Below are 57,671 nucleotides of genomic sequence, written 5' to 3'. Positions count from 1 at the left end.
TGCCCAAGCACGCAGGTTGGCAGCTGCGTGATCGAAAGCGTGGTGCGGTCAAGCGCAAAGTTGCAGAAGTTGCCTTTCAGCTTGGCGTCGTTGTAGGCACCGCTGGTCGAGATGGTGACCTTGCCCAGCTTCAGATCGGCATCGTATTCCACGCCGTAGACGCGCGCCTTGCCGGCGTTGCCGGTCATGCCTGCACCCTGCGCCCCCGATACCACCACCGCGTACTGGATGTTGTCCCAGTTCTCGTAATAGACGGCAGCGTTGAAGCGGAACATGTTGTTCCACGTGCCCTTGAAGCCCAGTTCGAAGTTGGTCAGCTCTTCCGATTCGAAGGAAGGCACCGTGGCAACGCCTACGCCGCGAATGCGCAGCGGTCGGTTGAAGCCGCCGGGGCGGAAGCCGGTCGAATAGTTGAAGTAGACCATCTTCGTCGGGTCGAACTGCCAGTTGACCGCGACCTTGTGGGTTTCACCCTCTTCCTTGTAGCGGCCCACGCCGTCAGCAGCGGCGAAGTTTGTGTTGATGCACTGCAAGCGCTCTGCCGGAAGCGGCGTCGGGCAACCATAGGTGCCGGTCGGGACGTAGAGCGACGTGATCGTATTGCGCGCAGATGCGGCAACGCCGGCAAAGCCCAACACCTTGTATTTCGTCCAGAAATAACGAATACCGCCGGTCAGCTTCAGTTCCGGCGTAATGTTGTAGTGCCCTTCTGCGAAGACCGCGTAGTCCTTCCAGTAGTTATTCTGCTCGGTCATGTAGAAGGCATCGCGCTTCACGGCTGGCGACCCGAGCACCATCGTGCCGCCATTTGCGACCGGAACCCCGAAGCCTGCCGGGAAGTTGGTGTCCCCGCCGCCCGTATCCGTGTACCCGACAATCTGGTCCAGACCGTGGATGGCGTAGTCGTTGTTAACCTCGTTCTTCTGGTAGTGGTAGAAGCCGCCTAGGGTGACATCGAACGGCCAGTCCTTGGGCGTCGAGATGCGCAGTTCCTGCGTGAACTTGTTCTCGTTGCGCAGGCCGCGATAGTACTGTGTCGGGTTGATCAGGCTATTGCATTTCAGCGTGGCGCCCGCACCTGTGCAGCCGTTCTTGTCAAAAAACTGCAGGTAACTTTCATAGCCCGGCCCGAAGCCGTCATAGGTGACGGTGTAATATGTATAGTCGTTCAGCAGCTTGATCTGGCGCTGGTAGTAGCCGGTGGCCGACACGACATCGAAATCTCCGATATGGCCGTGAATGCTGAGGGACGCCTGATAGAATTTGTCGTTCTGCTGCGTGATGTCGTAATCGTGCACCTCAAGGTCGCCCACACGCGGGTCATAGCCGAAATAGCCGTTCGCGATCTGTTGTTGCGCGGTGATCTGGGGCATGATGTCCCAACCATCGAACGGCTGCCAAAGCAGTTGCAGGCGGCCACCGTAGCCTTCGATCGTGTTGTAATCGTCCTTCGCGATGTCGGAATTGTCGAGCACGAAATTGGTATCGGGGTTGTTATCGCCAAGTGTCAGCACCGCAGGCGCGCCGGTGTTCAACAGGCCATTGTTCGGCGTATTGTCGATGTAGCCACCGTCCTTGCGGTAAAAACCCATTGCCCGCACGGCCAGCGTATCGCTGATCGGCACGTTTATGAAGCTCTGATACTGGCCGCCGAAATCGCCCTTGCCGTATTTGTTGACTTCGGCATCCCACCCGAACTCGAATTTGTCGAGCTTGGGCTTCTGCGTGATGAAGCGGATCGTACCTGCCAGCGAACCTGCGCCATAGAGCGTGCCCTGCGGGCCAGACAGCGCCTCGATACGTTCGAGGTCATAGGCCTGAATATCGGGCAGCCCGGTGCCGGTGATCGGAATATCGTCGATATAGTAGCCAACCGATTCACGCGCACCGCCTGCGGGTACGATGCCACGGAAATAGGGCGTATTGCGGCCCGGCCCAATGCCCGCGAAAGTTACCGAGGGAAGCAAGGCGGCGAAGTCTGTCAGGCCTTTTACCTGTCGCTGGCCGAGCACGTCGGAGCTCAAAGCCTGCATCGAGATTGGAACGCGCTGGATCGAAGTTGCTGTGCGCGTTGCGGTGACCACGATTTCACCAAGGCCACCTTCGCTGCCGTCCGCCTGCGGTTCAGCTGCGGGAGCCATCGCTTCCTGCGGTTCTTCGGCAGCACGCGCCGCAACCGGCAGGGCCATCGTAGCCAGAATGGTTGTGGCACCCAGCACCCTCATGGCGCGTGATCGGACCGTGATCTGCTTTCTCATTCCGATTAACCCCCTAGAAGTCGTTCTTGGCGTTCCCGCCCTCCCCTGACAGCACCCTCTCCAATCCCTCACACCACTTTATGCTGCATCGCAGCACACGATGGCACCGCGGGAAGCACTCGGTCGGAAGAGGCAAAACTTCACCGCAGCCGAAAGACAGCAAAGTCTCCAGCCCTGCCGCATCAGCGCGGCAGCATTCAGGTTGTCAGCAATACCCCTTCAACAGACGTGACCTTTTGGCCATTCCATGACGCCTGTCCGGGATTGATAATGCTGCACAGCAATATGGAGTCAACGCCCTTTTACGCAGGCGCAACATCCTTTTTGCGATACGCCAGAAACGAAAGCGGCGCCGGGATCGCTCCCGACGCCTTACAATGCGCTGGTTTCCGCTGTTACCAGGTGCCGGTGTTGGCCATGCTGGCCCAAGGTTCCTGCGGTGGCAGATGTCCGTCCTGCAAAAGTTCGACCGAGATACCATCCGGCGATTTCACGAAAGCCATGTGGCCATCGCGCGGTGGGCGGTGAACGATATGACCCGCATCGATCATGCGCTGGCACGTCTCGTAGATGTTATCCACCCGATAGGCGAGGTGGCCGAAATTCCGACCGCCATCATAGCTTTCCGCAGGCGAGCCATCTTCGGGCGGCCAGTTATAGGTGAGTTCAACTTCGGCCACGCCTTCATCGCCCGGCGCGGCGAGGAAGATCAGCGTGAAGCGGCCCTGCTCGCTGGAGAAGCGGCGGACCTCTTTCAGGCCGATCAGTTCGAAAAAGGCGATGGTTGCATCCGGGTCAGTCACCCGGATCATGCTATGCAGAAACTTGGTCACGATGGGCCTTTCCGTTCAAAATCGGTTCATCGACAGAATTGCACACCTCGGCGTAATCCAGAAAAGCGCTGGACCGCGCAGGGAGATCACGATGCAGGGCGAAGATAGGGACGATCAGAGCGAGGCGAAAGCCGGTGTGATGCGCTTTGTGCCGCAGGGTGGAAAAGGCTTGTTGCCCGTGGCGATCCTTGCCGCTGGGCTTGTGATCGGCGGGTGGTTCATTGGAGACGGCTTTCGCCGCGCCAAGGTGGCGGACCGTTCGGTCACCGTGCGCGGCCTTGCCGAGCGTGAGGTGACGGCGGACCTGGCCACCTGGACGCTGGCCTATTCCGCCACCGCGCCCGATCTTTCCAGCGCACAGGCCAGCGTTGACCGCGATAGCCAGTCGATCCGCGCATTCTTCAACGAACTGGGCTTTCCAGCCGATGCGCTCCAACCCACCGGCGTCAACGTGCAGAGCTTCAACAACAACGGCGTGGTCAGCTTTACCGTGCGCCAGCGCATGACCTTGCGCACGACCGATATGGACCGTGCGCAGAAAGCGGTGAAGCGGCAGTTCGATCTCGTCCGGCGTGGGGTGATGCTGGAAGAGGGATCGGGCATGGCCTTCACCTTTACACGACTGAACACGATCAAGCCCGAAATGGTGGCCGCCGCGACCAAGGATGCGCGCGCTGCTGCAGAGCAGTTCGCGCGGGACAGCGGCGCTTCGGTGGACGGGATCAAGACTGCCAGCCAAGGCTACTTCGAAATCACCGCGCGCGATGGCGATGGTGGCGGCTGGGGCGTTTCCGACACGCCATACAAGAAGGTCCGCGTGGTTACGACGATAGACTTCTATCTGCGGTGAGTGATGATCCTGACCGGAGCGATAAGGCGGTGGATGTTGCAACGCGCACATCATACCGCCATATCGCACGGTAACGAGGGTCCATGTTCAACAAGTTGCGTTCCATATTTTCCAACGGCGTGAATGATGCCGATGCTGCGGCCATGCCGGTTGCGCGGGTGCCAAAGGGGCAGCGCGTGTATGCGGTAGGCGACATTCACGGGCGGCTCGATCTGTTTGAACAGTTGCTGCAACGGATCGAGGAAGACGACGCGCGCCGCGGTCCCGCCGATACCACGCTGATCCTGCTGGGCGATCTGGTGGATCGCGGGCCGGAAAGCCGGGGTGTGGTGGATCGTGCGATGCAACTGGCGCAGACCGGCAAGGTTCGCGTGCTGGCGGGTAATCACGAAGAAATGCTGCTGACCAGCATGGAAAGCGATGAAGCGCTGCGCCACTTCCTGCGCCACGGCGGCAAGGAAACGCTGTTCAGCTATGGCCTGCCACCAGAGGAATACAGCCGCTCTATCCTGCCCGAACTGCGCGAGCGCATGAACGCACTGGTTCCGGCAGAACACGTCGCCTTCTTCCGCGCGATGGAAGATCGCATCGCGATTGGCGATTACCTGTTCGTTCACGCCGGGGTCCGCCCCGAAGTGCCGGTGGACCAGCAGACGACTTCGGACTTGCGCTGGATACGCCGCGAATTTCTGGATCATGCGCAGTGGCATGGCCACATGATCGTGCACGGCCATACAATCACCGATGAACCCGAAGCCCTGCCGAACCGCATTGGCATCGATACCGGTGCCTACGCTTCGGGCCGGTTGACCGCTTTGGGCGTGGAAGCGGGCGAATACTGGTTCGTTTCGGCTGCAATCATCCCCGACACGCCCCAAACGGAGGGGTGAACGCGAAAAGGGTGGGGAAACCTTCGCGTTTGCAGCAATTTTTACCCCCGCGTTGCACAAATGCAACTTCTGCCGTTTCCTTAGGATTTCGGCGTTTCATCTGAAACAATATGTCTCTGAGGCGGAAATGCGCGCAACGCCATTTCAAACGCCGTGTGGCGCGTGTCTTTCGGTCGCAACATCGTCATTCTGGTGTCACATGAGACCGGTTTTGGGGCGTCCGCAGGGGCGGCTAAGGGCTGTTCGCAACTGAACCGGGCAGGGTGATTCCCCGCCTTTCAGATGCAACGGTGCTGAAACGCGCCCGCGCTGCAACCACGCCTTTCCGGGCGCATTAACGGGGTCAATACCATGCAACTGAGATTCCTCCTGGCCGCAAGCGCTGCCAGCCTGACGATGGCCACAGCCATCGCTACGCCCGCGTACGCGCAGGAAACCTCTTCTGCCGTTCGCGGCACCGTGATGGCCGATGGCCAGCCTGTTGCCGGCGCGACCGTTACTGTCGTTCACACGCCTTCGGGCACGACCGCTTCGACCACGACCGACGCGGGAGGCAATTTCTCGTCGAACGGCCTGCGCGTTGGCGGTCCCTTCGAAGTGACCATCGAAGCAGATGGCTTCGAAACCGCCATCGTCAATGACCTGTTCCTGCAGGCTGGTTCGCCCGCTCGCCTGCCTATCACGATGCAGGCAACGCAGCAGATCGTCGTCACCGCATCTGCCATCACGTCGGTCGCCGGCGTGTCGGACGGTCCGACCACCTCGCTAAACGCCGCGAAGATCGCCTCGTCGGCTTCGATCAACCGCGACGTGCGCGACCTCGCTCGCCGCGATCCGCTGGTGACGCTTGACCTGACCAACAGCCGCACTATCGAAATCGCCGGCAACAACGGCCGCTTCAACCGCTTCTCGGTTGACGGTATGCAGATGTCGGACGACTTCGGCCTTAACAATGGCGGCCTGCCGACCAATCGCGGCCCGGTGCCTTTCGATGCCATCGAGCAGTTCACCGTCAAGGTTGCACCCTATGACATCGCTGAAGGCGATATGCAGGGCGGCGCCATCAACGTCGTGCTGAAATCGGGTGGCAACAAGTTCCACGGTGGCGGCTTCTATTCCTACACCGACGATGGCCTGACCGGCAGCAAGACCAAGGATCGCACGGTCAACCTCGATTTCGATTCAAAGCAGTTCGGCGGCTGGCTGTCTGGCCCGATCGTCAAGGACAAGCTGTTCTTCATGCTTGCCTACGAACGCACGAAGGAAGGTCGCCCGCTTGAAGCCGGCTTCGGTGATGGTTTCGCCAACCAGGTTCCGGGTCTTACTCAGGCAGTCATCGATCAGGTGACGGCGACCGCGAAGAGCCGCTTTGGTTACGACACGCAGGGCCTGATTTCGACCACGCAGGAAGAAGACGAGAAGATCGTCGGCAAGCTGGACTGGAACATCAGCGACGACCACCGCGCATCGCTGACCTACATCCGCAACATAGGCACCAACCAGTTCCAGCAGAACACCTTCCTGACGGCGCCTTTCGCACTCGGCTACCTGTCGAACGGCTATGAACTGCGCGAGGAAGTGAATTCGGGCACGCTCGAAATCAACTCCACCTGGTCGGACAGCTTCTCGACCACGGTGCGCGGATCGTATCGCGATTACAACCGCGCACAGACGCCGTTCGGTGGCAATGCCTTCCCGCAGATGGAAGTCTGCACCGATGCCACGTCGAACGGTTCGGCAACGGGCTGCACCGGCACGCGCCTCTTCTTTGGCCCGGACGTTTCGCGCCATTCTAACGCGCTCAACACCGAAAACCTCTCGTTCGACGTGAGCGGTCGTTATGACACCGGCGACTTCACGCTGCGCCTGAACGCCGGTTACACCCGCGTCAACGTCTACAACCTGTTCCTGCAGCGTTCGCTGGGCGACTTCTACTTCGACTCGCTGGCTGACTTTACCGCCGGCAATGCAGCGCGCCTGCGTTACGCGAATGCCGTGCCATCGATTGACCCCACTGATGCCGCAGCCCGCTTTAACACCACGAACTGGACCTTTGGCACGCAGGTCGACTGGCAGGTTACGCCAACCTTTGATGTGACACTGGGCGCGCGATACGACTTGTTTGACAACAACGTCTCGCCTCCACTGAACCCGAACTTCCTGGCGCGCTATGGCTATTCCAACCGTTCCACGTTCAAGGGCCGCGGCGCTTTCCAACCGCGCTTTGCGGCAAATTGGGAAGCAACCGATCGCCTCGTTTTCCGGATGGGTGCAGGCGTGTTTGCAGGCGGTACGCCGGACGTCTATCTGTCAAACGTGTTCTCGAACACGGGCCAGTTGACGAACGCGGTGGACATCACCCGCGCCAACTGCGCAGCTTCGGGCACGTGCGCCGCGCTGAACGGGCTGACCTCCGGAACCATCCCCACCAGCGTGGTTGATTTTCTTGCACGCAACACTGCCAGCTTGGCGGCTGCCCCGACCGACAATATCGATCCCAACCTGAAAATTGCCCAGAAGTTCAAAGCAACCTTCCAGGCGGACTACAACGCCGATCTCGGCGGGCTGGGCGACAATTGGCTGTTCGGCGTGCAGTTCCTCTATGACAACACGCTGCAGGGCTATATGTGGCGCGATCTGCGCTCTGTCGCAGTGGGCACCCTGCCCGACGGGCGCACCCGCTATGGCCCGATCGGCGGTGCTGCAACCACCAACCGCGATCTCCAGCTCACCAACACCAGCGACGGTCGCAGCCTGTTCGGCACCTTCCGCTTCGCCAAGAACTGGGATTTCGGCCTTGGCATTTCGGGTAGCTACACCCGTGCCGACGTGAAGGACCGTTCGTCGTCCACCTCGTCGACCTCGTCGTCGAACTACGGCAACAATGCGTTCTTCGATCCGAACATGCCTGCTTATGGCCGTTCGATCTACGAATACCGCAACCAGTGGAAGTTCGGGGTGGACTTCAGTCGTGCGTTCTTTGGCGATGCCAAGACCACCGTGTCGCTGTTCGGTGAACTGCGTTCGGGCCGTCCCTACAGCCTGACCATGCTCGACAACACCAACGGTCGCGGTGCGGTATTCGGCACGGTGGGCAACCTTGGCAACGTGCTGCTCTATGTCCCGACCGGGGCAAACGATCCGCTCGTCCAGTTCGAAAATGCCGCGGCTGAAACCGCGTTCAACGGGCTGGTCGACCAGCTTGGCCTTGGCAAGTATCGCGGCAAGGTCGTGCCGAAGAACTCGCAGACCTCGCCGAACTTCTTCAAGGTCGATCTGCACTTCGGGCAGGAAATCCCCATGCCGATCGTTCCGGCTGGCAAGATCGAACTGTTTGCTGACGTCGAAAACGTGCTGAACATGATCGACAAGGACTGGGGCGCGCTGTCGCAGGTGGAATTCGCCTACAACGCCGCCGTCGTCCGTGTGACCTGTGCCGCAACGTCGGGCGCCAACTGCACCAAGTACCAGTACGGCACCGTGCAGGCCCCGAACGAAGTGCTGCAGACGCGCCAGTCGCTCTACGGCATCCGCATCGGCGCGAAGGTCAAGTTCTGATCAACGCCTGATTGCTGAAAACAAATCAGCGCGGGAGGGGAAACTCTCCCGCGCTTTTTTCGCTGTCACCTCACCGGTAAACGCAGGCATCCAGCCCGTCGGTTTTCACCACGCCGACGCGACGGGCGATGGAATTGCCGTGGCGGCGGGTAAAGCCGCCTGCGCCGTTGACTTCGCGTTCCTTGGGCAGCGGCAGCACGGCGGCGATGCGGGCAGCCTCAATCGCGCTGAGTTTGCGCGCGCTCTTGCCGTAATAGCGCTGGGCACCAGCCTCTACGCCATAGGTTCCGATGCCGGTTTCAGCGACGTTGAGATAGACTTCCATGATCCGGCGCTTGCCCCAGATCGTTTCGATCAGGACGGTGTACCAGGCCTCAAGCCCTTTGCGCAGATAGCCGCCGCCCTGCCACAGGAACACGTTCTTGGCGGTCTGCTGGCTGATCGTCGATCCGCCGCGAATGCGTCCACCCTGCTGGTTGCGCTTGAACGCCTGCATCATCGCTTCATGATCGAAACCGTTGTGCAGGCAGAACTTGCCGTCTTCGCCCGATATCACCGCGTCGACCATATCGCGGTCGATATCATCCAGCGATGTCCAGTCCTTCGTCACCGGATTCTCGTCCATCAGCATGGTCAGCGTGATCGGCACTGGCACGACCTTGTAGATCACCACCTGGGCCACCGAGATGAACAGGAAGGCGGCAATAAGCCGCGCGATCAGCCAGCCGAAACGGCGCGCCGGGCGCGGGATGGAGGATGTAGGCTGACGAGGGTTCTTGAGGTCTTCGAGCATCGGGTGCCAAACTATCCGCGATGCTGGCGGTATGGCAATGACCTTGAATTGCGATCAGGCTGTCTGGGAAAAACGATGCAAACGGTCGGCCAACCGGGCCACCGAGGGCACCATGATACGCCGGCCCTCTTTCACCAGCAGACCTTCGCGCACGAGCAGCGCAAATTCGCGCGTCACCGTTTCACGATTGGTGCCGATGCGAGCTGCCAGTTCGGCCTGCGTCGGCACGCGCACGATACAGGCGGAACCATCGGCAGCAGGCTCGCCCGCAAGCCGCAGCAGTTCGGCCTGCAAACGCGGCCCCACGCCCATCGTCGACAGTTCGTAGATCCGGTTCGTCAGATAGCGCACCTGATGGGCAAGGTAACGCGCAAGCCATAGTGACACCACCGGTTCGCTTTCGATCAGGCCGGTGAACGTCGAGCCGGGGATGACCAGAAGCGTGCTGTTTTCCACCGCCACGACATCGGCCGAGCGCGGCTGCCCGTCTATCGCGGCAAGTTCACCGAACACCTCGCCCTGTTCGATCAGACGCAGCACGGTTTCGCGCCCTTGCGAAGAAACCAGAGAAACGCTGACGCTGCCTTCGGTCACCAGATAGACATCGTTGGCTGGCAAACCCACGGCAAGCAGCACATGCCCCTTGCGCACGCGCAATTGCCGACCGTTGCGCGCCAGCACTTCGCGCACGTTATCAGGCACTTTAAGATAGGAATTCGACACGGTGCTGGTCCGTTTTCGAGTGATTTCTAAGGCTGGACTTACCGAATGTGCCAAGAATCACAAGCGGCAGGTGCGCTGGACAACGGCGAAACATTGCTAAGACAGGCAATAACGCGAGTTCAGCCCGTCCCCCAAATTGCCGAGCCAATGCACCGCTACCTGATCTGGAAAGCCGGCCCTGGGCCGATCGACATCGAATTCAAACGCCTTGGCGAAGCCGTGCTGCGTCCGTCCGTCTCGATCGTGACGCCAGTGGGAGCAACCGTCGTCCCGCGTGAAGACGCCTGCGAGATTGCGCGCTTCAGCCTTGGTCAGGCAGACGTGGCAAGGCTGCTGTCCCCGCGTGAGGAACTGCGTGCGCCGTGCATCATGGTGCAATGCGATGCCTTCATGGCAATGGCATCACACCGCCGCCGCTGGGGCTGGTCGATCCGCGTTTCGCGCAATGGTCAGGCGCTTCAAGGCTATCATCTCGATGGCCGCCCTCTCGCTTTAAGTCGCGATGGCTTCACCCGCGCCCGTCTGCAAAACATGTCTGAAAAGACAGGCATGGCCCACGGCCACGACATCATCGGGTTGATCTGACTGTGTTTGCCGGTCTGCGCTATTCTTGCAGATCGGTTAAAAGCCCGAAACGACGAGAATTTTCGTTGCAGTTAGCCACCCAAACTGAATACGTGATCTTGCCGGGGCGCATTGGGCAGGATTCGCCGTACCCGGTCTGGGGACGCAAAAGCAGATCGTGCGGGTGCTGGGAGCCGAAAACGCGGAAAACGCAACGGGTGGCCTGCCCCGGTCTGGCACTCTGCCTGAAAGGCTGTCGGGCGAACTCGATTCCATTCGCTTTGCCACCATCCTCTTTGCCGATATCGTCGGCTCCACCCGCCTGCTGCGCGCGCTCGATCCCGAAGACGGGCGCGATCTGCTCGACAGCTCCATTGCCCTTATCCAGGATGCCATCCACGAGTTCGGCGGGCTTGTCGTGCGCATACAGGGCGATGGCGTGATGGCCGTGTTCGGCGTGCAGCCCGCCGCTGAAGATCACGCACTGCGTGGCGCTCTGGCAGGCCTGCGCATCGGCGAAAAGATGAAGAGCGGCGCGCTCGGCTTCCTTCCAGCACCGCAAGTTCGCGTCGGCCTTCACGCCGGGCCAATCCTGCTTCGGCGGCAGGACAACGATTTCGGTTCGATCCTCGACGTGGTGGGCCACGCCGCGCACGTTGCCGGACAAATCGAGAAGATGGCCCCGCCGGGCAGCGTGGCGATTTCCGCTACAATCGCATCGCTGATTGCCGAACCTGCTGAACTGCGTCCTGCCGGCAGCGTTGAAAGCGGCGGCACCGAAAGCGCCGAAGGGCGTGGCGAAGCCGTGTTCGAGCTTTTATCCATCGATTTCCTTAGCAGTGATCGGGTTCCGGTAAAGGGCAATGCCACCGCCCCGGTCATCGGTCGCGAAGCTGAACTCGAGCAGGTGCGCGCGCTTGTGGGCGGTCTGGCCAGTGCGAAACAGGGCGCACTGGCGATCATCGGTGAAGCGGGCATGGGCAAAAGCCGCCTTCTGCTGGAAGCTTCGCGGCTTGCGGCAGGGCACGGCACCACGTTTGCAGCGGTGCGCGGCAATGCCCTGCTGGAAGCCGTGCCTTTCGGGTGCCTTGGCGGAACGTTGCGCCATCTGATCGACCTTATCCAGCCCTTCGCACCCGATCCGGCGGCAGCGGCACAGCTTTCGGCCAACGAAGCGGCCTGCCTTGCCGGGTTGACTGCCAATGAAACTGGCTGGCTATCGCACCTGCCGCCCGGTGACCGTAGCCGCATTGCAACAGGCACGATCGTGCGGATCTTGGAACTGGCCGCCGCGCACATGCGCCTGCTTCTGCTGGTCGACGATGCGCAGTATCTGGACAGCGAGACGCTGATGGTGCTGGACGCCATCGGGCGCGGCGCAAGGATCGCTATGATCGTGGCCGGACGTCCTGAGGCGGTGCCCCGCATCGCCGGCATGTGCGCAAGGCAGCTTCGGCTCGCATCGCTGTCCCGCAGCGCAGCGCGCACGCTGGTTTCGCTTATAAATCGCATCACACCGATAGATGATAGCGTGATCGACAACGTGATCGACCGCGCCGAAGGCCTGCCACTGGCATTGCAGGAATTCGCGGTCATGCTGCAAGGCGATCCGACGGCAGATGTTGGCGTTGCGGACGATCCGTCAAACGCCACCCCGCTTCCAGCACGGCTCGATGCGCTGCTAGCGGCGCGGTTAGCCGCACTGGATGCAGACGCCACACGCCTTTGCCAGATCTGCGCTGTGTTGGGGCCGGTGTTTCCGGTCAGCCGGCTGCAGCGCGGGGGCGAACTGGTCTGCCGCAATCCCGTAACCGCAGTGGCTCGTCTGGTCGATGCGCGGGTGATCGAATTTGTCGGGACCGGGCAGGCGCGCTTTACCCACCAGCTTGTCCAGGAAGCCGCCTATCGCGCTATGGCAAGACGGCGGCGCACCGCGATGCACGGCAATGCTCTCGTCATCCTCAAAGAAGCCAAGACCAAAAACGATATCGTGCTGCGCGTGGGTACCGGCGATGAAACGGCAAGCCACGCCGAACTTGCCACCCATGCGGAAAAGGCAGGCCTTCATGCCGAAGCGTTGGGTCATCTCTGGGAAGCCTGCGTACAAGCACTTTCGCTGGCGGCAATCGATGCCGTCCGCCAGTTGCACGAACGCGCCTGCGCGGTTGCCGCGCACCTTCCCGCCGCACAGGCAGCGGCGGAGCGCAGCCGCTTTGCCATGCTGGTGTTCGACACGCTTCAGCAACTCTCGCTGGAACAGGTGGTTCGTGCGGATGTTCAGGCGGTTGCCGAAGGGCGCATCGATCTGGGGCCTGCCTTGCGCACCGTGGCGCGCATCAACATGGCCCTGCTTGACTGGATCAATGGCGCACCTGCGCGCGGCATGGTCTGGCTGGAACAGGCAGAAGCCGATCTGGATGCCCGCGAAAGCCTGCCGCGCCGGACTTATGCCGATCTGACGGCGGCCTATATTGCCTTCTCGCGCGGCCATCCGACCGAGGCTGTGAACCGGATCGAACGGCTAGGTGCGCGCTTAGCCGACGGGCTGCGCGGTGAAACCTTTGGCGCGGTGGTGGTGATCCCGCACGTACTCGCCCGCGCTTTCGGCGCATGGTATCTCACCGATCTGGGGCAGACGGCCAAGGCACGATCATGGGTGGCCGAAGCGATCAACCTCTCCCGCCGCTATGCCCACGCCTATTCGCGGCTGCTGGCGGATCTGGCACATGGCTATCTGCATTATCGCGCAGGCCGGACGGCGCGCGCACTGCCCATTCTGCGTCGCGCACATGCCGATTGCCTGCGCAGCAATTTTCTGGGATTCGAACCGGCCTGCGTCAGTTGGCTGGCGCTGTGCATGATCGATCAGGGGCTGCTGGCCGAAGCTGCAACGGTGCTCTCGCAATCAGTGGAACGCGGGCATTTCCGCAAGGTGCGCACATCAGCCACCTATTACCTGCACGAAGCCCGCGCCCGGTTGGCGCTGGCAAGAAGCGAAGCAGAAGATGCCGCAAATCTTGCCGCGCTCGCGCTGAACCACGCGCGCGATTGCGAGGATGTGGTGCACGAACTTCACGCGCTGACGCTGTGCGCCGAAGTTGGCGCGATGACCGGTCGTCCTGTCACCGGCGCAGGGCATATTCACATTCCTGTCGTGAAGGCACGGGTCGAAGAACTCGGCCTTACCGTGCTGCAACAGCGCCTTGCGAGCCTGCCGGCATGAGCGCCGAGGCGGAACTGGCAGCGGTTGGCCAACGCCTGCTGGATCCCGCAGCGCCCGTGCTTGAGCGACTGGAAGCATTGGAAGATGCCGATGTTCCTGTGCGCGTATTCGTGGCGGCGCGCCACGATGCGGTAACAGGCGTTATGTGCGAAGAGCAGGTGTTCTCGCTCCGCCATTACGACGAACTGCTCGAACAGGTCCTGCCCGGAACGCGCTATCTGGTGGGTGAAGATAATTCGGCGCGGCAGGTGCGGCTGCGCCAGCTTCATGCAGCACAAGCCTGGTTGGATGCGCGGCGCGCGCCGGAAACGCTCGGCGAGCCACCGCAGATGGCTCCCGGCTTTCGCAACTGGATCGCCGCCATCGCGCGCGAGGAAGCAGATTCCATTCTGGATGTGCTGGAACGCCGCGCTGCGACGGGCGAGGCAGTGAACTTTGCGCGCGAATATGCCTTCCTGATTGCCTATCGTATGGCACGGCGGATCATCGGTGTGCCCGCGCCTGAAAAGGCGCCGGGCCTTGTCCGCATGATCGTGATGTGGCGCAACACGCTGCGGCCGGGGGCGTGGCTGCGCTTGAAGGACGAACTGGGCGATTCAGTGGCCCTTCTGGTCATGCTCCAGCCCCTGTTCGGCCATGTCTTTGGCACTGTGGTGCGCAGCCCCAGTGCCCTGCAGGCACTCAGCCGCAGAACCGCAGGCCCTGCCCTTGACGCTATCGATCAAGCGCTGGCAACGCCCGAAACCGCGCCCGAAGACAGTCTGCTCAGCGCGCTGGTTGCGGTGAAGCCGCAGTTTGCAGGCGTTGTCGACTACGATGCGCAGGCCCGCAGCGTGCTGTTCGAACTGACCGGCGCACTGGTGCTGATCATCGGCAAATCGCTTTCGGAAATGGCGGGCTTCGCCACATCTCCGGCAGGTGCGGCAGCAGGAATCGACTGGGATGGCCTTGTCGCCCGACTGGATGATCGCACCGCAACCGTCAGGGATCACGATGCGATCGTGAACGAAATGCTGCGCCTGACGGGAGGCAGCCGCCTGACCCGCACGGTGCGGCATGATTGCCAATGGCGCGGGATCGATCTGAGAGCGGGTGACCGCGTGGTCGTGCTAATCGACGCGGCATCGCGCGATCCGGCAGCCTTTGCCCAGCCTGAACGCTTTCAGGCCGATCCGACGCGCCCCTACATCACGTCAGGCCCGCTGCAAGGGCCGCACGTATGCTATGGCCGGGGCATCGCGTGGACCATCATGCGCGAGGCCATCGTCGCCACAAAAGGGCGCATTGCACCTGCCGATGGCACAACCCTTTCCCTTTTCGCCGGACTGCCCGACGATCTGCCATTCGTCGCCTGTCGCCAGTAGCCTGTAGCCTATAACCAGAAAGATCCCGCGCATGAGCGTTTCGCAGGACTTCATCACCATCGCCATCCCCTTTGGCGACAAGTCCGAATGGTGCGATGTCGGTGACGTGGAACGCAAGATTGCGGAGCTGGGCAATCCGGCAAGCGGGGAAATCGACGCTGCCCTGCGCAAGACCGGTATCATCCACTTCGCCAGTATCCACGCGATTGCGCCCGAAGCGCCGGGTTACTCTGCGCATCTGGTAATCGAAGCGACGGTTGACGGCGATGCCGACCGGGCGCTCGACGTAATGGCAGACCATGCCGCCACGGCGCTCCTTCCCCTGCTCCGGCTGACCAGCGGCATCGAGGATGAAGCCGCCGTCCTGCCGCTGCTCAAGCAGCACAGCCACCGCATCAGCCAATCGCCCCTGCGCTGGCCGGGCCGGTTGCTGGGCCTGCCCTTCGGCGGCCTGCCGGGGCTGAGCGTAGAAGCAATCACGCGCAACCGCGATATCGTCGAAAAGGCGCGCGGCATCATCAGGCGGATGCGTGAAAGCTCCTCGATGATCGGGCCGCAGACGCTGCTGAAAGCCGTGGCGAAGGAACTGGAACAAGACCTTGCCGCCCTGCCCGACAAAAAGCCAGCAGCGCTCGCCTTCTGCGACACCAACGATGCGCCTTGGCTCGATTTCGCCAAAACCCGCTGGTCGCTCGGCTGGATAAGCCGCGGACTGTGGGATGCCCGGGCGTTTTGGCTGCCGCTGCTGGTGCTGCCTTTCATCGCATCGCTGGCGGCCTTGCTCTGCACCGGTCAGGGGATCGGCCCTGCGCTGCTTCTGTCCTTGATCGCCATGCTGCTCTTCGCCGCAATCGCCATCGGCACGATCGCGCTGCTGCTGCGCCGTGATGAGCAGGCCAACACGCCCGTAGACCGCACCCCGTCCGCCGCCGCACTGGGCGCGATGATGGCGCGCGAGAATGCGCCCGGCGTGGTGCAGAACCACATGATCAGCGTCACCCGGCTGCGCGCTGCGTGGATACGCAAACTCAGCCTGCCGCTGGCCTTCATCGCGGTGGCCACGATGGCGCGCATCGGCGTGATGCGGCGCGGTTTCCTTGCAACCATAGGCACGATCCATGCCGCGCGCTGGATCGTGCTGCCGGGCACCCGGCAATTGGTGTTCCTTTCCAATTACGATGGCAGTTGGGAAAGCTACCTCGAAGATTTCATCACCAAGGCATCCGAAGGCGTCACCGCCGCCTGGAGCAGTTCCGAAGGCTTCCCCACCACGCGCCTGCTCTTCTTCAAAGGGGCCGAAGATGGCGACCGGATGAAGCGCTTTGCGCGCGGATCGATGCAGCCCACGCCCTGCTGGTTTTCTGCCCACCCCGATCTATCGACCTCGGCCATGCGCAAGCACGCGCTGATCGTCAGCGGGCTGATGTATCATGCGCGGCTGGAGAATTGCCCTTCCGAAGCCGAAGCATGGCTCGACCTGTTCGGATCGATCCCGCGCCCGACCTATGGCTTGCAATACGAGGAAATCCAGACGCTGATGTTCGGTGGCCTGCGTCGCCATCCGCACTCCATGCTCGTCGCGCTGAACTTCGGCGCGCCGCGCAACGAAACAGGCGCGCATCCCTATGCCCATGTGCAAGCATGGCTCGCCAAACTGATCGCGGGCGAAACGCTGGCCTTTGGCGACAAGCCGCCCGAAAGTCTTGTCTGCAACATCGCCTTTTCAGCGTCCGGCCTGCGCCTGCTGGGGCTGGACGATGAGCTAGCGCTTGAAGGCGACGGCACCGATCAGGGCTTCCCCGCCGCGTTCGCGTTGGGCATGACCCACGCCAGCCGCAAACGCGCACTGGGCGATCCGGCCACGCTGGACTGGGCCGATGATGCCACCCACGCGGTCCTCCTGCTTTACGCCCGCGACGAAACCATCGCGGCGCGCTTTGCCACCATCATGGCCGAAGCAGAGCAGCATGGCCTTTCGATCACAGCGAAAATCCGCACCGGCATCAACGCGTTCGACGTCGACACGTTTCGCGCCGCATGGGACGCAAACGACGATGCTCTCTCCGCCCCCGCCGCAACCCGCGCCTTCGTTCATGCCCAGGCTGAAACCAGCGACGAACTCTCTGCCGAACCATTCGGCTTCGTCGATGGGGTATCGCAACCACTGGTCCGGGGCTTTCCAGGCCGCCACGGCGCGCCCGATCCGGTTCACGGCGTCGAACCGGGCGAATTCATCCTCGGCTATACCGACAATCGCGGCTACTTCCCTCCATCGCCGCTGGTAGAACGGACAAGCCTTGCCCCCGGCCTCCAACGCCGCTTGCTCGCCGCACCGCCGCAGGGGCAACCGATGGAATACCCCGACTTTTCAGCAGGCGATGCGCCCCCGCGCGACTTTGGCCGCAACGGCAGCTATCTGGTGATCCGCCAGTTGGAACAGGATGTCGAAGGCTTCCGCGATCAGCTTGGCAAAGCCGCCGCACACGTCTGTCGCCACAGCGACGTGATCAACCCGCACAACGGCAATCCGCATCGCACCGGCGAATGGATCGCCGCCAAGATGCTGGGCCGCTGGCGCGATGGGTCAGCACTGATCGACCACCCCTTTGCCCCATCGTTCCGCAGCGGAGCCGATGCGATGCGCCGCAACGGTTTTCTCTACAAGGATTCCGACCCGCAAGGGCTGCGTTGTCCGTTCGGCGCGCACATTCGCCGCAGTTTCCCTCGAGATAGTCTGGCGCAAACCGATCCGGTGGAACTTGCGGTCACCAACCGTCACCGCCTTCTGCGCAGGGGGCGCCCCTATCTGGATGACACGGGCGAAACGGTGCGGGGCACGCTGTTCATGTGCTTCAACGCCGATCTCGAACGCCAGTTCGAATTCGTGCAGCAGACGTGGCTGGGATCGCCCACCTTCCACGGGCTTGAGCAGGAACCGGACCCCTTCGCCATGCACCACGGCGATGCTCCGGGCGCGGAAAAGGCCCGCTTCACGATCCACGGGCGGAACGCGCCGCTGGAACTGCCCGATGTCAAACGGCACATCACGGTGCGCGGAGGCGGCTACTTCTTCATGCCGGGTCGCCACGCACTGTGGTTCCTTGCCGGAAGCGCGCTGGAAGATACGCCCGATGGACCGGGGTTGGCGCTCGCCGCCCGCTAACTAGGCCTGCATCAGCGCCTTGCTGCAACAGGCGGTAAGCGCGGCCAGCGTATCTTCGGGCGGGATGCCAGTGTCCAAGGCGGCAATCTCGCCCACCGTGCGCGTGCCATCCGCAGCCATCAGCAGCGCGCGCAGTTCGGGCTGTTCAATCTTGATCACGCCATGATCCAGCGTGCACAGCGTCGTTTCGCCAAGATCCAGCATCCCGCGCACCAGTGCGCCCGAACACGGCCTTTCCGCCGGAACCACAGGAAACGGTGCTGGTCCCGGATGCAGCGTCACGTACCATTCGGTGTATAGCTGCAAGATCACGCGCAACAGCTTGGGATCGCCGGTCATTGCGCTGATCGGCACGCGCTGCGGATATGCGGCTGCGGCGCGCGTCAGCGCATCGGCAAGGCCATCGTCGTTGATCGTGATAACATCGTCACCCAGCACGAATGTGCCATCGTCCTGCCGCCTGATCTTCGTCGATAGCCACAGGTCGGCAATCCGCGTGGCGTCGATGCGGCGATCAGGCACCTGCTTCACGAACAGGCTCTGCCGGAAGTATCTGAGCGCGGCATAATCATCGCGCGATGCGGCCAGCAACACGGTGCCTTCAGGATCGTCGGGCATATCTGCCCCATCGGCAAGGAAGCCATCAAGCTGGCGATTGCGCCCCGCGTCGGTCAGGAACGTCAGGCCATTGGCATGGGCCGCTGCCGCCACGTCCAGCAAGCGCTGCGGATTGAAGCAGGGGCCAAGTTCATCGTGGAACAGCACCGCATCTGGACGCTGCAACATGTTGCCGGCCTGCTGGCGCAAGGTGGTGGCCAGCGGTTCGTCGCCATCGCGCGCACGCGCATAATCTTCCAGAAAATCGCGCACGGCGGCAATGCGCTCGTCAGGATCATCGATGACCCCGATTGCATCGAGCAGCATCTCGCGCATGATCATGCGCACGTGCCCACCGGGCATGGCGTTATAGCTGATGAACGCCACGCCGCGATCCGACAGGACATGCGCGGCAAGCCGCATCGTCGCCTCGCGGACATGATCGGGCACCCAGGCATAAACACCGTGGGCAATCACATAATCGAACGCTCCGGCCGGATAGCGATGGTGCGCCTCGCAAATGTCCTCCACCGCCAGCGTCACGTTGGTCAGGCCCGATGCGTCGACAATCTCCTGCCCGCGCGCAATGGCGGTTTCGGAAAGATCAAAGCCATGCGCATCGCACCCCGGCCACATCGCCGCCATCGCGATCAGATTGACACAGTTGCCCCCGCCGATCTCCAGAATGCGCGCCTCCTGCACCGGCACCGGGTTCAACCCTGCCAGATGCGCCAACACTGCCAGACGTTCAGGATTGGTCTGGGCAAAGACGGTAGTCGGATAGGCAACGCGATCATAAGGCGTGGTCAAGCGATCGGTCCTTTTTCAATCCCGCACAAAGGTAAAAGTCTGGCAGCGGTGCAGATCGAAATCGGGATCAGGACCAGGACCGCTGGCGATATCGTAAACTGAAAGACGCAATTCTTTCGCCTTCGCTGGATCGGGCAAGGCAAACGATACGGCCAGAACCGGCGCTGCGCCGCACAGGCCATCCTTGCCCCACACAGGCTTTGCGCCATCCGCCGGATCGACACGTGCCAGCGTCGACGAAACCGGCTCGATGCGGAGCGTCAGCCCTTTGGCAAACACAAGTCGATCCTGCTTTAATTCAAGCGTTCCGAGAACCTTGTGCGCATCGTTGTCATAGGCTTGCCATTCGCCCAACAGGGCAGGAGCGATGGCCTGCTGCCTGTCCGGCGCAGCAGAAGACGCTTTGGCAACCGCTTCGGTCGCAGACGTATCCGGCGCGGGCCGATTGCAGCCCGTCGCCATGATCGTCAACGCGCAGATCGCCGCGATGGCCCTCATTTGCGCACAGGCCTTGCGGGCGGGCGGCCCGGCTGATTGCGAGCTTCGACTTCCGCGATGCGGGCGGCGGACAGGAACAGGTCTTTGACTTCCTTGTTGCGCTCTGCCGAAAGCTGCGGACGGTTCGATTCCAGCGCGGCGCGCTTCCAGTCAGGCCCTTTCGGATGGTTGATCGCGCGGCCAAAGTTCTTGAACTTCTTGGCCAACCCGTTCGGACCGAGGTTATAGACCATGTCCATCAGTCCAACCTGCGCATCTTCCGGGAACGACAAAAAACCGGGATAGATTCCGCGCAACTCGGCAACGAACGCGTCCAGCTTCATCGCGCGCAAATGATCCGCTTCGGATTCCATGATGAACAGTTGGGCGTCCTTACGATAGGACTGCGCAGAATAATTGCGATCCGTCCCTGCCGGGCTGATAGCCTGCACGCGCCGCCATTCGGCCCGCTTTTCGTCTGCAGTGGCTGGCTTCTTGTTGGGGTGGCGCAGGTCAACCTCAACCGCCGCATCGGCATTGGGCAGCATTGTGCCATAACCAATAGTGACTTTGCTGACCGAATCCAGATACAGCCAATTTATGAACGCCTCACCCTTTGCAATCAGGGCGATGGCGCGGACCTTGGCGTTGGCTAGAGACATCGCGTTATCGGCCGGTTACCGACCAGTGCGGCGGGTCGTCCGGCAACTTGTGCAGCACCTTATAGGTCGCGCCGACATCGTGCAGCTTTGCATTGGTTCCGTTCCGCGGTGCAGTCGAGATGGTAGTCTCCGTGCCATTGGCCTGCTTGATCTTGAGGTCGCCCACCCACGAGATCGTCATATCGATAGCCGTGCCGCGCAGATGATTGGAGTTCAGTGACGGTTGCTTCTTTATGGCGAAAAGCGAAACCATTTCCTGTGCTGCCTGCCGCGATTTCTGCGGTGTTTCGTGAACCCAGTTTATATCAACACCGTCGATCGCAGCAGCATCCTCCGCATTAATGAGGCTCTTGGCAATATCCCAGCTGTACCTCATGATCTTCGCGCGCGTCATGCTGCGGGTGGTGGCGTTTACCGTCACGGTTGCGCCAGCATCCATCAACGCTTTGACAAACTTCTTCACATCACCCCGAAAAGGCTCGGACAGCGCATCAACGCGGCTCTCATTCGGCCAGCGCGCCTGATTGGCGTGCCACCAGGCGCTACCACTCAAGGGAGCAGAGGCCGCAACGGTCGCGGGCTTCGGTGCGTTCAGGCCCAGCGCTGCGGCAATCCGCCCATTGGACGTCACAATTCCGTCTGGCAAGGGCATGCCCGCGGCTTTCTGGAAAATCCTAATCGCCGTGTCCGTCTTTCGACCGATATGACCGTCAACCTTGAGCGGCGCCACCCCCATCCGATCGACGAATTTGTTCAGCGCAGCCTGCACTTCCCGCACATCATCCAGAGCATTCTGCCCACCGATACCCACGGTCCCCTTCATGGCCCCTACTCCACTACGCTGTCATAGTCCCAAAGCGCGGCGATCACGTCCGGATTTTCATGGTACTTCCGGCGGATGCCTTTGAGCGCCGCATCGGTACCCTTGCAGGTTTCCTGCAGCTTCTGTTCCAGAAATGCCTTGCGCTCGGCGTCGTACGGCTCCTCGCCCCGGAAATGATCGCACAGGCTGCGCCGCTCGATAAAGGCCCTGACGTCCTCAGGCAGCGCTGACGTGTCCACCTTTGCGGCGGTCGCAGCACCTTCCTCGTCCACTGCGGAGGCAGATGTTCCGGGTCGCTCAGGCGACGCTGTTGAGACTGCGTCGGACGGGACGCCGGACACCTGCGCCGACGCACCATCGCTCTGCTCAGGCGTTCCGGCGCTGCATCCCGTCGCCGACAGGGCGGCGATCAGAAACAGCGAGGCGCGCCACCTCCCATTCAACATAGGCTCGATCTTTCCATCCCGTGAATTTACCCAAACCGATATCCGAACCCGTCGCCTTCAACCGTGACATCGATCACCTTCACCTCTTCCCCGTTCATCTGCCGGTTCAGCAGTTCGATCGAAAGATCAGGCAGCATGGTGTTGGTCAGGATAGCGTCGATCAGACGGCCACCGCTGGCCACTTCGTTGCAGCGGGACACGATAAGGTCGACCACTTCCTGACCATAGTTGAACGCAATGCCGTGGCTGTCTGCAATGCGTTTGACGATGCGGTTCAACTGAATGCGGACGATGCCCTGCAGCATCGTGGGGCTGAGCGGATAGTAGGGTAGCACGATCAGGCGGCCAAGCAGGGCGGGCGGGAAGACCTTCAGCAGTTCGGGGCGCAGCGCGGTCGCCAGCGCTTCCGGCTCGGGCTTCATTTCCTCGTCCTCGCTCATCGTGGTAATGAGGTCGGTGCCGACGTTGCTGGTGAGCAAGATCAGTGTGTTCTTGAAGTCGATGTAGCGGCCCTCGGCATCGTTCATGAAGCCCTTGTCGAAAACCTGGAAGAACATCTCGTGGACATCAGGGTGGGCCTTTTCCACCTCGTCGAGCAACACAACTGAATAGGGGCGCCGCCGCACCGCTTCGGTCAGAACGCCGCCCTGCCCGTAACCGACATAGCCTGCTGGCGCCCCCTTGAGGGTGGAGACGGTGTGCGCTTCCTGAAACTCGCTCATGTTGATGACGATCAGGCTGTCATCGCCCGAAAACAGCAGTTCGGACAGCACCATAGCCGTTTCGGTCTTGCCGACGCCCGATGGGCCGCAAAGCATGAACACGCCCACCGGCTTGTTCGGATTGTCCAGCTTGGCGCGGCTGGTCTGGATGCGCTTGGCGATGGAATCCATCGCGTGATCCTGCCCGATCACCCGCTTTTTAAGCTGATCGGCAATAGTCAGAACGCTTTCGATCTCGTTCTTGACCATGCGGCCCATCGGGATGCCGGTCCAGTCACCCACCACGGCAGCAATGGCATCCTGATCGACCACGCCGAAGACCATCGGCTCGTCGCCATGTGCCTCGGCCATCACGCCAAGTGCCGCCTTGAGCGCCTCTTTCAGCTCATCCTCGCGCTCGACCGGCCCTTCACCTGCCGCTTTGCGCGCCTCGGTCAGCGCATCGCGCGCGGCAACGACGCCTGTCAGCGCCTCCTTCTCACGCTCCCACTTGGCACTTACTTCTTCGACCGCAGCCGCCGCGTCGGCAATGGCCTCGTCCAGCTTGGGCACGCGCTCCCCGCTGGTATATTGCCCGCCCGCCTCACGCAGGGCAATTTCGCGTTCCACTTCAAGCAGTTCCAGCCGCCGCTTGCGGTCCTCGACTTGTGCGGGCGTCGAATGTTGCGACACCGCCACGCGCGCACAAGCCGTATCCAGCAGGCTCACCGCCTTGTCCGGCAATTGCCGCGCCGGGACATAGCGCTGCGAAAGCTTGACCGCAGCCTCCACCGCCTCGTCCAGCACCACCACGTTGTGATGCTTTTCCATCATCGGCGCGACCGAGCGGATCATCGCCACCGCCTTGTCCGTCTCCGGCTCGGCCACGTCCACCGTCTGGAACCGCCGGGTCAGCGCGGGGTCTTTCTCGAAGTACTGGCGATACTCGGCATAAGTCGTCGCCGCGATAGTCCGCAAATTCCCCCGCGCCAGCGCCGGCTTGAGCAGGTTGGCCGCATCCCCCGTCCCGGCCTGCCCCCCTGCGCCTATCAAGGTGTGCGCCTCGTCGATGAACAGAATGATGGGCGTGGGGCTGGCCTCTACTTCGTCGATAACCTGGCGCAGGCGCTTTTCGAATTCGCCTTTCATGCTTGCGCCTGCCTGCATCAACCCAATGTCGAGGCTGCGCAAGGTGACGCCCTGTAGCGAGGGGGGAACATCTCCATCGACGATCCGCTTGGCAAAGCCTTCGACCACGGCGGTCTTGCCGACACCTGCCTCGCCCACAAGGATCGGGTTGTTCTGACGGCGGCGCAGGAGGATGTCGACGCACTGGCGGATTTCGCTGTCACGCCCGACGATGCGGTCGATCTTGCCATCGCGCGCCTGCTGCGTCAGATCGACCGAGAACTTGGCCAGCGCTTCTCCATCGGCAACCGGGCCGGGGCCAGCTTCACCACCAGCACTACCGCTTGCGGCCAAGGCACCCTCTGTTTGGGTCGATTCGCTGCTCGCTGCGCAAATTTGTTCGAACTGGTCGCCCAATCGTTCAGCATGAACCTTGCGGAATTCCGAACTCATCCCGAAAAGCGCGTTCTTCAACTTGTCGTCCGTCAGCATACCGAGCAGTAGGTGCCCAGTACGCACTCGGCCAGCTCCAAATCGCAGTGAAGCGCAGATCCAGCCTTCCTGAATCGCTTCGCCGATCTGTGGCGAAATTGCCGAGATTGAGCTGGCCCCGCGCGGAAGAGCATCCAGTGCGGCCACGATGTCGCGCTGCAACACTTCTTCAGATAGGCCGAAGGTCGTGCGGATTGCTGCGAAGTCGTTCTGCGGGTTCTGCATCAAAACGTGCATCCAGTGCACCAATTGCACTTCCGGATTTCCGCGATGCTTGCAGAACGCAAAAGCTGTTTCCGCAATAGCCTTGCGCGCGGTCGAATTCAGTCGCCCGAACAGGGCTTCGAATGTTATCCCAGTCATGCTGACGGCTTCCTCTTTCTCAAACTGGTCTTGCGTAGATGGGCGTCGGCCCGGATCGGGCCAGTAGATTGCGAATGTGCGACAAGTTCCGATCCCGTGGCGGAACCGGGTTTGCGGCGACGGCGGGCAATCGCGGCGATGGCAGAGCCACGCGGTTTGAGCCAACCCGTCCAACCGAGCCGGGTCTTGCCATCGAGCCGGGCAGGCGGCGCATCATCATCAGCCAGTTCGACGCACAAATCCCATTCGAGATGCGTCGGCTTGAAAGCCTCTATCGCTTCGGCGGCCACGGCAAAGCGCGTGCCACCAGGCATCAGCGAAAGGTAATCGGCGTGGTTTTGCGCGCGCACGATCACGCGGAAAGCATCCGACGCGCTATAGATGCGCCCGCCGAGCACCGCATCCTGCCCCAACGTGGCATAGTTTCGGCCAAGCCGGGTGCGATCTTCGCGCTCAAGATCACGCCATCGCGGCACGAACTCCACCACCTGCGCAGGCTGGCGCAGCAAATGGCTGAGCGCATCTTCAATCGCCACAGCGCTACGCGGCCCGGCGAAAACAGCGGCATAGTGGAGCCGAGCGCGGGCATTGAAGCGATTGTTCGGCCCAGCCCCTTCGCCCGCACCCGACAAGGCGCCAAGCCAATCGGCAAAACGATCATCTGCCGGACGGTCTGCCTGCGCGGCGGGCTGCGATTCAGCCCATGCGCGATAGAACAATTGCAGCATCCGCCCGGAAATGGTGTTCAGCCAATCGAGGAACGGCTGTTTTTCGGCATAGCGCCGTTCATAAGCGGCAAATTCGGTGAGATGGATGGGAAGCGGCCCCATCGGCCCTAACAGCCCCAACCATTCGCCATAGAGCCGCGGCCTGCCGTGGCGGAACTCCAGCTTGGCAAGCGTACGCGGGGAAAAGGCCAGCGACGGCTCCTGCGCCAGGTCGACGATGGACTGCTCCGGCCTACGCGCAGCACCGATGCGCGGCTTGCCGGAATCCTTCGCCTCTGCTCGGCGCAACACGGCAAACAGCCCACTGCGCTGCAGCCCGGCGATCTCCGCCGACCAGTCGATCAGATCGTGTGCTTGCGTCCGATCCGGGGCGGCCATGACATTATTGTCCCTTCGCCCGGCGTGCGGACGATCGTTTCGGTGAAACTGTTGACGGAGGTGAAATCGGCCAGAAACCGTTCCACCACGGCGGAGAAGAGAAAAAGACGCGCGTTTTCAAACGACGCATCATCAAGCGTGAGGGTGACGCGGCTGCCGCGCGCCACGGCCATAGCACCGCGCCCCGGCACACGGCGCGTCACAGGGCGCGAACCGACGGTGACGATCCCGTCGATCTGCCGCCGCAGCGCTGCATTGTCACGCGGACCGTAGAGCGCGAGGTGATCGCGCAGCATTGATGGATCGTTGCCGTCTTCAGGCACGAGCGTAGCATAGTTGGGCGTGAGATGCGCGATGATCCGCCACGCCGCATCATCCAGCCCAAGCGGCGCGCGCGGCTTGCTGGGACTGCGCAGAACGCTGACCGCGCGCACCGGGCCACCAGGCGGGACGAAATGTTCGGTCCCGCGGAACGACAGCTTCGATGGCAGTTCCCGATTGGTGACCAGCGCGCGGACGGCCAGTTCCTTGATATCGGCAATGCGTTCAGGATTGCCCGCAGCGGTCAGCGAAATCCATGTTTCGGTGCCGATATAATCATCCCGCCGCAACCGCCGCTGTTCACGCGTGGAGAGCCTGCGCAGCTTGAGCCGGGGAACGAAGAACAGCGCATCGCGCCAATCATAGAGCAGCGCACCGAGCGCATAGAGCGGCGCGACCGGACGCGGTTCAGTGGATTCGCGCAAGTGCGCCGTCACATCGAGCAACCGCCAAACCTCAAAATCGAGCGGCCTTGTGCGATCCGGCATGAGCAGAAATTCATGCCCCGCCGGATCGACCTGCACACGGCCAAGCTGCTTTTCGAACAGATTGATCGCGGGCGTGGCGAAAAGGCGGAAGTTTGCGGGCGAGAGCGCACCCGCCAGCGCGGGGGCATTGCGATTGAACAGCAAGACCACATCCACCGCGCCGCCATCGGCAGCAGCAAAGCCCTTGTCGAGACCGTTAAGGCTGGCAAAAAGGAAGCGTTCGGGGCAGGCGAAGTATTCTGTGAGCAGACGGTAGCCCCGGAAGGATCGCTCTTCAGCCGGAAGCAGCGCCTCGTCCTTGTCAAAGCCGATCTGCGCTGGCAGCGGCAATTGCACCGGTGTTGCCGATGCCGATTTGGCGGGCTTGGCCAGAACGGCCACGGTTTCCCCAATTATCTGGCGATAGAGTTCGCCGGGGATCGTTTCTGACCCATCAAGGTAGATGGGCAGATCGGAAATGCTCAGCTTGTCGAGCGGGATTGCGCCCACCCCTTCGAAGCGCAGCCGCAGGCCCGCCTCTGCCCGGATGCCTGCGCTGGCAGCGAAACTGGCAACGGCGGTGCGTGAACCGAGATATTCGACTTCGGCAATCCGCAGGGGATAAAGCTTCACCGCATGGCCGGTGCGGAAGGTTACCGGGCTGGCCCCGGCTTCATCGCTCATGGCGACCAGTTCTGTCTGGCGCGGCACTTCGTAGCCTTCAGCCAGCAGCGGATCGCCATCTTTCGGATCGAAACCAGCGATACAGATCGATGGGACCGGTGCCAGATAGTGCGGTTGCACCGCAGAAAGCAGGTGCTGCGTGAATTCGGGATACTGGTCCGAAATCTTGAGTTGCACGCGCGCCGAAAGATAAGCCACGCCTTCGAGCAGGCGTTCCACATACGGGTCAGGATCGTTGGGCGTTTTCAGGCCGAGGCGCGAGGCGACCGTCTCATGCTCTTCGCCAAATTCGCGCGCGGATTCGCGCAGATAGGTGAGTTCTTCGTTGTAGAAACGGAGCAGCCGCGGGTCCATCAGGCTACTCCCGCACCGTTACCGCAGACGAATCCGCCTCCACATCGGTGCGCAGCTTTATCGGTATGGCGCGCAGGGCCGAACGCACATCTGCCTCGATCAGGAAGGTCAGTGAATTCTCTCGCTCAACCTTCCCGGAAAGTTCGACGTTTAGCGAAACCGGATCGATGCGCGGTTCGAACGCCTGCACCGCATCGCGAATTTCGCGTGCCCGACGCAGGATTGCGCGACTGCTGAGCGACTTGCCCGCCAGATCGGACACGCCATAGTTGAGCACGCTGGTGCGAACCTGCGGATAATTGGTGAGATCGACGCTGGATTCCAGATTCGTCGTATTGAGCAGCCATGCGAGTTCGCGCCGGACAGTGGCCCTGAGCGCGGTTTCGTTGAAGCGTTCTACCGCAGGCACCGACAGGAAACGCAAAGCTTCACGGCGCTCTTCGGCATTTTCGATTTCTTCACCGCGCATCCCGCCGATGTCATTTCCGGCCACGAGCTTGTCAAACAGCGTGGGATTCAAAACCGGCTGGGAAGGACTGCGCGCCATCAAGCGAAAGCGAGTTTGCGCAAGTCGAGCAGCGCGGCATCGCCGCCATCCGAGAAGCTCCACAGACGCTGGCCAAGGCCACACTGGATCGCGGCATCGCCTTCGCCCGCATCCACCCAATCGGTCTGGCGGCCAAGCCGGATCGCCCCGGCCTGTGCAGCTTGCGTACCGGGATAGCGCGCGGGGAGGAACGCCGCGATGGATTGACCGGATTTGAGCGCAAGCTGGACCGGGTACCACACAGTATCACGCAGATCCTGCGGCCCATCCGACGTAATTGATACGACCGCATCGAAAGGTACAAGGCCATAGCGGCCAGCTACGATAGCCTCAAACGTGGGGCCAAAGCGCATATCGGCATCGGCAATCCAATCGAACGCTTGCGCAGGGCCACCTGCGCCTTCGAACGTGCCGGGCGTATCGGGCGCTTCGCCAAAAGCCGCGTCTCGCGCATCTGCCGCTTCGGCCATGTGGCCTTTTGTTGCCAGCGAGATGGCCTGCGCAACGCCTTCGATCCATCCGCCCATGCCGACCAGCACCGGCATGTCCGCCTTGCCCCCAAAGACATCGGCCCGGAGCAATTCGGCATCGATTGCCTGATTGTAGGTTGCGGCGAGCATCTGTGCGTTATCGGCAACTTGGGCAAGAGCCTGCAATTGCTTGCGAGCCTTGTCCCATTCGCCGGTAACGCACAGCAACTGGAACAGAAACATTCGGGCCTTGTCGTCTCCTGGCCGTGTGCGGACGATTTCGACCAGAGCAGCGCGTGCTCCCTCTAAATCGCCCTCGCGCAGCAAGGTGTCCGGATTTGCCATCTCGACTGCCCCCAGTCCGTACAACTTGTGCTCGACACACGGTCAGGCGAAAAATCAGACCGGTTTGTTGGCCTTGAGATCCCAGCCGAACTTGGCCACGCCACCGAGGCCGCCCTTTTCGGTCTGTTCCTTGTAGTCGAACTTGATTTCAGCAAAGTTCAGCGACACCGATTCCATCGGATTGGTGCCATCGCTACCGGTATTGGCGATGCTCGACACGAGAATGTTCTTGAGCGTGATGCGATAGTACTCTTCCTGCTGACCGCCCGCCTTGCGCACCGTCAGCACGCCCTCGGCGATATGGTCACCCTTGGCACAGGCTTGCATGAGCGACGGCGTCGAAAGGTCACAACGCTTCATGATGGTCATGTCATTGAACGATACCTTGCCGGCACCGCCGCCGCCGCCGGTTGCCCAATCGCCACCATTGTTAAGACCCCACGAGAAGTTCTCGATGTCGATCTCGCCCTTGTGCTTGTCGTCCTTCGACTCGCCCTTGATGTTGGTAAGCTTCAGAAAGATGTCAGCTGCCACGTTCCGTCTCCTATAATTTCGGTCAACAGGTTGCGAACCCGAACGACGTTCAGCCCTAAAGACTGATTGGCACTCAAAAAACTGTCGGCCATGCAAGCCAGTGTCCTGCGATGGGTTGGGCGTTGTTCTTCTTGTCGCCCCCAATCAGATATACCCACCGCCGGACTCATCATGTGACCAAATGCACTAACCGCCCGAATTCGGCAGCTTGGAAACCATGCTCAACGAAACATCCATGCCTTCCAACTGGTAGTGCGGAATAAACAGGAACTTGCCCTTGTAGTAACCGGGATTGGCCTCATCGGGCACCACCTCGATCTTGGCATCCTTCAGCGGAAGACGAGCCTTTGTCTCCTCAGTCGAACTGTCAGGTTGCCCATCAATATAGTTGGAAATCCAGCGCTGCAGATCCTGCTCGATCTGTCGCTCTGTTCGCGTTCCTCCAATCCAGTCGCGCACCATGCACTTGAGATAGTGCGCAAAACGGCAGCTCGAGAAGATGTAGGGCAGGCGTGCCGACAGGTTTGCCGATGCTGTTGCCGCCGGATCATCGTACACGGCGGGGTTGTTGAGCGTCTGCGCACCGATAAAGGTCGCCTGATCGGTGCCCTTGCGATGGACCAAAGCCATCAGGCCCGCCTTCGAAAGCTCAGCCTCACGACGATCGGAAATGGCGATTTCGGTCGGGCAGGTCATATCCACGCCACCATCGTCGGTCGGGAAAGTTGCAACAGGCAGACCCTCGATCGTACCCCCGCTTTCCACACCGCGGATGCGGCTGCACCAGCCCCAAGTACTGAAGGCATCGGTGATGCGCGTGCCCATCGCATAGGCGGCATTAACCCACAGGTACTTGTCGTGATCGCCGCCGGTTTCTTCTTCGAATGCGAACTCCTCAACCGGGTCGGACTTCGCGCCATAGGTCGGACGGCCAAGGAACCGCGGCATGGCAAGGCACATGTAGCGGCTGTCCGGGCTGTCGCGGAACGTACGCCAGGCAGCATAGTCCGTCGCTTCGAACAGCTTGGCAAGATCGCGCGGGTTGGACAGTTCGGTCCAGCTCTGCATGCCCATGAGACCGGGCGCGGCACCGGCAATGAACGGCGCGTGGGCCGCTGCGCCAATCTTGGCCAGCCCCTTCATCACTTCAAGATCGGGGCCAGAATGATCGAAAGCGTAATCGCAAACGAACGAACCGAAGGGCTGGCCACCCAACTGGCCGAATTCGGCTTCGTAGACCTTCTTGAACAGCGGACTTTGATCCCACGCAGCATCGCGATACTGGCGGAACATCTTGCGGCATTCGTCCTTGCCGATATTCAGCACGCGGATCTTGAGATCCTTGCCGGTCGACGTGTTCATCACCTGATAGTGCAGGCCACGCCAGGCGCTTTCCAGGCTCTGGAAATCGGCGTGGTGAATGATCTCGTTGACCTGTTCGGTCAGCTTGCGATCCAGCGCGGCGCGCAGCGCGTCCATCGTGCTGAACACATCGTCACCGATGATCGAAACGTCGGCCAAGGCCTGCTGTGCCAGCGTGGACACCGCCTGTTCGATGCGGTTCGCGCGGGCATCGTCGCTGGGCTTGAACTCCTTGCGAAGCAGTGCCGCGAAATCGTCGGGAGCGAACTCCGTTTCGGTTGCCGCTGCTCCGCCCTGTACCTGTTCCGTCGCCATCTCAAGCCATCCTGTTTGCCTGCCACGGCATCGCCGCGGTCGGAAATTCCATCAACCGTCCGTTGCCCGCGATCAGCCTTCGCTGCCCGAACCATCAGCGGCCGGCCCCTTGCCCGCAGCCGACATCGCTTTCATCAGCGTGGGATCCTTGAGCAACTGGTCGAGCAGATCCTGTGCGCCGTCCTTGCCGTCCATGTAGAGCATGAGATCGTTGAGCTGTTCGCGCGCTTCGAGCAGTTGCGCCAGCGCGGGCACCGACTTGGCGATGGCACCGGGCGAGAAGTCTTCCATCGTCTTGAACGTGAGATCGACGGCAAGCTTGCCTTCGCCGGTCAGCGTGTTGTCCACGTTGAACGCGGCGCGCGGCGCAATTGCGGCCATGCGCTGATCGAAGTTGTCCATATCGAATTCAAGGAAATCGCGATCGTTGAGCGACTTCTTCTCGACCAGACTCTTGCCAGAAAGATCGGACATGACGCCCATGACGAAAGGCAGTTCGACCTTCTGCTTCGAGCCGAAGGTTTCAACCTCATACTCGATGTGAACACGAGGCGCCCTGTTTTCCTTGATAAACCGCTGACCACTCTTCGCCATTTACGCCTCCATTGCCGGTCTGGTCGTCCTTGCGGCACGTTGCCTACCGTATTCCTGCACTGCCTCACGCCATCCGGTAAGTGGCGAAAATCACCATTCCGAAGACGTCTGCGTTTCACCACCCCATGATCCGGTCTCAACCGCCGCTTCTGCCGCAGGGGCCGCGGTGCGTCGCGAATGTAGAACCCGCGTCGCCTCATCGACTCCGCCCGGTGCAAGGTCTTGCAGCACGGTCATGAAATCAAGGCCTGTCCATTCGCGCGCGCGCTGAAGCAATAGCGGGACGGGGCTGCCCGGCTCCATCGCGGTATAATACGCGCAGATCGCATCGAGCGCCCGCACCACATCATCGCGATTGCGGATGCTGCCGGAAAAAGCCGGGCCGGATGGCATAATTGCCGCTGGAGCAGTGCCTGACGAACTGCTGCTGCCCCAATCGTCAGCATCGCCCGCACTACCTGTATCCACCGCTTCGACGGATGCCTGTTCGGGCAACACAGCCGACAGCGCATTGCGATAGCGATCAAGCTTTTCATAAGTTGGCTTGAAATTGGTGGCCGTGTCACCTTCGGCATTGACGGTAAGCACGCCATCGATCCGGCGAAAAGCGTTGCGCAGCGCATCGAACCGATCGACCAGCGCAGTGATCGCATTGGCATCGGTCGCCTCTATCGTGGCACGGAACGGGCCGTAGCCGTCAGCCGAGGCTCCTTGTTCAGCGAAACGTTCGATATCGTCGCCAGTAAAGCGGCCAAAACGGGGGTGCTCCATCAGCGGCACGCGCGACAGAGGCGCGAGAAAATCGCTGATGCGCGTAAGCGATTCGCAAGGTGCCTTGCGCCCGATAAAGCCATATTCGTCGAGCTGCGGATGCAGATCAGCCCAACGTTCCTCAAGCAACGTCGCCAGCCATTCGGCAGCTTCGCCCAGCAGATCGAACCGACGTGCGAAGGTTGCCGCGCGAATCAGATAGACCGGCAGCCAGATATCGCGCGTTTGCGCACCCTGTGCGATGATCTGGTCAATGACCTTGCGCCAATCGACGTCCGATTCACCGCCGTCTTCGCTGACCGGCCGCTCGAATGCGCTCTCAATCTCCATGCGGAGATCATCGTAGGACAAGTCGGGGCCTGATGGCGCCTCATCAGAAAGAGGCGCAACCAGAGCCGCGATATCAAGTGTCATTCGGTCAAGCCCCCGCCAACCGTCTGTGTCAGTCGATCTTCACGATCTCTACGCGACGATTTGCAGCGGCCTTGGCGCTCATGCCCGCAACAGGCTTGTCGAAGCCATAGCCTTCAGGCTGAAGACGCGAGCGTTCAACGCCATTGTCGACAAGGAACTGGACCAGAGCCTCAGCGCGGCGCTTCGACAGTTCGAGGTTGTATTCACGTCCGCCGACCGAATCGGTATGGCCGCCAACGATGAAACGCTTCGCCGCTGCCGACGGCGCCTTCAGCGCGGTCGCAAGCATCTGGGCCTGAGCGCGGCTGCCCGGAGCAATCGCCGCTGAACCCGATGCGAAGTTGATCGAAAGCGTAGACCGACCAGCCTGAGACTGCGCGACGGGCGCAGCAATACGCGGCTTGGCCGCAGCAACTGCAACGGTACGCGGCTTCGGCGCGGAATAGCCCGGCGCAGGCGGCACGACCTTCTTCTTTGCACCCTGCGGGATATCAAAGCGCAGTGCGCGCTTTTCGCCCTGATCGCGGGTTGCGAGTTCCTGGTTGAAGGCGTCGCAATCGCTGGTCAGTTCGCAAACGATCTGCGCGTCCGACTTTTCTGCGACAGGGCCGGCCTGAGCCGTAGCGATGGTCGGGATCGTGATCAGAATGCCCGATGCAATCATCTTGAATACCATAGCGCACCTCTTTCCGCGGGCCTGATGCCCGCCCCGGCACTGCCGGTCATTGTTCTCGCGACGCCTGTGGTTAATATTTTCCGATATTCTTACAGGTCATCAACCAACGCCGCAAACGATTCCTGCTTTGTTGCTCGCTACTGTTGCGCCAACTGGGCCATCAGTGCCGCTTCGGGACAATCTGGCCGCCAATCGTTGCATCGGATCGCGAACTTTCAGCTTCCCCCTTATCCGGCGGAATAGGTGCTTCATAACAGGGTGTCGTTCTGGTAGCGGTGACGACAGTCACAGACGAGATGGCAAAGAAAAAGCACACGGGTTGCATCGGTTCGGCATGATTGCCGGGACTTCCTGCAAGGGGAACTGATTTGGCTGACAGCCCGACGCGGCAGACCGCCCTGGCCCTGCGGCTTGGAAACGGCTCCGAACAATTGAAACTCGTGCGCCTTGATGCTTTCGAGGCGCTGAGCCAACATTTCTCGATCACGCTCGAAGTGCTCTCGCTCGACGAGATCGAACTCCTGCCTAATCTGGGCAAGCCCGCTTCTATCGAAAGCAAGCTGGACGGCCAGTTGCTGCGCTATTTCCACGGCATCGTGGTGGATGCGGAATATGTCGAGGAAATCAACGGCGCGGGATTCGTTTACCGTTTGGTACTGGCCCCGGCAGGCCAGTTGCACGATCAAGGCAGCAATTTCCGCATTTTCCAGAGCAAGCCCGTTATCGAGATCATCAAGTCGGTGCTGGGCGAATGCGGCATGGCGTTTGAAGTCAAGGCTTCGGGTGGAACGCGGCAACTGGCCTATTGCGTGCAATATGGCGAAAGCGATTTCGATTTCGTCTCGCGCCTGATGGAAGAAGAGGGCCTCTACTACTTCTATCAGCACAGCGCATCGGCCCATACGATGACGATCTGCGATAAACCAGGCTGCCATGTGCCGATGCCGGTGGGGCCGATGACCTACAATCCCGTGTCAGATTCAGCGGCAATGGCCGATTCCACGAGTCGCGGCGGCACCGCAGGTCTGTTCGTGCAATCGTGGCACGAACGCGCATCGACCGGTGGCGAAGCGCGCGTGACCATGCGCGACTATGATTTCAAGGAACCGACTCGTGCCCGTCAGGCCGAAGCGAGCGACAAATGCGCGCATCCGCTGGACGAGATCGAGGTCTACAACTGGCCAGGCCGTTATTATCAAGAGTCGGCGGGACAAACTCTTAGCACGGTGGTGCTAGAAAGCCGCCGCGCACAAAGGTTGCGCTATGAGGGGACCAGCACATTCGCCGGTATCGAGACGGGGTATCACCTTCAGTTGAAGGGCCACGCAATTGAACGCTTCAACCGCAAATACCTTATCGTTCGCTGCCGCACCACACTGGCGAACGAGCAATACCGGTCGGGCGGGGCGGCCAGCCAGACGTTCGTGGAATTCACCACGATCCCGCACGACGTGAACTTTCGCGCACCAATGACCACGCCCCGCCCCACGGCACGCGGCCCCGAAACCGCCGTCGTGACCGGGCCAAAAGGCGAAGAAATCCACGTCGACGAATTCGGGCGGATCAAGGTTCAGTTCTTCTGGGACCGCGAAGGCAAGCTCGATGACAAATCGAGCTGCTGGATCCGCGTGTCGCAGACCGGTGGCCTTGGCAACATCATCATTCCGCGCATCGGGCACGAAGTTCTGGTTGATTTCATCAATGGCAACCCGGATCGTCCGATCATCGTGGGCCGGGTGTTCAACGCCAGCCACATGCCGGTCTACAAGCTGCCTGATAACAAGACCCGCGCGCTATGGCGCACCAAAACCTATAAACGCACTGCCGGCGATGCCCTGCCGGAAGCGGAAGATTTGGATACCAAAGCGCCGGGTGCCAACGAGCTTCGCTTTGAAGATGCAACCGGCAAGGAGGAAGTGTTCCTGCACGCCGAACGCGACATGAACACCCGCGTGCGCCACAACGAGACGCACAAGGTGGGCCGTGATGTGGAAATCAGCGTCGGCAAAAACCGCAAGGAGCGGGTTGGCAAGAACGAGGAAATCCTGATCGAGGGCAACCGCAAGGAAGAGGTCAAAGGCACCGAAACGATCACGGTCCACAAGGATCGCAAGGTTGAGATCAAGTCCAACGATACGCTGGATGTGACCAAGAAGATCACGATCAAGGCGGGTGATTCGATCGATATAAGCGCTGCCAACAAGATTACGCTGTCGGTCGGCGGCAGCACGATCACGCTTGACCAGACCTCGATCAAGATTTCGACGACCACGCTGAAAATGGAAGGCATGGCCACGGCCAAACTGGGGTCGGCCATGACCACGGTTGAGGCTTCGGGCATTCTCACCGCCAAGGGCGGACTGGTGAAGATCAACTGATGGGTGACTGGAAACTATCTACCTGGACCGATGCTGCGCAGCTTGCGGCCAGCGTGAACCCGCGCGAAGTTCCTGAAGAAGCGCGGGGAATGGCTCCGTCAGTTTGGTTCGCCAGCCTACGCGAAGCTGGCAAGGCCGCCTATGCGGTGAACTTCCTTGCCCATGCCATGCCTCGCTATGAATGCGTGGTCTGGGCGGTGCGCGCATTGATCGAACAGGGGCTTGACCGGGCGGACCCGGCGATGGTTGCTGCCCTGCGCTGGATCGACAATCCTTCGGATGGGCTGCGCCGCGCCGCTGCCGATCTTGGCGAAACGCTGGACGACGAAACCCCGCAGGCGCTGCTGTGCAAAGCGATTTTCCTGTCGGGAGGTTCCATATCCGAAGAAGACCTGCCCGCGATCCAGCCACAACCCGATGTCTGTGCCAAGCTGGCGGCCGCCGCCGTGCTTACTGCTGCTTTTACCGGCAAGGATCCATCAGGCGCGATTGCAGCAAGTTTGCAAATCGGGGAAAGCGTTCTTGCCGGGGCCTGATCGCGCTACACCCTTTTCGCGGCGTTGCGGTGCATGATGACATTTCGAACCTGAGAAGCTAGTCCATCCGCGTGCCTTTGACTCTTACCATCCGCAATGCCGACCGGCTGGACAACGGTTCACCGCTGTCGCTGGTGCTTGACCGCCGTGGCGCGCTGATCGGGCGAGCCGCAACATCGGACTGGTGCCTGCCCGATCCATCGCTGCACGTTTCGTCGCGCCATTGCGAAGTGCGCTTTTCTGGCGGCGGTTACGAACTGATCGATCACAGCACCAACGGCACGTTCGTCGATGGGCAACAAGCCCGGCTGGCTGGCCCCCACCCCATTTCGCAAGGTGATGTGTTCCGCGTGGGGCCGTTCGAAATCGTCGCCGCTCTGGACGATGCTTCCGCCGCCCTTGCTGCCGAACGTAACAGCGACCCCGCGCCGACAAACTGGAAAGGCTGGACTTCCGGCAACGAGGCGTCAGCACCCGCAGCACAAGCATCAAGCTGGGACGCGCGTCCGGCTGGCTCCGCAATTTCCGGCACCGGTCCAATGTCGCAAAGCTGGGCCGCACCGCCGACAGCGGCGTCCTCGCCGGGCGGTTGGGGAGCGCCACCACCGCCGCCCGCAGCGCCTTCACCGGTTGCACCACAGGCGGAGCCGCCCTCGTCAGGTTGGGGTCCGTCCGCATCCGCCGCCGCGCCGCCGCCTGCCTCGGGTTGGGGCGCGCCGACGTCTTCTTCAGACGGCAGCGGGCCTTCCACATGGGGCGCCCCCGCGCAAGCGCCGCTTACGCCCGCGTCCGACTGGTCAAGCCCGATTGCGGCTCCCCCGCCGCCTGCTGCAGACGATATCTGGGGCAAGTTCGCGCAATCCAATGTGGTCGATTGGGCGCGGGGCGGCTTTGGCGGCACAGCACAACCCGCTACGCCTGCTTTCACGCCACCGCCTCCTGCGGCACCTCCCCCTCCGATGGCTGCTCCGGCACCTGCACCGGTTGCGGCTGCATCGCCAGCGCCGATAGCTGCGCCTCCACCCGCAGCGCCACAAGGGGCGGGACTGGCAACGCTCGCCCAATCCGCAGGCGTCAATGCTGACAGGTTGCAGGCGGGTGAGGCACAGACGTTGGGCATGGCCGGAAACCTGCTGCGCCGCCTTGTGGCGGGCATGGTGGTGATGCTCGAAGCGCGCGCGCGGGCGAAGAGCCAGCTTGGCGCGCAGGGCACCAGCCTTGAATTTGACGGCAACAATCCGCTCAAGTTCGCGCGCACGCCCGAACAGGCGCTCGAACAGCTTCTGAACAGCCCGCAGCGCGGCTTCATGGACAGCGAGCGCGCGGTTGAGGATGCCTTCAAAGACCTTCAGGCGCACCAGATGGCCACGCTGAAGGCCATGCAGGGCGCGCTAAGGTCCACGCTCGACCGGTTCAGTCCCCGCGCCATCCGCGCCCGCGCCGAGCAGGGTGGCATCCTTTCACGCATCCTGCCCGGCGCGCGTGAAGCTGCGCTGTGGGCCGCCTATGAACGCGAATTCAGCGGCGTTGCGCAAGGGTCTGACGAGGCGTTCATGGAAATGTTCGCCAAGGAATTCCGCCGCGCCTACGAGGAAATTGCCCGCCAGCGTTGAGCACGGCGATAAAATCCGCGCTCAACGCTGTTCCGGCGCTCAGTCTGGTCTGTCGTTGACGGTCTTGTACCACACCGTATCGGCCTGCCAGCCTTTCGACCGCGCCTCGGCAAGGAAGCGCTGCGCCCAATCACCACCTCTAGAACCGGTAGAACCGTTCAGCAGGCTCTGGTCGAACGGCCCCTTGCCATAGAGCAGGAATACACCGGTCCAGCCCGGATGCGTGGTGGTGATCGGAAAGCGATAGACGTCCGGGGAAACCTTTACCGGCTCCAGCGCCGCCCGATCCAAACGGGGTTCGAACGTCATCTGCCCGCTATCTTCCAGCCCGACGACCGCGATATCGCCTGCAACGCCATTCAGATCGATGTTGAGCACGACGGGCGCACCGAGCTTTCCTGCGTCCGGGTCATCGGCAGGAAGCGGCGCAAGTTCCCACTTTACCTGCGGCACAGACAGATGCGACGCGCCCTTCGCCCGGATTTGGCGGAATGCTTCGATCGGGCCACAATCGTTGGGACTGATCTGCGACACATCGCTGAAATCGATGGACGCCGCGCGCAGGCCCTTGGCTGACAGCAGCTTGCCGATCTCGTTCTGTGCTTCGACCGGACGCCCAGCGACGCCCTTCACCGCCAGCGCAACGTCGCTGCCCTGCACCTGCAGGTCGCTGACGTCGAGCCACGAGCATGAAACGGATGCCAGCCCTCCATCAAGCACAGCCTGCGCGGTCTTCAGCGGATCACCCGTCGGCACCGGCGCACCTGCAACCGACGCAGCAGCATTGGGAGTTTCATCTCCACCGCCGGATGACAGCGCATAGCCAAGACCGCCAAGCAGCACCACGGCACCGGCCACACCGGCACCAATCAGCATCTTGCGCTGCTTGCCCTCGTCGCTCGCACCGGTTGTCGCAGGCTTGGGCTTGGGTGGAGCTTTCGCGGCCTTGGGCGGCGGTGGTGGCGGCGCAACGCTGGCAGTTGCCGCACCGGCGCCAAGAGCCGCGATCACGTCTTCCATCGTGCGCAGGCGGTCCGCCGGATTGGGCTTGAGCATCCCTTCCAGAACGGGGCGCACTTGCGCGGGGACCGGCGAAAGGTCTGGCCCAGCACGGCGCTTGTCCACCGCATCGACCAGAGACCCGCCCATATTCACGTCGCGCTTGTTGATCAGCGCAAGGATGGTCAGGCCAAGGCTGTAAACGTCGGTCCAAGATCCCACCTGCCGCCCGAAATCGCCAAGCTGTTCGGGTGCGACATAGTTCAGCTTGCCGGCAAAACCATCGCCAACGATGGTCTGGCTGCCGCCATCAAGATCCTTCGCAATGCCAAAATCGATAACCTTGGCCCGTTCGAGCCTGCCGCCTTCGAGCATAATGTTGTCGGGCGAAATGTCGCGGTGGATCGCGCCCAGCGAATGCGCCACAGCCAGCCCTTCAGCCAGCGTGCGAATCAACGACACCAGTTGCGCCGGGCTTGCCTCTGTCGTCGAAAGCACGTCCGACAGGTTGCGCCCGTCGATGTATTCGGTGACGATGTAGAACACGCCCAACTGCGGTTCCATCGCCAGCGTGCGGTACTGCACCAGCGCCGGATGGCTGAGCCGGGTGAGCGTGCGCGCTTCCTTGCGGAACATCGCCAGCACATTGGGATCGCGGGCAAGGTGTGGCAGGATCACCTTGATCGCAACACGTTCGTCCTCGTTGTTGATGTTGACGCCTTCGAACACCTGCCCCATGCCGCCCCGCGCGATGAAGCGGCGTACCTGGTACATGTGATTGAGCACGTCACCTTCGCGCACCTCGCGCGGTTCGCCCGCGCCGGTTGCGGGGAACGACGTCATCCCCGGAAACTCGGTTTCTGCAAGCGGTGCAGCAGATGTCTGCTGCGGTTCTGGCGCGGACGGTTCCTGCGGCGGACTGCCCCACCCGCTGCCCGTGGCATTTCCAGCGGGCGGTGCCTGTTCCTGCCCCGGCGCTGGCTGCGGATTGAAGACAGTGCGCGGTTCGTCGTCGCTGCCTTGGCCGTTGTTCTCGCTCACGATGACGCTCCGTTCAGGACCAGCAGGGTGGGTTCGGTCACGCTTACCAGCGCGACTGTGATATTGTCCGGCGCTCCACCGGCCAGACTGGCCTCAATCAAATCTTCGCCAGCGGCAATGCCGCGTTCGGTCACGATCCGGGCGATTTCCGCTTCTCCGACAACGCCGTAAAGACCGTCGCTGCACAGCAGGAACAGATCGCGGGTCTGCAATTGATCGCGGATGGCATCGATCTCCAGCGTATCCTGCACGCCGACGGCGCGCGAAAGCACGTGCTTCATCGGATGATCTTCGACATCCGCCGGATCGAGCAGGCCGCGATCGACCATTTCCTGCACTTGGGTGTGATCGCGCGTAAGCTGGATCAACTGGCCATCACGGTGCAGGTAGGCCCTGCTGTCGCCGGCCCAGAGGACCGCGAATTCATCGCCGCGCACCACCAGCGCTACGACTGTCGATCCCATCTGCACCCCGGCTTCCTGTGCATGGCCGAAGATCGCGGTGTTGGCCGAATGGATCGCGTTGGCCACCACGGTGCAAGCGGCATCAAGGGCGTCGGGCACGCGAACCGCACCAACTGCGGCGGCCAGCGCTTCTGACGCCAACTTGCCATTGGTGTGGCCACCCATGCCATCCGCCACCAGCCACACACCCGCTTCAGGATCGGTGAAGTGACTGTCTTCGTTCTGGCTGCGCACTTTGCCCACATGGCTCAGCGCGTTGTCCTCGATGCGGAACGTATTGGTCATGCGGCCATCTCCAGCATCCGCTCGATCACCCCTGTCGGAGTCCTACCTTGATATTCCACCACAGGTCCATCCTCTCCGACCAGCGCCCATGACGCACCTTTCGGCTGCCACGGCAGGCTTTCCGGCGCAAGCGGAGCCTCCACCATGCAATCAGCGTCCCACCCTTCTGCAAAGCCCTGCCCGACCAGCACGAGGCACCCTGCCGAAAGCGAAACTGCCGCAGCGCAATCGGGCGCAGATGCAGCAAATATCAGCGGAAACCGCCGCCCCACCCGGTCTGCCGAAGCGCAAAGTATGCCCCCGCTCCAACCGCCATTGCCATCCTCGTCGACAAAATGCCAGACCGGCGCCGCCTCATAACGCCAGTCGAAAGCGCCTTCCCACACGGCTTGCGCCCTCTCCATCTCTGCGGTCAGCCAGCGGTCTAGCTCGTCACGTACGGAAGTATCCAATCCGCGCGAAACGAAATCACCGTGCGCCGGAAGCTTTCCAAAAAGGTAGCGGATCACAGCACCGTCGGGCATCGGAAGCTCCACAGCCCGCCCCGCCCGAACGGATTACGATCGTTGGGCAGGCTGATCTTGAATACCGCCGTCTGCGCGCCTGAACCGAACGTTGCCAGCACAGCCAGCGGACCGGCGTTCTCCTTGCGCGCGGCATCCATAAGGCGAAACAGCGCCCAAGGGCCTTCGGTTTCCACCCCACCCACTTTCGCCCCGCCAGACATCAGGGCAACCGAAGCGACCGGCAAATTGCCCTGCGGTGACCACGCCAGCGGCTTTTGCGTGCCCAACGAGCCACGTTCGAAATTATAGCGTGTATTGCCGACAACCATTTCCACGGCATCGACGCCCGCACCAAAGGCCTTGGCCTCAACCTTCACATTCAACCCACCCGCCAGAATATCGCGCAGTTGCCGCGCCTTGACGAACTCTTCCGGCGTGGAAGGATTGAGCGTGGCCGTCTGCGGACTTTGTGCGTTCCAGCGCCAGACCGGCCCGGTCAGATCCAGCAGCGGCACGATCCGCCCTTGAATGAAGCTGTCCAGCGTACCGCCGAGGCCAAAGATCCGCTGGACATCAGCCAGCGAAGCGTCGGCCACGGCGGTTCCGACAAAAGGGTAGCGGTCCTGCGTGGCAAGCTGGCAATCGGGAAAGACCGACTGGGCGTAGGCATCGCTAAGCGCACCTTGCGCCGCCGCCGTAGTGGCGGTTGAACCGCCGCTGGTGGCCGCTGCTACGAAGTTCTGCAATTGCGGTGGCGCACCGCCCGCGCTGGTGGCTACGGCCCCCAGTGCCATCGCCATCTGGCTTTGCACCGCGTCAGCCCCCATGCCGCCGCCCGCTAGCTTGGCCGAATTGATCGCCTCGCCCGCTTTCTTGATCGCGCCCACGAAATCATCGATTGGAGCAGGGGCCTTACCGTCACCCACATAGTCGTGAACCGGCTTGAAGTGCGAGGTGATGGCCGTTGCCGCATCAACCTGCGGCCCTGCCGCAGAAGCTGCCGCCGCCTGCGCCAGTTTGCCGAAGCGCGAGGATTCGATCTTGGCATTGGCCATGTCGCCCAAAGCCTTTGCGCCCCCTGCAAAGCTGGTGTTCTTGCGCAGTTCGATCAGCAGCACCTTCAGCGGCGATGGCGATTTGGCGAAAGCGCCCAGAACCGCCGGATCACCGAACAGGTTGCCGGGCGTGGGCAGAGTCGCAACCCGCTCCCATGCCTCGATATAATCGCGGGCATAAAGCGCGGCGACGCCGGGGCGGATTTGTTCGACCTGTGCCTGAACGCCTGCTGTTTCAGCGCCCTCGCCCAAGACCCAAAGATCTTTCTGCAAATCGCCCGCCACAGTCACCAAACCCGGCAGATAGGCCTTTTCGTACCCCTCGCGGGTGTAGAAATAGGGCACTTCCAGCAGCATGACTTCGGCCCCGTTGGCAAAAGCCTGCGCATCGCCCGCAGAAATCGCAGCACTTGCCCGCCACGGTTGCTCGACCCCGGCCAGCGCCTTTTGGCGCAGCACGGCATAGGCGCGATCGGCCAAGCTCAGCGTCTGCAAAGCCGCGCGGGCCGAAGCGATAGCCGTGCCATCGAGCGGAGCCTTGCGCCCGGCCCAATCGGAAGACATGCCCTGATCTTCCAGCAGCGCGGCGAGGTGTTCACTCAGCTCCTTGCGCACCGGTGCCCGGTCTGCACCGGGGAACTGTTCGTTCAGCCAATCGCCCTCTACCCACGATTTGACCGTGCCGGGATCAAGCGGTCCCTGCCCGCCCAGCATCAGGTAAACCTTTAGCGGCTGATAGATCGCCATCGGATCGGCAGAATTGGCCGCCATGTATTGCTCTGCACGCAGCAACAGGCGGGGCAGAAGAATACGACGCAGGCCTGCGCGATAAGCTTCGACCGCCGCATCGGCATGGCTCGACTGGTAAAGACCGAAGCGCTTGAACAGGCCCGGTTCGCCAGCGGCCTGTTCGGCATAACCCTGCGGCAGGGTGCGCAGCGCGCGCAGCGTGATCAACGCCTGTTCAAGATCGGGATCGGTATCGCGCACTTCCACCAGATCGACGCCGGTCTGCTGGATAAGCGTCGCGGCCTGTGCCGATGACTGGCCAAGCGCCGACTGGAACGACCGGTTCTGCCAGAAACTGACGCCCCACAGAGCTACGACGACCGCAGCAGCAGCAGCCACGCCGATCACGCCTGCCGTGGTCCGCGCCTGCTGGCGGCGGCGGGCGGCGGGATCAGCCTCGACCAGCCCTGCTTCTCCAAACACAACTTCGGTCAGCACGCGGTTAAGGAAATAGGTACGGCCCGAACCGCCAGAGGCGCGCGTTGCGCTCTGATAGCTTTCGGCAACGCCTGCCAGAATGCGGTCAAGTGGTGCGCCCTGCTGGACGCCGCTGGTGAAATAGAACCCGCGCAACGTGCCCGCAGGCTGATCGCCCGAAAGAAACGCGCCATCGATAAAGCGCGCCATGCGGTTGCGCAACGCACCCAGTTGCGCCGGGAAACCGAGGATCAGGCTGCGCCGGGCTTGGTCCACTTCCTCGAACAGGCGCTTGGCCTGCCGGGCCTGCTGCGCCGCAATCACGGCGTCGAAAGCGCCAACCACATCGTCGCTGGTGGGTTTTTTCACCTCGACCGGAAGAGTAGCACCGAGAACGGCACGGCGGCCTTCCACGTCGAGATCATCGTAAAATTCGCTGAAACCCGCGATCAGATCGGCCTTGGTCAGCAGCAGATAGACCGGCACCGAAACTTCCAACGTCGACCGCACTTCTGTCAAACGGCGGCGCACCAGCGCGGCGTGGCGATCCAGCCCCGCACGGTCTGCCTGCAGCAGTTCGTCCACTCCAATCGCCACAATCACACCATTTACCGGCGAGAGCGGGCGGTGCCGTTTCATCAAACTGAGAAAGCTAGTCCAGCCCTTGGCATCTGCGGCCTGATCCGAATCCTGCGTGGTGTAGCGGCCCGCCGTATCGACCATCACGGCTTCATCAGCGAACCAGAAATCCAGATTGCGCGTGCCGCCAACGCCCTTGAACGATTGGTCGGACAGCGGGAAGCGCAGGCCGGAATTGAGCAGCGCGGTGGTCTTACCCGCTCCCGGCGGGCCGATGATCACGTACCACGGGCGGTTATAAAGATAATCACGCCGGTTGCCCGAACCGGAACGCAGCGAGGCCAGCGCCTCTGCCATGCGCGCCGCAACGGCCTGCCCTTCGGCATCGCCCGGTGCCGGAGCGGAAAGCTCCGCCGCAATCGCCGCTGCGGCCTTGCGCGCCTTGCGCACGCGCTGCCAGCCCAGCACGCACCACGGAACCACAATAACCGCCAGTAGCAACAGCCGCACCCACCAGGGCGACAACATACGCACGAAAATCGGCAGGCCGATGCAGAACACCAGCACGAGGAATAGCACGACCAGGCCACTCAAGACCCACCAGTTGCCGAAAAACTTCTTCACAGGCGTCGCCTCTTTCGATTAGCGCTGACGCGGAATGATGACTTCGACACGGCGGTTAAGCGCCTTGCCTTCGGCGGAGCCATTATCGGCAATCGGACGGCTGTCGCCAAATCCTTGCACCGAAATGCGCCCCGGATTGGTCAGAACCGAGCCAAGAATGCCGGCCACGGCCTGCGCGCGCGCCTGCGAAAGCGCGGTATTATCGGGGAAGGCCAGACCACTGATCTGGTCGGAGTCCGAATGCCCCTCAACCGTCACCTGCCCCGGTTCGGCCTCTACCGCGCGGCCAATACGTTCGAACAGATCGGCGCGGCCCGGTTCAAGCTGGTCGGAGCCGGACTCGAACAACTGGCCGACCGTCGTGCGCACGCGCACGGTACTGCCGTCTTCTTCGACCACAACGAGGTTCTGGCGTACTTCAGGTTCAAGGAACTTGCGCATCCTGATCAACTGGTCGCTTTCCGCAGCGGGCGGGGGAGCCGCCCCCATGCGCGAGAGACGCAGGTTCTCTTGCGGCATCAATGCCTTCGCGCTTTTCAACGAGTCCGATCCCGCCGTCATCAGCAGCAGCCGCAGCACGATGTAGATCGCCAGCAAAACCGCCAGTGCAGCAGCCGCAGCGAGCGCGATCTTGCTCCAGGGGCTGATCTTGCGCAGTGGCGCATCGGCTCCACGCCACATCGGCGCGATTTCCATCTGCGAAAGCGAGCGGGGGTGTTCCAGCGCGCCATAGAGGCTCGTCAGGATCTGTTGCAGACGTGCCTTGCCATCAGGCATCACGCGGAAGCGACCTTCGAACCCCGCAGCAAGGCAATCGGCGTAGAGCTCTATCAGTTCGGCATTCTGGCCGGGCCGGGCGAGCAGATCGTCGACCAGTTGCCAGAAACGATCGCCCCCGATGTTCTCGCGGAAGAAGCTGACGACAAGGCTGCGCCGCGCCCATTCCGCGCCATCGCCGCCCACACCCGGCAGGTTTTGGGCAATATCGTCAATCGTCGCGCAGATGGCATAGCGGGCGCGCATTCGCGTTTCTTCGGGATAAAGCGGCGCAATCGCCCGGTCATAGGCGGCAACTGCCTCCATCGCTTCGCGGTGAAAATCGGGCAAAGCAATCCGCGCACGGCCAGATCGCACCGAAGCGGCCAGCGCCAGCACGGTGCCCGCCTCTATCACTAGTGGACTGCGCGTATCGCGCGGCCGTGAAGGGACGGGAATGTCATCGTCATTGAGACGGCGATCTCCGCCCATCGTCGGCTGCGGTGCGGCGAAAGACGGCGGCGGTTCACCAAATCCGGCGGGCGGAGCGCCAAAACCGGACGGCTGTGCTTGCGGCGGCATTGGCGACTGTGCCATCGGTGGCGGCGCGCCCCATGCCCCCCCACCAACCGGCGGTTGCGTTGTGGGCGAAGGCTGCGCCGGTGCGCCGCCGCGCATCCCGGCAAGCGGCGATGGCCGAAAGACCGTGCGATTGCCGTTGTCGGAAGAACCATCTCCGCTCATGCCAAACGCTCCATCGACCAAGCCCGCGCCACGCTCACCGCGCCGCCCTCTTCACGCACCACAGTTCCATCCGCAACTGCGGCCAGTCGCCCGCAACATGCAAGCCGAGCGCAGTAGCGGTGGCGAAATCGCGCCAGTCGCCCACACCGCGATCCAGTTCAAAATAGACGAAGCCCGGCAACACGCGAAGCTGCGAAGGCGGCGTCGGCGTGTGCCGCAAAGGCACACCCGGCAGCGCGGAATCGACGATCTGGCGCATCTTTTCGACCGCGCCGATCTTGGCCACAGCCGGGAACATCTGCCGCACTTCGTCAACCGAAGCCGCAGCGCGCACGGCAAGGTAGAAATAGCCATGCTGGTAAAGATTGCGGTCGGTAATCGTTGACGTCCACGCCCCCGGCCCCATAGGTTCAAGCGGTAATTGCACCGCCGACCGATCAAACACAGCCGAAAGCATCGACTGCAACAGATCGAACAGCGGTTCGAACGTGCCGCGCAGGTTCTCATGCTCATAGGCCGGCAGCGGTGGAGCCTTCCGCTCCGGCTTGACCAGCGTGGCAATTTCGCCAGCAAGGCTGGCCAGTTCCTGATACATCCGTTCAGGGTGAACCATCGGCAGCGCCTCCAGATGGCGCAGCACCGGAATCCAACGATTGAGCGCCTGCAACAGCAGGAAGCTGGCAAAAGTTTCGGCCCCGCCGTCAGTCGCCTCTACCGCGCGAAGCGCCAGTTCGTCCGCGCGCTGTTCGCACCGCCCCAGAATATCCACCAGTCCGTGCCGCAATGGACGCGAGCCACGGATGTCGAGCAACGGCGGAATATATCGGTCATCAAACATGACCTTCTTGCCCTGCATTTCACGAATCTGGCCCAGCCCGCACAGGATACGGCCATATGTCTGATCGCGCGTCACGCCGAGCCGCAGGTTGGGCCGCGCCACCTCAATCGGTTCCTGACTGCGATCCTGCGAAAAGCAGTCGGCAATCTCGCTTTCTTCCACCAGAAAGCGAATGTCTGGCCCGGCCCCGTCCGCCTCATCAAACTCCTGCGCGCCAGCCTGTGCTGCGGGCAACGTCAGATAGACAATCGCATCGCGCGTATCGACCGGCACATCAAGCGGCGGCGGCGGCGCCATGTCATCGGGGATGGAGAACGGCGTGCCATCAGGCATGACGCCTTTGGCACGCACCAGCGTGAACTTGCCGATTGCTGCAAGATCCTCGTCAACCTCAACCTCGGTCAACCCCCACGGATAAGGGCGCAGCGAATCCGAACGAGCGCGCAACTGCCACAACAGCGCACGATCGGCCTGCTGGAAGTGCTGTGGCCGAAGAAATTGCCCTTCACGCCAGGCTACACGACTTCCGAACGACATCCGCTCCCCCGATAATCAGCAGATTACTGTTAAGCACACCTTCACCCTTCGCAAAAGCGTGGTTATAGCCAGACACGAATATTTCACGGCGACTGCTCCCGCTTCTGAGGCGAGATTTGCGATGGACGAAGATTCTTTCGATCCGAAACAATGGGTCGCCGGTAATGGGCGGCATTCCCCCCCTCCTGTTCAGAAACAGGAATCGGGCGAAGGCATCGGTGCGTTCTGGCGCGAAGTTGCCGAGCCGCAGCACACTGCCCCGAATGCTGCCCCTTCTCATACCACACACACCGATACCGGGCACAAAAGCACCGCTCAGCGCCCTGCGCCGCACCGCCGCCTTGCATTTGCCATCGCCGGTTCGGTGCTTGTCCTTGGTGCAGGTGCGATAAGCGCTTGGCTGACAGCGGTAGACCCGATCATTGCGCCATCGGCCAGCCCCTCTGCCGCAAGCGCCGCGCCCAGCAATGCGCAGGAGCGCGCGATCAATCTCGCCGGACCGGGCCAACTTGCCGGCGCGCTGATCGAAGCGGGCGTGCGTGCGGACGATGCGTCTGCCGCCGCTGCGGCTGCAGCGCCGCATCTGGCCAGCGTGGGCGAAATTCACGCGATCATTGTCCTGCTGCCGGGCGAAGGTGGCGCATTGTTGCAGCAGTTGCGCGCCGTCCACATCAACGGTTCGGGCGTGATCCTTGCCCGCGCGGCAGACGGCACGTTCTCCGTCACCCCGCTCGCCGCCGATGTCAGCCGCAAGATCGAGGTTCTGCGCGGCGAGATCGACAGCGAGAGTTTCTATACGTCGGCGGTATCCGCTGGATTGATCGACACGTTGATCCCCGATTTCATCAACGCCTTCTCGTATGACTTCAACCTCGCCTCCGAAGTCAGCCCCGGCGACGTATTCGAAGTCGCCTACGATCAGGAAGTCAACGCCGATGGAGAGCCGGTGGGCCAGCCCAAGCTGCTCTACGCGCAGTTGACTACACCCAAAAAGAGCCTCGCGCTCTATCGTTTCCAACCACCCGGCGAAGATGCGGGATGGTTCGATGGCAATGGTGCGACCACAAAGCGTGGTCTGATGCGCACCCCTGTGGACGGCGCGCGCATCACATCCAAGTTCGGAATGCGCTTCCACCCCGTGCTGCACTACAACAAGCTGCACGGCGGGACTGATTTTGCCGCCCCCACCGGTACGCCGATCTATGCTGCTGCCGATGGCACGATCGAATTTGCCGCCATGAAAGGCGCTAACGGCAACCTCACCATCCTGCGCCACGACAACGGCTGGCAAACCTATTATCTGCACCAGAACGTCTTTGCCCCCGGCATCGCAGCAGGCGTGCGCGTAACGCAGGGCCAGCGCATCGGTGATGTCGGCACAACGGGGCGCTCCACCGGGCCGCACCTGCATTACGAGGTCCATATCGATGGCGAACGGGTTGACCCGCTCAGCATTCCCGTGGACGAGGCGAGCCGAAAGCGCATGGAAGGCACGGCGCTGCAAGCCTTCCTCAAAGAGCGCGACCGGATCGACATGGCGCGAAGCCAGCGCACGCTCTAAAACCCTGTTCAGGCTGGCACGCCAGCGGGCGCAGGACGGCGGCCCACCAGCAACGGCAGAATCGCGGCGATTATCACCAACACCGCTCCCAAACTGGCGTTCAAGCCTTCCTCGTTACCGCCCCACAGCGGATTGCCGACAAGATCGAAGTCCATGATCGATCCTAGCAGTTCGTTGCCGGGGTTAGGCACCAGACCAAAGATGGAATCCTCGGTAACGTTCCACGCCGCATGGGCAGCAATCGGTGCCAGAACGCCCCCACTGCGCAGAGCCAGCAGGCCAAACAGCACGCCAGCCAGCGTAATGAACGTCAGCGTCAATGGCTGACGCGCGCCGCCTACCAGATGGAAGCCCGCGAACAGCACCGCACCGCCCAGAACGCCTGCGATCTGCCCCAACCGTTCCGACACGGCGTTCTGCAACCAGCCTCGGAACAGCACTTCCTCCATCGTCGATTGCACCAACGTCAGCGCAACGCCCATCATCACCAGTCCGGTCAGCCCAGTTGCCGCGCTGCCGGTGATGGCCGTGCCGTTCAGCCAGCTCATTCCCAGCGCGACGCTCAAACCCGCCGCTCCGATAACCAGTCCGGCCAAAGCCCAGCGCAGCGGATGTTTGCCGGTTGCCAGCACTTTGGTGCCGCCGATCCACCCGGCCAGCAGCGCGATTGGCAGCAGCGGCACATAAATCGTCAGCGTATAAGCGGCATAGACGCCCGGCATTGCTTCGCCCCCGAAGATATCCGGGGCGAACGTGACAACGATCAGCACCCAGCTCCACGAAGCCAGCAGCCCCACACCAATTGCGAGCCACCCCCGCCAGACAGGGGTTCCTGCTTCAGCCAATCCGGTTTGCGCCATCGAACAGCCCTCCCTCGACCAGCCGGTAATGATGCATCGCCGTGCCGCCCGCACTTTCCACCGAGAACTGTTGCACGCCATCGAACCACGGCGCACGCTCTTCCGGCGTGGCAGCGCGGATATAGGTGTTGAACACGCGCGGGTCGTAGTATCGGAACAGCACGATCATGCCATCGGGCAGCTTGGCCTGCAAGAAACGGCGCAAGTGGCGATGCAGCCGTTCCATCGGCATATCGGTGAGGATCATCAGCCCCCAGCTCGCCCCGTGTCCATGCTGCTGCCACACGCCAAGCAGAGGTTCTGCAGAATCGATGCGCACCAGCCAGGGCGATGCCCCCAGCAATTGCGGATCGAGATTGCGTCCTTTGAACAGGCACAGATGATCGCGACAGGAGCGAACAAGATCGACAAGACGCGGGTCTTGCGCGCAATCGATAACGGCATACCAGGCAGCAGTCATTGGCCTGAGCCTACCCGATCTGCGCTTTGCTGCACTGTTCGCAGAACGGCAGACCTTCCTTGGCAGCGTTGATCATGGCCTTGGCCATATCCGCAGGCGCGGTGCCATCGCCTTCCAGCCCTATCGGAAGATTGACCAGTGCCTGCGTCAATCCACCAAGGCTGGCGCTGCCTGCGTCCCCGATCAGCACCGTGGGCAATCCTACCACAATCACGCCGCCATGCGCGGTCATGTCGCCCATGCGGGCGGCCGGGCTGCCTTGCACCAGAACGGTGAATGCTCCCAACGCGATAACATCGGGTGGTCCTACGCAGACCGCCTTGTCGCCAATGCGTGCTTGCGGAAGGTTGCCCGTCAGCACCCTTATCGCGGCAGGCGGCAGTATTGGCCCACCCACATGCGGCACCGTGCCCGAAACCATCGGACACGTGTGCATATCGGTGATGCGCGCAGCAGGTTTACCCATAGCTTCGATCCTTGACCGCAACCCCCGCGATTGTCGTGCGGAAGATCACATCCACACGCCGATATTCGCAGAGCGGCCACAGCCTACCGGGCTTTGCGGCAGCAGGATAGCAGGCAGATGAGCGATTGCCGCGACTTTGAAGCGGTCCCAGCGCCGGGCGAACCCGGCGCTGCCCGTCATCAACGCGAACTCGCCGTGCCGACTTCGGCCATCGCAACAGAAGGCACTGCTTGCTGATCTACCGCCATCTTTGCAGCGCCGCTCAACAAGGGCTTCTGCGCATCACCGATCAGCACGAAAGCGCCCCAATAAAGCGGGTGCGAACTGTCACGGCTCGACATCAGCGAAACCTGCGCCTTCTGCAACGCTCCGCCAATCGTGCCCTCACGGGCATTTCCATAGAAATCCGTGATCAGTTGCACGCTCTCACCGGCGTCCGAAATGGGCCAATAGGTGGAAAGCACGGCCTGTGCACGAGCTGCCAAGAACGCGCGAACCAAACCGTCAAGCGAGGCTCCAACCTGCTCCTGTCCTGCCGCACGCGCCGCCGTGCTGGTCACGCCTGCCGATGTGTCACAAGCAGAAAGCACCACAAGGTTGGCATCAAGCCGCAGTTGCGCCACTTCATCAAACGACAGGATGCCGTCCGAATTGGCCTCGCCCACGCTGGTCACCAGCGCTGGCGGAGCCTTCGAGCAGGCCCACTGGCCTTCGGTCAGCCCGTGCGTGGCAAAGTGCAGCACCTGGAACTGGTCAAGATCGGTGCGGCTGCGCACGTTGGTATCGGTGAATTCAGCCCCGATCACTTCGGGCGCATTGGGCACGCCCAGCGCCGCGCTGGCTTCTTTCAATTCGATCGCATCGATTGGCTGCACCATGCGGCTGAGTTCGGCCACCTTTGACAGCTCGACCTCGCAATTGGTGCCAATGCTGACCATCGTCCCGCCAACATTGGCCTCAAGCGGCATCGGCTGATGCTGCGCAAAACCGATGAACGGATAAGGCGCCTTCGACGGTGCCAGATTGCGCGAAACGATCAGCGAACGCGGCGAAAGCGCGGTCGACAACGACATCTTGCGGGCAAGGAAGCCAACGCCGGTGTAGTTGTAAGGATCCTTGCGACGCGATTTGGCAAATGCCGCAGTCGAAGCGTCATCTGTCACCAGCACGCCCACCGGCAGCGTGTCGAGCACCCCAGACCCGTCTATCACCATCGATGAATAGCCGCTGATACGGCTTGCCGCCGGCCCCATGAGCAGCTTGTAGAGCGCGTTGGCCCCAGCCACCGAGAAGATCGGAACCTTGTCATCACCACCGGTAATGGTGGTGCGCACGGACTTGATCAGCGGATCGACTTCCACCGCAGGCCGCGCCACGCGGTAGATGCGCGTCCCATCCGCATCGATCAGCGCGCCGAAGATGTAACCACCGACCTTGCTTAGCTTGAGGTAACCCTCGCCCGGCTTCAGCACTGCGCGAATTTCACCGACAGAAGCGGGCGTATCAACGACCTGCCGGAACGAACCGTTCGCGGCCAGTTCGTTCTGCAATGCAAAAGACCGGCTTTCCAGTTCGGTGCGCCGCGCCTCAAGCGCCTGAATCTTGGCAGAGTCCCCGCCCGAAGCGATTTCAAACCGCAGCTTGTTGATTTCGCGTTCAACTTCCTGACGGTCCTGCACTTTGGCGGCAAGCGCCGGGTCGGACGCAATAAGCGATTGCAATTGCACGAACTGCCGGGCGATTGCCGGCGTTGCCGCTGCCTGCAAAGCGCGGAAGAAGCGTTCGGGCGAAGTGCCATCAGGCCGCCGTGCCGCATCGTTGACCAGGGCATCCAGATAGCTGCGCGTTTGCGTGGGCAGGCCGCCCGTATCGGCATCTGCCGAAATCAGGCTGGTCACCGCCTCATCGAATTGTGCCAGCACTTCCTCACTCGAAGCGCCCCCGCCCGAAAGCACGGCAGCGCGTTCAAGCTGGACTTGGGCCAAGGCAGGACCGTTATCGCCCGCGTCCTCGGCTAGTCGCAAATAACCGATGGCCTTGTCGAGCGAAGCCAGCGCACCGGTACGATCACCCCCGCGCAATTGCATACGCGCGCGCTGGCGTTCGATACGCGCCGCAAGCCACAGCAATTGCTGCTGCGGAATCGGCTGTCGGCGCAAGGCATCAAAACTTGCATCGGCCAGACCAAGCGCTGCCGCCGCTTCTTCAGGCCGGTTCTGGCCGAGCAACGCCACGCTGCGCGCCCATGCCGCCTGCGCATCGATCACCAACTGGGTACGTGTGCGGTTGTCCCATGCCGATGCCAATGCCGATCCGGGGCTGCCCGTGGCCGGGGCTTCGTTCAACGCCTGTACCTTACGCGTATCGAGCAGAGGCTGGTCTTCCGAAGCAGCAGTCATGCTGCCAATATCGAGCGCCGATGCCGCAACCGTGAACTCGCGTTTGTTGATCAGATGCAGCGCCGCATAGTTGCGGCTCTTCATCTGCAATACGTCTGCTCCGGGAATACCGGCGTTCTGGGCCAGAAGCCCATTGGCGCGGCCAAAGTAATCATCGGCGGATTCAAAGAAGCGCAAGTTGGAATCTGCAAGCCCGGCCAGCAGAAGCAGGTCGATCCGCGTGGCAGGGGCGGCATCAGCCGGCAAACGCGCCAGCGCGTCACTGACGATGCGCGCGGCATCAAGATGAAGGCCCTGCCGCACAAGCCGCAAGCCCTGCTGCAATGCATCTTCGGCGTTGGCCACCGCGCCAGCCGTAGTGCTCTGCACCGCAGGCGAGGGGGCAAGCACGCCCACTTCCACCGCAGCGGTCGTTTTGCGGGCACGATCCTGATTGGGCGCAGCCGCGCCGGAAATGAAGCGCAACGCCTCTTCCGCCGGACCTTGTGCCAACGGCACCGCACTCGACGTATAGATCCGGCCATCGCGTGCAAACCGGGTTTCGATCGTTTCCTGCCCCAGCAGTTTGTCAAAGCAGCGCCGTGCCGTGGCAGCACCGATACCAGGGATCGTCACTGCCATGCCCGGCCCACAATCCAGCAAACTATCGACCGGTGCGATGGCTGCTTCGCGGACCGAACGGACGATGCCGAGGAAGCGGTTCGCGCTCGAACCACGGCAGGTAAAGGTATAGCTACCCTTGAACGCATCTTCCTTCCAGAAGGGCGTGGCCACGCAGGGATCGCCGGGACCGGTACGGCCAAGTTCAAGCTGGTCAGGCAATTCCGCGGGCTTGGCAGCAGCCGGTGATGCGGAAACCGCAAGCGCCATCACAGACAGCGAGGCGAGGAACGCGCGCTTCATCAGTTGCCACCCTTCTTCTGTTCTTCGCAAACCCCGTTCGGGTCGCTGCATTCGATTGGAGTCATCGGAAGTTCACCCAGCCCGAACGAGCCAACGTCGTCGAACAGGGCATCGTTATTGGTGCCGACCAGCGGATCGAACGGCACCTGGAAGTCTGGCTTCACGGTGAAGATCGTGGTTCGGATATTGTCGAGGGCATTCAACGAAGGCGTCAGGTTCTGCACCGATTGGCAGTTACCGCCACCGATGACGCAACCGTTGATGCGCGATGCGCTCACATTGTCATAGTGCGCCAGCGGCGGGTTGCCGAGCAGCGCAGTGGCCGCGTTGATGATGCCATTGATCGACCCGAACGCCGCGAACACCGGCTGCGTCGAAGTGTTGGCGATATCCAGCGCAATCGCAGTGGCATTGCCGTTGCCCAAGGCAACGCCCGTGCCCACCAAACTGGTTCCCGTGTTCTGGAACATGGCAAACCCGCTGAAGGTAACCTTCATCGATCCCACATCGATCATCGTTTCATTCGTGATCGCGGTCGGGCTGTAGAGCTTGCTGCCGGGGTTGATGTTCATCGCAAAGGCCGCATCGCGCGAACCCGTGCTCGATGCGCTTCCGGTCACCGCCGAAAGATCGGCGGCAAAGTCGTCAGCGCCCGAAACGATGTTGGCCGCCGACAGTTCAAGCACACCGCCATCGCTGGCGATCGATCCGCCCTTGGTGGTGGACACCTGAATGATCGTCGTCCCGCTGCTACCCAGCTTGAGCGTGGTATCACCATCGAACACGACACGCCCGGTCACGTCGACCCGCTTGGCCGAAGTCGGTACGACCACCGTCTTGGGCACACTGAACGCGACGCCGCCAATTTCGACATTGTGCGCAGCATCGGAGCCGAGCGTAAGCGTATTGCTGGCCTTGAGGCGGGCAGCTTCGGCACGCGACAGGGCGAAATCGGCTGCCGTGGTGGTCACGCCATCGCCAATAGCCAGTTTGCCGCTTGCCGCGCCAGAATTGAACACGGTGATCGTCTTGGCTGTAACATCCGCGCCGATCGTCGCATTGCTGGCCTTGAGATTGACCGCGTTGCCCGCCTTTACGGTATCGTTCAGCGTGATCGCCCCGACCGCAGTGATCGCGGCATCGGTCACGACATCGATTGCGCCGCGCGCTTCGAACGCTCCACCGGCATTCGCCGCAAGCGATGCACCAAGGACCGACCCGACCAGCGTGTCGGTGCCCGATGTCAGCGATACTGCCGATTGCTTGGCCGAACCACCGTTCAGCGTAGCACCGGCAAGGGCAATGCCCGTCTTGGCATTCAGCGTCAGCGTTTCGGCACCGGTCACCGTACCATCGCTGTTTGCGGTCAGCGTCAGGCCGTTCGCGCCCTGCTGGATCGCACCACCGCTGCTGATCAGGCTAACCGCACCCTTCGCGGACTGCGATTGGCCAGCCGACTTGCCCAGCGTGATCACGCCGGTCGTAGCCACTGTGTAGTCGCGACCGGCAGAGACTGTGCCGAGCGTCGCGGTTGTACCGGTCACGCTCGTATCCAGCCCGGACGTGGCGCTACCGATATCGGTCGCGCCGGCCTTCACAGTGATCGACCCTGCCGTCGCGGTAACCGTAGCGGCAGTGAAGGATGCAGCAGAGCCATCAATCGCGCCCCCTACCTGCACATCCTGCCCCGCCAAAAGCGTGCCCGCCGTGACCGCCCCCGGTGTGGAGACCGTGATCAGGCTGCCGGTGCCAAGCGCCCGCACCGTGTCGAGCGTGACCGCACCGCCTGCCGTAACGCCTGCGTTGTTGGCTGTCTCGATCAGGCCGTTGGCGGTAAAGGTCGTGCCCGCGGTGGCAGCGAGCGCCGTGGCATTGACCTTGTCGACTGTGGTCGCACCGGTCGATTTGAGCGTAACCAGCGATTGCTTGTTGGCACCGCCATTTACCGTCGCCCCGCCAAGCGCAATCTCGGACGCGATAAGCGATACCACCTCGCCCAGGCTATCGTCGCTGTTCCCAGTCAGTTGCAGGCCGTTAACGCCTTGCTGGATCTTGCCCGACGAAGATGTCAGGCTAACGGCGCCCTTGGCTTGCTGCGTCAGCAGACCAGCCTTGCCCAGCGTGATATCGCCCGTGGTGCTGACGGTATAGTTGCCGCCGGCAGAAACCGTTCCGAGCTTGGCCGTCGTACCCGAAACCGTAGTGTCGGTGCCCGATACCGCCGCGTCGATGTCGGTCGCACCCGCCTTGACAGAAATTGCGCCTGCGGTTGCGGTAACGGTGGGCGCGGTAAACGATGCGGCGTTGCCGCCGCCCGTGCCACCAACTGTCACGCCACGCGCCGCGACCAACGAAACCGCAGTAACCGCGCCCGGTGCGGTCACCGTGATATCGTGGCCGGCACCTTCGGCGGCGACCGTATCGAGCGTTACAGCCCCGCCTGCAGTGATCGCTGTGTTACCGGCAGCGGTGATCGCCTTGCGCGCAGTGAAGTTCGTTCCGGCATTGGCCGTAAAGGCGGCAGAATTGACCGTGCCAAGCGTGGTGTCCGCCCCCGAAGTGGTCGAAACGGCCGACTGCTTGTTTGTCCCGCCGAACAGAACAGTATTGCCCAGCGCAATGGCATTGCCCGCATCAAGCGTAAGCGTCTCTGCACCCGTTCCATCATCGTTGGAGGTCAGCGTAACGCCTGTCGTGCCTTCGCTGATTGATCCGGTGGCGCTGTCGATCAGAACCGCACCGCCCGCCGTCTGCGTCTTCGCCCCCGCACGGCCTAGTTCGATGTTGCCATCGGCCAGTGCCGAATAGCTCGTGCCCGCATCGACATTGCCGACTGCAATCGTGCCGCCTGCAACCGTAGCGTCCAGCGTGGTGCTGGTGCCAGACGTTGCCGAAGCGACGTTGATCGCGCCCGCCTTCACGCTGATCGCGCCCGCCGTGGCCGTGATCGCCGCACCCGTCGTGCCGCCAATCGCCGCCAGCGATGCCGCATGGCCCGCGCCGACGCCCTTGACGGTCACGTTGCCGCCCGCCGTCAGCGTATTGGCCTGAACCGCGCCCGCGCTGGTTACAGTGATATCGCCAGTCGCATCGACCACCTTGGCCGCAACCGAACCTGCCGTGATGCTGGCATCGCCGTTCGCATCAACCAGATCGGCGGTGAACGCGCCACCCGCCGTGCTG

42 protein-coding genes (1 of these 42 running past the window's edge) are annotated in these 57,671 nt (G+C 62.1%); 11 read left to right on the top strand and 31 right to left on the bottom strand.

Annotation, left to right across the window (positions count from 1 at the left end; genetic code table 11):
* Positions 1-2,258, bottom strand: the 5' portion of a protein-coding gene (locus tag HGI47_RS17955; RefSeq protein WP_240950269.1) for a TonB-dependent receptor. It extends 457 nt beyond the left edge of the window; 2,258 of the gene's 2,715 nt are visible here — the first part of the coding sequence; the start codon lies at positions 2,256-2,258; its stop codon lies off the left edge, out of view.
* 395 nt (positions 2,259-2,653) lie between these two features.
* Positions 2,654-3,091, bottom strand: coding sequence for a VOC family protein (locus tag HGI47_RS17950; protein WP_168854152.1), 438 nt, complete (start codon positions 3,089-3,091; stop codon positions 2,654-2,656).
* Positions 3,092-3,230: 139 nt separating this feature from the next.
* Here HGI47_RS17950 and HGI47_RS17945 point away from each other — a divergent pair, with 139 nt between their 5' ends.
* The 3 genes from HGI47_RS17945 (at position 3,231) to HGI47_RS17935 (ending at position 8,389) form a co-directional block, all read left to right on the top strand.
* A complete protein-coding gene (locus HGI47_RS17945; RefSeq protein WP_240950273.1) occupies positions 3,231-3,941 on the top strand; it encodes an SIMPL domain-containing protein in 711 nt (236 codons plus the stop codon).
* Positions 3,942-4,024: 83 nt separating this feature from the next.
* Complete coding sequence (locus HGI47_RS17940; RefSeq protein WP_168854150.1) at positions 4,025-4,831, top strand: metallophosphoesterase family protein; 807 nt, start codon at positions 4,025-4,027, stop codon at positions 4,829-4,831.
* Positions 4,832-5,182: 351 nt separating this feature from the next.
* The gene (locus HGI47_RS17935) at positions 5,183-8,389 is read left to right on the top strand and encodes a TonB-dependent receptor (RefSeq protein WP_168854149.1); all 3,207 of its coding nucleotides are present in this window, start codon (positions 5,183-5,185) and stop codon (positions 8,387-8,389) included.
* A 70-nt stretch (positions 8,390-8,459) separates the two neighbouring features.
* On the opposite strand, the gene mtgA is transcribed toward HGI47_RS17935, so the two are convergent.
* Both mtgA and HGI47_RS17925 read right to left on the bottom strand, forming a co-directional pair.
* Positions 8,460-9,182 carry a monofunctional biosynthetic peptidoglycan transglycosylase gene (mtgA, locus tag HGI47_RS17930; RefSeq protein ID WP_168854148.1) on the bottom strand — a complete coding sequence of 241 codons (723 nt, stop codon included), beginning with the start codon at positions 9,180-9,182 and terminating at the stop codon, positions 8,460-8,462.
* 54 nt (positions 9,183-9,236) lie between these two features.
* Positions 9,237-9,905, bottom strand: coding sequence for a Crp/Fnr family transcriptional regulator (locus HGI47_RS17925; RefSeq protein ID WP_168854147.1), 669 nt, complete (start codon positions 9,903-9,905; stop codon positions 9,237-9,239).
* A gap of 147 nt (positions 9,906-10,052) precedes the next feature.
* On the opposite strand from HGI47_RS17925, the gene HGI47_RS17920 reads away from it, so the two are divergent.
* The 4 genes from HGI47_RS17920 (at position 10,053) to HGI47_RS17905 (ending at position 18,219) form a co-directional block, all read left to right on the top strand.
* Complete coding sequence (locus tag HGI47_RS17920; protein ID WP_168854146.1) at positions 10,053-10,490, top strand: hypothetical protein; 438 nt, start codon at positions 10,053-10,055, stop codon at positions 10,488-10,490.
* A 163-nt stretch (positions 10,491-10,653) separates the two neighbouring features.
* Entirely contained in the window at positions 10,654-13,692 is a 3,039-nt protein-coding gene (locus HGI47_RS17915) for an adenylate/guanylate cyclase domain-containing protein (RefSeq protein WP_206066273.1), read from the top strand.
* Entirely contained in the window at positions 13,689-15,056 is a 1,368-nt protein-coding gene (locus HGI47_RS17910; protein WP_168854144.1) for a cytochrome P450, read from the top strand. The genes HGI47_RS17915 and HGI47_RS17910 overlap by 4 nt, the downstream gene beginning before the upstream one ends.
* A 31-nt stretch (positions 15,057-15,087) precedes the next feature.
* Positions 15,088-18,219, top strand: coding sequence for a hypothetical protein (locus tag HGI47_RS17905; protein ID WP_168854143.1), 3,132 nt, complete (start codon positions 15,088-15,090; stop codon positions 18,217-18,219).
* Here the strand turns inward: HGI47_RS17905 and HGI47_RS17900 are convergent, their stop codons facing one another.
* The 15 genes from HGI47_RS17900 to HGI47_RS17830 form a co-directional block, all read right to left on the bottom strand.
* Positions 18,220-19,626, bottom strand: a complete 1,407-nt coding sequence (locus HGI47_RS17900; protein ID WP_168854142.1) for a class I SAM-dependent methyltransferase — start codon at positions 19,624-19,626, stop codon at positions 18,220-18,222.
* Between the two features lie 15 nt (positions 19,627-19,641).
* Positions 19,642-20,124 (bottom strand): hypothetical protein, encoded by a 483-nt coding sequence (locus tag HGI47_RS17895; RefSeq protein ID WP_168854141.1) that lies wholly within the window; start codon positions 20,122-20,124, stop codon positions 19,642-19,644.
* Positions 20,121-20,765, bottom strand: a complete 645-nt coding sequence (locus tag HGI47_RS17890) for a hypothetical protein (protein ID WP_168854140.1) — start codon at positions 20,763-20,765, stop codon at positions 20,121-20,123. The genes HGI47_RS17895 and HGI47_RS17890 overlap by 4 nt, the downstream gene beginning before the upstream one ends.
* Positions 20,766-20,769: 4 nt before the next feature.
* Positions 20,770-21,588 (bottom strand): peptidoglycan-binding protein, encoded by an 819-nt coding sequence (locus HGI47_RS17885; RefSeq protein ID WP_168854139.1) that lies wholly within the window; start codon positions 21,586-21,588, stop codon positions 20,770-20,772.
* Positions 21,589-21,593: 5 nt separating this feature from the next.
* Complete coding sequence (locus tag HGI47_RS17880; RefSeq protein WP_168854138.1) at positions 21,594-22,034, bottom strand: hypothetical protein; 441 nt, start codon at positions 22,032-22,034, stop codon at positions 21,594-21,596.
* Positions 22,035-22,060: 26 nt separating this feature from the next.
* Positions 22,061-24,718 (bottom strand): type VI secretion system ATPase TssH, encoded by a 2,658-nt coding sequence (tssH, locus tag HGI47_RS17875; protein WP_168854137.1) that lies wholly within the window; start codon positions 24,716-24,718, stop codon positions 22,061-22,063.
* Positions 24,715-25,824, bottom strand: coding sequence for a type VI secretion system baseplate subunit TssG (tssG, locus tag HGI47_RS17870; protein ID WP_168854136.1), 1,110 nt, complete (start codon positions 25,822-25,824; stop codon positions 24,715-24,717). Before tssG ends, tssH begins: the two co-directional genes overlap by 4 nt.
* Positions 25,788-27,650 carry a type VI secretion system baseplate subunit TssF gene (gene tssF / locus HGI47_RS17865; protein WP_168854135.1) on the bottom strand — a complete coding sequence of 621 codons (1,863 nt, stop codon included), beginning with the start codon at positions 27,648-27,650 and terminating at the stop codon, positions 25,788-25,790. Before tssF ends, tssG begins: the two co-directional genes overlap by 37 nt.
* A gap of 4 nt (positions 27,651-27,654) precedes the next feature.
* Positions 27,655-28,197, bottom strand: a complete 543-nt coding sequence (tssE, locus tag HGI47_RS17860; protein ID WP_168854134.1) for a type VI secretion system baseplate subunit TssE — start codon at positions 28,195-28,197, stop codon at positions 27,655-27,657.
* Positions 28,197-29,012, bottom strand: coding sequence for a type VI secretion system accessory protein TagJ (locus HGI47_RS17855; RefSeq protein WP_168854133.1), 816 nt, complete (start codon positions 29,010-29,012; stop codon positions 28,197-28,199). The genes tssE and HGI47_RS17855 overlap by 1 nt, the downstream gene beginning before the upstream one ends.
* 54 nt (positions 29,013-29,066) lie before the next feature.
* Positions 29,067-29,546: a type VI secretion system tube protein Hcp gene (locus tag HGI47_RS17850; protein ID WP_168854132.1), complete on the bottom strand. Its 480-nt coding sequence runs from the start codon at positions 29,544-29,546 to the stop codon at positions 29,067-29,069.
* Between the two features lie 186 nt (positions 29,547-29,732).
* On the bottom strand, positions 29,733-31,223 hold the full coding sequence (gene tssC / locus HGI47_RS17845; protein WP_168854131.1) for a type VI secretion system contractile sheath large subunit: 1,491 nt from the start codon (positions 31,221-31,223) through the stop codon (positions 29,733-29,735).
* A gap of 72 nt (positions 31,224-31,295) precedes the next feature.
* Positions 31,296-31,817 carry a type VI secretion system contractile sheath small subunit gene (gene tssB / locus HGI47_RS17840; protein WP_168854130.1) on the bottom strand — a complete coding sequence of 174 codons (522 nt, stop codon included), beginning with the start codon at positions 31,815-31,817 and terminating at the stop codon, positions 31,296-31,298.
* Between the two features lie 90 nt (positions 31,818-31,907).
* Positions 31,908-33,002: an ImpA family type VI secretion system protein gene (locus tag HGI47_RS17835; RefSeq protein ID WP_168854129.1), complete on the bottom strand. Its 1,095-nt coding sequence runs from the start codon at positions 33,000-33,002 to the stop codon at positions 31,908-31,910.
* 28 nt (positions 33,003-33,030) lie between these two features.
* Positions 33,031-33,678, bottom strand: coding sequence for an OmpA family protein (locus HGI47_RS17830; protein WP_168854128.1), 648 nt, complete (start codon positions 33,676-33,678; stop codon positions 33,031-33,033).
* A gap of 368 nt (positions 33,679-34,046) precedes the next feature.
* On the opposite strand from HGI47_RS17830, the gene HGI47_RS17825 reads away from it, so the two are divergent.
* The 3 genes from HGI47_RS17825 to tagH all read left to right on the top strand — a co-directional run bounded on the left by HGI47_RS17825 (position 34,047) and on the right by tagH (position 38,205).
* Positions 34,047-36,056, top strand: coding sequence for a type VI secretion system Vgr family protein (locus tag HGI47_RS17825; RefSeq protein WP_168854127.1), 2,010 nt, complete (start codon positions 34,047-34,049; stop codon positions 36,054-36,056).
* A complete protein-coding gene (locus HGI47_RS17820) occupies positions 36,056-36,592 on the top strand; it encodes a hypothetical protein (RefSeq protein ID WP_168854126.1) in 537 nt (178 codons plus the stop codon). Before HGI47_RS17825 ends, HGI47_RS17820 begins: the two co-directional genes overlap by 1 nt.
* Before the next feature lie 77 nt (positions 36,593-36,669).
* Positions 36,670-38,205 carry a type VI secretion system-associated FHA domain protein TagH gene (gene tagH, locus HGI47_RS17815; RefSeq protein WP_206066272.1) on the top strand — a complete coding sequence of 512 codons (1,536 nt, stop codon included), beginning with the start codon at positions 36,670-36,672 and terminating at the stop codon, positions 38,203-38,205.
* 39 nt (positions 38,206-38,244) lie between these two features.
* Here the strand turns inward: tagH and HGI47_RS17810 are convergent, their stop codons facing one another.
* The 6 genes from HGI47_RS17810 to tssK are packed head-to-tail and all read right to left on the bottom strand — an operon-like array spanning position 38,245 to position 47,839.
* Positions 38,245-40,245, bottom strand: coding sequence for a serine/threonine-protein kinase (locus tag HGI47_RS17810; protein ID WP_168854124.1), 2,001 nt, complete (start codon positions 40,243-40,245; stop codon positions 38,245-38,247).
* Positions 40,242-40,994, bottom strand: coding sequence for a PP2C family serine/threonine-protein phosphatase (locus HGI47_RS17805; protein ID WP_168854123.1), 753 nt, complete (start codon positions 40,992-40,994; stop codon positions 40,242-40,244). The genes HGI47_RS17810 and HGI47_RS17805 overlap by 4 nt, the downstream gene beginning before the upstream one ends.
* Complete coding sequence (gene tagF / locus HGI47_RS17800; protein ID WP_168854122.1) at positions 40,991-41,518, bottom strand: type VI secretion system-associated protein TagF; 528 nt, start codon at positions 41,516-41,518, stop codon at positions 40,991-40,993. Before tagF ends, HGI47_RS17805 begins: the two co-directional genes overlap by 4 nt.
* Complete coding sequence (gene tssM / locus HGI47_RS17795; RefSeq protein ID WP_168854121.1) at positions 41,500-44,964, bottom strand: type VI secretion system membrane subunit TssM; 3,465 nt, start codon at positions 44,962-44,964, stop codon at positions 41,500-41,502. The genes tagF and tssM overlap by 19 nt, the downstream gene beginning before the upstream one ends.
* Before the next feature lie 18 nt (positions 44,965-44,982).
* Positions 44,983-46,464: a type IVB secretion system protein IcmH/DotU gene (gene icmH, locus HGI47_RS17790; RefSeq protein WP_168854120.1), complete on the bottom strand. Its 1,482-nt coding sequence runs from the start codon at positions 46,462-46,464 to the stop codon at positions 44,983-44,985.
* A gap of 34 nt (positions 46,465-46,498) precedes the next feature.
* The gene (gene tssK / locus HGI47_RS17785) at positions 46,499-47,839 is read right to left on the bottom strand and encodes a type VI secretion system baseplate subunit TssK (RefSeq protein WP_168854119.1); all 1,341 of its coding nucleotides are present in this window, start codon (positions 47,837-47,839) and stop codon (positions 46,499-46,501) included.
* Positions 47,840-47,960: 121 nt separating this feature from the next.
* Between tssK and HGI47_RS17780 the strand changes: the two genes are divergently transcribed.
* Complete coding sequence (locus HGI47_RS17780) at positions 47,961-49,400, top strand: M23 family metallopeptidase (RefSeq protein ID WP_168854118.1); 1,440 nt, start codon at positions 47,961-47,963, stop codon at positions 49,398-49,400.
* Between the two features lie 8 nt (positions 49,401-49,408).
* On the opposite strand, the gene HGI47_RS17775 is transcribed toward HGI47_RS17780, so the two are convergent.
* The 6 genes from HGI47_RS17775 to HGI47_RS17755 form a co-directional block, all read right to left on the bottom strand.
* Positions 49,409-50,260: a CPBP family intramembrane glutamic endopeptidase gene (locus tag HGI47_RS17775; protein ID WP_168854117.1), complete on the bottom strand. Its 852-nt coding sequence runs from the start codon at positions 50,258-50,260 to the stop codon at positions 49,409-49,411.
* Positions 50,238-50,720 (bottom strand): DUF4123 domain-containing protein, encoded by a 483-nt coding sequence (locus tag HGI47_RS17770; protein WP_168854116.1) that lies wholly within the window; start codon positions 50,718-50,720, stop codon positions 50,238-50,240. Before HGI47_RS17770 ends, HGI47_RS17775 begins: the two co-directional genes overlap by 23 nt.
* Before the next feature lie 10 nt (positions 50,721-50,730).
* A complete protein-coding gene (locus HGI47_RS17765) occupies positions 50,731-51,186 on the bottom strand; it encodes a PAAR domain-containing protein (protein WP_168854115.1) in 456 nt (151 codons plus the stop codon).
* Positions 51,187-51,231: 45 nt separating this feature from the next.
* On the bottom strand, positions 51,232-51,366 hold the full coding sequence (locus HGI47_RS22930) for a hypothetical protein (RefSeq protein WP_255460904.1): 135 nt from the start codon (positions 51,364-51,366) through the stop codon (positions 51,232-51,234).
* Positions 51,366-54,488 (bottom strand): CHAT domain-containing protein, encoded by a 3,123-nt coding sequence (locus HGI47_RS17760; RefSeq protein WP_168854114.1) that lies wholly within the window; start codon positions 54,486-54,488, stop codon positions 51,366-51,368. Before HGI47_RS17760 ends, HGI47_RS22930 begins: the two co-directional genes overlap by 1 nt.
* Positions 54,488-57,671 (bottom strand): DUF342 domain-containing protein (locus tag HGI47_RS17755; protein ID WP_168854113.1); only part of this gene is annotated, 3,184 nt, incomplete at its 5' end. The genes HGI47_RS17760 and HGI47_RS17755, both read right to left, overlap by 1 nt.

The organism is Novosphingobium sp. ERN07, from assembly GCF_012641335.1.
Taxonomy (GTDB): domain Bacteria; phylum Pseudomonadota; class Alphaproteobacteria; order Sphingomonadales; family Sphingomonadaceae; genus Novosphingobium.
This window is presented reverse-complemented; position numbering and strand designations above follow the sequence as displayed.

Coding starts and splice junctions, on each gene's coding strand:
- HGI47_RS17945 (WP_240950273.1), top strand. CDS start 3,231: ATGCGCTTTGTGCCGCAGGGTGGAAAAGGCTTGTTGCCCGTGGCGATC.
- HGI47_RS17940 (WP_168854150.1), top strand. CDS start 4,025: ATGTTCAACAAGTTGCGTTCCATATTTTCCAACGGCGTGAATGATGCC.
- HGI47_RS17935 (WP_168854149.1), top strand. CDS start 5,183: ATGCAACTGAGATTCCTCCTGGCCGCAAGCGCTGCCAGCCTGACGATG.
- mtgA (WP_168854148.1), bottom strand. CDS start 9,182: ATGCTCGAAGACCTCAAGAACCCTCGTCAGCCTACATCCTCCATCCCG.
- HGI47_RS17920 (WP_168854146.1), top strand. CDS start 10,053: ATGCACCGCTACCTGATCTGGAAAGCCGGCCCTGGGCCGATCGACATC.
- HGI47_RS17910 (WP_168854144.1), top strand. CDS start 13,689: ATGAGCGCCGAGGCGGAACTGGCAGCGGTTGGCCAACGCCTGCTGGAT.
- HGI47_RS17905 (WP_168854143.1), top strand. CDS start 15,088: ATGAGCGTTTCGCAGGACTTCATCACCATCGCCATCCCCTTTGGCGAC.
- HGI47_RS17895 (WP_168854141.1), bottom strand. CDS start 20,124: ATGAGGGCCATCGCGGCGATCTGCGCGTTGACGATCATGGCGACGGGC.
- HGI47_RS17890 (WP_168854140.1), bottom strand. CDS start 20,765: ATGTCTCTAGCCAACGCCAAGGTCCGCGCCATCGCCCTGATTGCAAAG.
- HGI47_RS17885 (WP_168854139.1), bottom strand. CDS start 21,588: ATGAAGGGGACCGTGGGTATCGGTGGGCAGAATGCTCTGGATGATGTG.
- HGI47_RS17880 (WP_168854138.1), bottom strand. CDS start 22,034: ATGTTGAATGGGAGGTGGCGCGCCTCGCTGTTTCTGATCGCCGCCCTG.
- tssH (WP_168854137.1), bottom strand. CDS start 24,718: ATGACTGGGATAACATTCGAAGCCCTGTTCGGGCGACTGAATTCGACC.
- tssG (WP_168854136.1), bottom strand. CDS start 25,824: ATGGCCGCCCCGGATCGGACGCAAGCACACGATCTGATCGACTGGTCG.
- tssF (WP_168854135.1), bottom strand. CDS start 27,650: ATGGACCCGCGGCTGCTCCGTTTCTACAACGAAGAACTCACCTATCTG.
- tssE (WP_168854134.1), bottom strand. CDS start 28,197: ATGGCGCGCAGTCCTTCCCAGCCGGTTTTGAATCCCACGCTGTTTGAC.
- HGI47_RS17855 (WP_168854133.1), bottom strand. CDS start 29,012: ATGGCAAATCCGGACACCTTGCTGCGCGAGGGCGATTTAGAGGGAGCA.
- tssC (WP_168854131.1), bottom strand. CDS start 31,223: ATGGCGACGGAACAGGTACAGGGCGGAGCAGCGGCAACCGAAACGGAG.
- tssB (WP_168854130.1), bottom strand. CDS start 31,817: ATGGCGAAGAGTGGTCAGCGGTTTATCAAGGAAAACAGGGCGCCTCGT.
- HGI47_RS17835 (WP_168854129.1), bottom strand. CDS start 33,002: ATGACACTTGATATCGCGGCTCTGGTTGCGCCTCTTTCTGATGAGGCG.
- HGI47_RS17830 (WP_168854128.1), bottom strand. CDS start 33,678: ATGGTATTCAAGATGATTGCATCGGGCATTCTGATCACGATCCCGACC.
- HGI47_RS17820 (WP_168854126.1), top strand. CDS start 36,056: ATGGGTGACTGGAAACTATCTACCTGGACCGATGCTGCGCAGCTTGCG.
- HGI47_RS17805 (WP_168854123.1), bottom strand. CDS start 40,994: ATGACCAATACGTTCCGCATCGAGGACAACGCGCTGAGCCATGTGGGC.
- tagF (WP_168854122.1), bottom strand. CDS start 41,518: ATGCCCGACGGTGCTGTGATCCGCTACCTTTTTGGAAAGCTTCCGGCG.
- icmH (WP_168854120.1), bottom strand. CDS start 46,464: ATGAGCGGAGATGGTTCTTCCGACAACGGCAATCGCACGGTCTTTCGG.
- tssK (WP_168854119.1), bottom strand. CDS start 47,839: ATGTCGTTCGGAAGTCGTGTAGCCTGGCGTGAAGGGCAATTTCTTCGG.
- HGI47_RS17780 (WP_168854118.1), top strand. CDS start 47,961: ATGGACGAAGATTCTTTCGATCCGAAACAATGGGTCGCCGGTAATGGG.
- HGI47_RS17775 (WP_168854117.1), bottom strand. CDS start 50,260: ATGGCGCAAACCGGATTGGCTGAAGCAGGAACCCCTGTCTGGCGGGGG.
- HGI47_RS17770 (WP_168854116.1), bottom strand. CDS start 50,720: ATGACTGCTGCCTGGTATGCCGTTATCGATTGCGCGCAAGACCCGCGT.
- HGI47_RS17765 (WP_168854115.1), bottom strand. CDS start 51,186: ATGGGTAAACCTGCTGCGCGCATCACCGATATGCACACGTGTCCGATG.
- HGI47_RS22930 (WP_255460904.1), bottom strand. CDS start 51,366: ATGACGGGCAGCGCCGGGTTCGCCCGGCGCTGGGACCGCTTCAAAGTC.
- HGI47_RS17760 (WP_168854114.1), bottom strand. CDS start 54,488: ATGAAGCGCGCGTTCCTCGCCTCGCTGTCTGTGATGGCGCTTGCGGTT.